55 protein-coding genes (1 of these 55 only partly in view) are annotated in these 57,671 nt (G+C 55.9%); 51 read left to right on the top strand and 4 right to left on the bottom strand.

Translation table 11 applies throughout. The features are described 5' to 3' along the window. The 21 genes from YWK_RS19765 to YWK_RS0112160 form a co-directional block, all read left to right on the top strand. Nucleotides 1-406, top strand: the 3' portion of a protein-coding gene (locus YWK_RS19765; protein ID WP_035466861.1) for an RluA family pseudouridine synthase. It extends 578 nt beyond the left edge of the window; 406 of the gene's 984 nt are visible here — the last part of the coding sequence; its start codon lies beyond the left edge, outside the window; it ends in the stop codon at nt 404-406. A gap of 90 nt (nt 407-496) precedes the next feature. Beyond that, nucleotides 497-1,561: a M42 family metallopeptidase gene (locus YWK_RS0112255; protein ID WP_051375546.1), complete on the top strand. Its 1,065-nt coding sequence runs from the start codon at nt 497-499 to the stop codon at nt 1,559-1,561. After that, a complete protein-coding gene (locus tag YWK_RS0112250) occupies nt 1,552-2,577 on the top strand; it encodes a M42 family metallopeptidase (RefSeq protein WP_026965028.1) in 1,026 nt (341 codons plus the stop codon). The genes YWK_RS0112255 and YWK_RS0112250 overlap by 10 nt, the downstream gene beginning before the upstream one ends. After that, nucleotides 2,574-3,557: a zinc-binding metallopeptidase family protein gene (locus YWK_RS0112245; RefSeq protein ID WP_026965027.1), complete on the top strand. Its 984-nt coding sequence runs from the start codon at nt 2,574-2,576 to the stop codon at nt 3,555-3,557. Before YWK_RS0112250 ends, YWK_RS0112245 begins: the two co-directional genes overlap by 4 nt. A 141-nt stretch (nt 3,558-3,698) precedes the next feature. Then, complete coding sequence (gene aroC / locus YWK_RS0112240; protein ID WP_026965026.1) at nt 3,699-4,856, top strand: chorismate synthase; 1,158 nt, start codon at nt 3,699-3,701, stop codon at nt 4,854-4,856. Then, a complete protein-coding gene (aroB, locus tag YWK_RS0112235) occupies nt 4,853-5,959 on the top strand; it encodes a 3-dehydroquinate synthase (protein ID WP_035466858.1) in 1,107 nt (368 codons plus the stop codon). Before aroC ends, aroB begins: the two co-directional genes overlap by 4 nt. Then, on the top strand, nt 5,953-6,324 hold the full coding sequence (aroH, locus tag YWK_RS0112230; protein ID WP_026965024.1) for a chorismate mutase: 372 nt from the start codon (nt 5,953-5,955) through the stop codon (nt 6,322-6,324). The genes aroB and aroH overlap by 7 nt, the downstream gene beginning before the upstream one ends. Before the next feature lie 318 nt (nt 6,325-6,642). Beyond that, nucleotides 6,643-7,680, top strand: a complete 1,038-nt coding sequence (gene trpD / locus YWK_RS0112225; RefSeq protein WP_035466855.1) for an anthranilate phosphoribosyltransferase — start codon at nt 6,643-6,645, stop codon at nt 7,678-7,680. Beyond that, complete coding sequence (trpC, locus tag YWK_RS0112220) at nt 7,677-8,492, top strand: indole-3-glycerol phosphate synthase TrpC (protein WP_026965022.1); 816 nt, start codon at nt 7,677-7,679, stop codon at nt 8,490-8,492. The genes trpD and trpC overlap by 4 nt, the downstream gene beginning before the upstream one ends. Next, entirely contained in the window at nt 8,489-9,181 is a 693-nt protein-coding gene (locus tag YWK_RS0112215) for a phosphoribosylanthranilate isomerase (protein ID WP_035466851.1), read from the top strand. Before trpC ends, YWK_RS0112215 begins: the two co-directional genes overlap by 4 nt. Further along, entirely contained in the window at nt 9,156-10,355 is a 1,200-nt protein-coding gene (trpB, locus tag YWK_RS0112210; RefSeq protein ID WP_026965020.1) for a tryptophan synthase subunit beta, read from the top strand. Before YWK_RS0112215 ends, trpB begins: the two co-directional genes overlap by 26 nt. A 2-nt stretch (nt 10,356-10,357) precedes the next feature. Further along, nucleotides 10,358-11,191 (top strand): tryptophan synthase subunit alpha, encoded by an 834-nt coding sequence (gene trpA, locus YWK_RS19760; RefSeq protein ID WP_051375545.1) that lies wholly within the window; start codon nt 10,358-10,360, stop codon nt 11,189-11,191. Nucleotides 11,192-11,216: 25 nt separating this feature from the next. Beyond that, complete coding sequence (aroF, locus tag YWK_RS19755) at nt 11,217-12,254, top strand: 3-deoxy-7-phosphoheptulonate synthase (RefSeq protein WP_051375544.1); 1,038 nt, start codon at nt 11,217-11,219, stop codon at nt 12,252-12,254. A gap of 19 nt (nt 12,255-12,273) precedes the next feature. After that, nucleotides 12,274-13,131 carry a prephenate dehydrogenase gene (locus YWK_RS19750; protein WP_051375543.1) on the top strand — a complete coding sequence of 286 codons (858 nt, stop codon included), beginning with the start codon at nt 12,274-12,276 and terminating at the stop codon, nt 13,129-13,131. Further along, on the top strand, nt 13,128-14,456 hold the full coding sequence (aroA, locus tag YWK_RS0112190; RefSeq protein WP_051375542.1) for a 3-phosphoshikimate 1-carboxyvinyltransferase: 1,329 nt from the start codon (nt 13,128-13,130) through the stop codon (nt 14,454-14,456). Before YWK_RS19750 ends, aroA begins: the two co-directional genes overlap by 4 nt. Nucleotides 14,457-14,735: 279 nt before the next feature. Next, complete coding sequence (locus YWK_RS0112185) at nt 14,736-16,394, top strand: DNA repair helicase XPB (protein WP_026965018.1); 1,659 nt, start codon at nt 14,736-14,738, stop codon at nt 16,392-16,394. 69 nt (nt 16,395-16,463) lie between these two features. Beyond that, a complete protein-coding gene (locus YWK_RS0112180; RefSeq protein WP_026965017.1) occupies nt 16,464-17,852 on the top strand; it encodes a helicase-associated domain-containing protein in 1,389 nt (462 codons plus the stop codon). A gap of 190 nt (nt 17,853-18,042) precedes the next feature. Beyond that, nucleotides 18,043-18,606, top strand: coding sequence for a YpiB family protein (locus YWK_RS0112175; protein ID WP_026965016.1), 564 nt, complete (start codon nt 18,043-18,045; stop codon nt 18,604-18,606). Nucleotides 18,607-18,796: 190 nt separating this feature from the next. Continuing rightward, the gene (locus YWK_RS0112170; RefSeq protein ID WP_026965015.1) at nt 18,797-19,381 is read left to right on the top strand and encodes a hypothetical protein; all 585 of its coding nucleotides are present in this window, start codon (nt 18,797-18,799) and stop codon (nt 19,379-19,381) included. A 599-nt stretch (nt 19,382-19,980) separates the two neighbouring features. Next, a complete protein-coding gene (gene qcrB / locus YWK_RS0112165; protein WP_026965014.1) occupies nt 19,981-20,652 on the top strand; it encodes a menaquinol-cytochrome c reductase cytochrome b subunit in 672 nt (223 codons plus the stop codon). Nucleotides 20,653-20,708: 56 nt separating this feature from the next. Then, a complete protein-coding gene (locus YWK_RS0112160; protein ID WP_026965013.1) occupies nt 20,709-21,470 on the top strand; it encodes a menaquinol-cytochrome c reductase cytochrome b/c subunit in 762 nt (253 codons plus the stop codon). A 108-nt stretch (nt 21,471-21,578) separates the two neighbouring features. Here YWK_RS0112160 and YWK_RS0112155 read toward each other — a convergent pair whose 3' ends face one another. Continuing rightward, entirely contained in the window at nt 21,579-22,415 is an 837-nt protein-coding gene (locus YWK_RS0112155; protein ID WP_026965012.1) for a YitT family protein, read from the bottom strand. 60 nt (nt 22,416-22,475) lie between these two features. Beyond that, nucleotides 22,476-23,540 carry a YkvI family membrane protein gene (locus YWK_RS0112150; RefSeq protein ID WP_026965011.1) on the bottom strand — a complete coding sequence of 355 codons (1,065 nt, stop codon included), beginning with the start codon at nt 23,538-23,540 and terminating at the stop codon, nt 22,476-22,478. Nucleotides 23,541-23,701: 161 nt separating this feature from the next. On the opposite strand from YWK_RS0112150, the gene YWK_RS0112145 reads away from it, so the two are divergent. Next, nucleotides 23,702-24,505, top strand: coding sequence for an undecaprenyl-diphosphate phosphatase (locus YWK_RS0112145; RefSeq protein ID WP_026965010.1), 804 nt, complete (start codon nt 23,702-23,704; stop codon nt 24,503-24,505). A 352-nt stretch (nt 24,506-24,857) separates the two neighbouring features. On the opposite strand, the gene ylbJ is transcribed toward YWK_RS0112145, so the two are convergent. Next, nucleotides 24,858-26,126, bottom strand: a complete 1,269-nt coding sequence (gene ylbJ, locus YWK_RS19745; protein WP_035466848.1) for a sporulation integral membrane protein YlbJ — start codon at nt 26,124-26,126, stop codon at nt 24,858-24,860. A gap of 180 nt (nt 26,127-26,306) precedes the next feature. Here ylbJ and YWK_RS0112135 point away from each other — a divergent pair, with 180 nt between their 5' ends. From YWK_RS0112135 to YWK_RS0112030, 22 genes are all read left to right on the top strand, one after another. Further along, on the top strand, nt 26,307-26,642 hold the full coding sequence (locus YWK_RS0112135; protein ID WP_026965009.1) for a nucleotide pyrophosphohydrolase: 336 nt from the start codon (nt 26,307-26,309) through the stop codon (nt 26,640-26,642). 86 nt (nt 26,643-26,728) lie between these two features. Next, nucleotides 26,729-27,148 carry a tetratricopeptide repeat protein gene (locus YWK_RS0112130; RefSeq protein ID WP_156909138.1) on the top strand — a complete coding sequence of 140 codons (420 nt, stop codon included), beginning with the start codon at nt 26,729-26,731 and terminating at the stop codon, nt 27,146-27,148. Nucleotides 27,149-27,176: 28 nt separating this feature from the next. Next, entirely contained in the window at nt 27,177-27,986 is an 810-nt protein-coding gene (dapB, locus tag YWK_RS0112125; RefSeq protein ID WP_026965007.1) for a 4-hydroxy-tetrahydrodipicolinate reductase, read from the top strand. Nucleotides 27,987-28,003: 17 nt separating this feature from the next. Further along, nucleotides 28,004-28,414: a methylglyoxal synthase gene (gene mgsA, locus YWK_RS0112120; protein WP_026965006.1), complete on the top strand. Its 411-nt coding sequence runs from the start codon at nt 28,004-28,006 to the stop codon at nt 28,412-28,414. Then, complete coding sequence (bshB1, locus tag YWK_RS0112115; protein ID WP_035466845.1) at nt 28,395-29,117, top strand: bacillithiol biosynthesis deacetylase BshB1; 723 nt, start codon at nt 28,395-28,397, stop codon at nt 29,115-29,117. The genes mgsA and bshB1 overlap by 20 nt, the downstream gene beginning before the upstream one ends. 28 nt (nt 29,118-29,145) lie before the next feature. Then, nucleotides 29,146-30,276, top strand: a complete 1,131-nt coding sequence (gene bshA, locus YWK_RS0112110) for an N-acetyl-alpha-D-glucosaminyl L-malate synthase BshA (RefSeq protein WP_026965004.1) — start codon at nt 29,146-29,148, stop codon at nt 30,274-30,276. Continuing rightward, nucleotides 30,276-31,553, top strand: coding sequence for a CCA tRNA nucleotidyltransferase (locus YWK_RS19740; protein ID WP_051375541.1), 1,278 nt, complete (start codon nt 30,276-30,278; stop codon nt 31,551-31,553). Before bshA ends, YWK_RS19740 begins: the two co-directional genes overlap by 1 nt. Then, on the top strand, nt 31,534-32,550 hold the full coding sequence (locus YWK_RS0112100) for a biotin--[acetyl-CoA-carboxylase] ligase (protein WP_084453679.1): 1,017 nt from the start codon (nt 31,534-31,536) through the stop codon (nt 32,548-32,550). Before YWK_RS19740 ends, YWK_RS0112100 begins: the two co-directional genes overlap by 20 nt. 83 nt (nt 32,551-32,633) lie before the next feature. Beyond that, the gene (locus tag YWK_RS0112095) at nt 32,634-34,151 is read left to right on the top strand and encodes a tetratricopeptide repeat protein (RefSeq protein ID WP_026965002.1); all 1,518 of its coding nucleotides are present in this window, start codon (nt 32,634-32,636) and stop codon (nt 34,149-34,151) included. 84 nt (nt 34,152-34,235) lie between these two features. Beyond that, nucleotides 34,236-37,031 carry an ATP-dependent DNA helicase gene (locus tag YWK_RS19735; protein WP_051375540.1) on the top strand — a complete coding sequence of 932 codons (2,796 nt, stop codon included), beginning with the start codon at nt 34,236-34,238 and terminating at the stop codon, nt 37,029-37,031. A gap of 116 nt (nt 37,032-37,147) precedes the next feature. Next, nucleotides 37,148-37,954: a non-homologous end joining protein Ku gene (gene ku / locus YWK_RS0112085; RefSeq protein WP_026965001.1), complete on the top strand. Its 807-nt coding sequence runs from the start codon at nt 37,148-37,150 to the stop codon at nt 37,952-37,954. A 50-nt stretch (nt 37,955-38,004) separates the two neighbouring features. Then, nucleotides 38,005-38,910 (top strand): non-homologous end-joining DNA ligase, encoded by a 906-nt coding sequence (gene ligD / locus YWK_RS0112080; protein WP_051375539.1) that lies wholly within the window; start codon nt 38,005-38,007, stop codon nt 38,908-38,910. A 90-nt stretch (nt 38,911-39,000) separates the two neighbouring features. Then, nucleotides 39,001-39,804: an S-methyl-5'-thioadenosine phosphorylase gene (gene mtnP / locus YWK_RS0112075; RefSeq protein WP_026964999.1), complete on the top strand. Its 804-nt coding sequence runs from the start codon at nt 39,001-39,003 to the stop codon at nt 39,802-39,804. A 14-nt stretch (nt 39,805-39,818) separates the two neighbouring features. Then, a complete protein-coding gene (gene mtnA / locus YWK_RS0112070; RefSeq protein ID WP_342664248.1) occupies nt 39,819-40,871 on the top strand; it encodes an S-methyl-5-thioribose-1-phosphate isomerase in 1,053 nt (350 codons plus the stop codon). Continuing rightward, nucleotides 40,868-42,163 (top strand): amidohydrolase, encoded by a 1,296-nt coding sequence (locus tag YWK_RS0112065; RefSeq protein ID WP_026964997.1) that lies wholly within the window; start codon nt 40,868-40,870, stop codon nt 42,161-42,163. Before mtnA ends, YWK_RS0112065 begins: the two co-directional genes overlap by 4 nt. 286 nt (nt 42,164-42,449) lie before the next feature. Then, a complete protein-coding gene (gene surE / locus YWK_RS0112060; protein WP_026964996.1) occupies nt 42,450-43,223 on the top strand; it encodes a 5'/3'-nucleotidase SurE in 774 nt (257 codons plus the stop codon). 6 nt (nt 43,224-43,229) lie between these two features. Next, nucleotides 43,230-43,406: a YpmA family protein gene (locus tag YWK_RS21510; RefSeq protein ID WP_084453678.1), complete on the top strand. Its 177-nt coding sequence runs from the start codon at nt 43,230-43,232 to the stop codon at nt 43,404-43,406. A gap of 4 nt (nt 43,407-43,410) precedes the next feature. Beyond that, nucleotides 43,411-43,905, top strand: a complete 495-nt coding sequence (locus YWK_RS0112050) for a hypothetical protein (protein WP_156909137.1) — start codon at nt 43,411-43,413, stop codon at nt 43,903-43,905. A gap of 99 nt (nt 43,906-44,004) precedes the next feature. Then, nucleotides 44,005-44,535, top strand: coding sequence for a hypothetical protein (locus tag YWK_RS0112045; protein ID WP_026964994.1), 531 nt, complete (start codon nt 44,005-44,007; stop codon nt 44,533-44,535). Next, nucleotides 44,532-46,058, top strand: coding sequence for an ATP-dependent metallopeptidase FtsH/Yme1/Tma family protein (locus tag YWK_RS19730; RefSeq protein ID WP_051375538.1), 1,527 nt, complete (start codon nt 44,532-44,534; stop codon nt 46,056-46,058). The genes YWK_RS0112045 and YWK_RS19730 overlap by 4 nt, the downstream gene beginning before the upstream one ends. A 127-nt stretch (nt 46,059-46,185) precedes the next feature. Next, nucleotides 46,186-47,481, top strand: coding sequence for an asparagine--tRNA ligase (gene asnS / locus YWK_RS0112035; protein WP_035466842.1), 1,296 nt, complete (start codon nt 46,186-46,188; stop codon nt 47,479-47,481). Nucleotides 47,482-47,543: 62 nt separating this feature from the next. After that, a complete protein-coding gene (locus tag YWK_RS0112030) occupies nt 47,544-48,299 on the top strand; it encodes a DnaD domain-containing protein (RefSeq protein WP_026964992.1) in 756 nt (251 codons plus the stop codon). A 136-nt stretch (nt 48,300-48,435) separates the two neighbouring features. On the opposite strand, the gene YWK_RS19725 is transcribed toward YWK_RS0112030, so the two are convergent. After that, nucleotides 48,436-49,767, bottom strand: a complete 1,332-nt coding sequence (locus YWK_RS19725) for a cation:proton antiporter (RefSeq protein ID WP_035466841.1) — start codon at nt 49,765-49,767, stop codon at nt 48,436-48,438. A gap of 217 nt (nt 49,768-49,984) precedes the next feature. Between YWK_RS19725 and YWK_RS0112020 the strand changes: the two genes are divergently transcribed. From YWK_RS0112020 to YWK_RS0111985, 7 genes are all read left to right on the top strand, one after another. Beyond that, nucleotides 49,985-50,872 carry a complex I NDUFA9 subunit family protein gene (locus YWK_RS0112020; RefSeq protein ID WP_026964991.1) on the top strand — a complete coding sequence of 296 codons (888 nt, stop codon included), beginning with the start codon at nt 49,985-49,987 and terminating at the stop codon, nt 50,870-50,872. Between the two features lie 313 nt (nt 50,873-51,185). Continuing rightward, the gene (locus tag YWK_RS0112015) at nt 51,186-52,655 is read left to right on the top strand and encodes a phospholipase D-like domain-containing protein (protein WP_051375537.1); all 1,470 of its coding nucleotides are present in this window, start codon (nt 51,186-51,188) and stop codon (nt 52,653-52,655) included. A gap of 120 nt (nt 52,656-52,775) precedes the next feature. Further along, nucleotides 52,776-52,982: a DUF1657 domain-containing protein gene (locus YWK_RS0112010; protein WP_026964989.1), complete on the top strand. Its 207-nt coding sequence runs from the start codon at nt 52,776-52,778 to the stop codon at nt 52,980-52,982. 84 nt (nt 52,983-53,066) lie between these two features. Next, on the top strand, nt 53,067-53,912 hold the full coding sequence (locus tag YWK_RS0112005) for a DUF421 domain-containing protein (protein WP_026964988.1): 846 nt from the start codon (nt 53,067-53,069) through the stop codon (nt 53,910-53,912). Between the two features lie 155 nt (nt 53,913-54,067). Then, nucleotides 54,068-54,718, top strand: coding sequence for an efflux RND transporter periplasmic adaptor subunit (locus tag YWK_RS0112000; protein WP_026964987.1), 651 nt, complete (start codon nt 54,068-54,070; stop codon nt 54,716-54,718). Between the two features lie 66 nt (nt 54,719-54,784). Continuing rightward, nucleotides 54,785-56,371 (top strand): DHA2 family efflux MFS transporter permease subunit, encoded by a 1,587-nt coding sequence (locus YWK_RS19720; RefSeq protein ID WP_084453685.1) that lies wholly within the window; start codon nt 54,785-54,787, stop codon nt 56,369-56,371. A 397-nt stretch (nt 56,372-56,768) separates the two neighbouring features. Beyond that, entirely contained in the window at nt 56,769-57,464 is a 696-nt protein-coding gene (locus YWK_RS0111985; RefSeq protein WP_026964986.1) for a response regulator transcription factor, read from the top strand. Nucleotides 57,465-57,671: the final 207 nt, after the last annotated feature.

The following is a 57,671-nucleotide window of genomic DNA, read 5'->3' as shown; positions in this document are numbered from 1 at the left end:
GATGGACCCAAACCGACCGTCTCGCCGAATCATCACCGCTTCCGGACAACGCGCCATTACGCACTACCGCGTGTTGGGGCGGACCGAGCACATTAGCGCGGTACACATTCGCCTGGAGACGGGCCGCACGCACCAAATCCGTCTGCATTTCTCCGCGATGGGCATGCCGTTGGTGGGCGATCCGGTGTATGGCGCAGGCTCACAGCAGAACCCCAGCACCGCTGCTCTTCCAATTCCGTTCGAGCGGCAAGCGTTGCACGCGGTGCATCTCACGTGGGAGCATCCGGTTACGCATCAAACCCAGACGGCGACAGCGCCCGTTGCATCGGATATCCGGCGTTTGTGGGTAGCGCTAGGCGGCGATGAAGTGGTGTGGCGCGAGGTAGAGACCACACCGGACGCGTGAACTGTCCGGTGCATCCGCCGTTCCCACGTCCAATCCAATCGACAGCGCGTATCTGGTAAGATGTACATATGTGTGGAAAGGGGTGTTGACGTGACGAGGCAGAACCACAAAGACACACTCATTGATCTTCTGGAATCCCACGGGGGACCCGGCTTTGAACAAGCTGTGGCCGAGAAGTGTGTCACTGCATTCAATGAGTATACCGAGGACGTCCAGATAGACAAACTGGGCAACGTCATCGCGCTGGTGCGGGGTGAAGGAGACGGCCCGCGCCCGAAAATCCTGCTGTCAGCGCACATGGACGAAATTGCGCTGGTGGTCACGAAGATTGACAAAGGCGGATTTCTCCGTGTGTGGCAGGCGGGCGGATTCGATCCACGCACACTCGTCGGCCAGGAAGTCGTCGTGCATGGCAAACAGCCACTGCTGGGCATTGTCGGATCCAAACCACCTCATTTGACCTCACCGGAAGAGCGAAGCAAGGCGGCTCCGCTGGAAGACCTCTTTATCGACGTCGCCATGTCTGAAGAGCGTGTGCGCGAATTGGTGAACGTGGGCGACCGGATCACGCTCCACCGCGAAACCATGGATCTATTAAATAACCGTATTAGTGGCAAAGCATTGGACGACCGAACCAGCATCGCAGTCATTCTGGAATGCCTGCGGTTGCTGAAACCCATGAGACACGTCGCGGACGTGTATGCTGTAGCCACTGTCCAAGAGGAAGTGGGGGTACGTGGCGCAACCACGGCTGGGTACGGAGTGAACCCCGACATTGGCATTGGCATCGACGTGACTTTCGCAGACATGCCTGGGCAAGATGCGGACGTCAGCTTCAAGATTGGGAAAGGTCCGGCCATCGCCTTCGGTCCCAACATCCATCCGAAGGTGTTTCAAGGACTGCGCGACGCGGCTGTAGAGCATCACATTCCGTACCAACTGGAGTTGTCGCAAGGTCCGACCGGCACCGACGCGCGCGCCTTCCAGATCACGCGAGAAGGGATTGCTTCCGGATTGGTGGGTATCGCCATTCGATACATGCACTGTTCGGTCGAGACCGGATCGTACGATGATATCATCGACTGCGGCCGCCTGTTGGCGCACTACATAACGACTGTTGACGCCAAAACCGTGGAGGGACTCACATGCTACTGAAGAAATTGACGGAAGCGATGGGCCCGTCCGGGTTTGAAGACGAAATCAGAAACGTCATCCGCGAAGAAGTGACGCCTTACGTCGATAAGCATTACACGGACGTGCTGGGCACGCTCATTTGCGAAAAGGGCGTGAACAAGAACGGACCGCGCGTGATGCTGGATGCCCACATGGACGAAGTGGGCCTGATGATTGTACACGTGGAGGAAAACGGTCTGTTGCGGTTCCGGCCACTGGGCGGAATCGATCCGCGCGTCCTCGTGTCCAAACCGGTGCAAATCGGGCCGCAAAAGCGGTTCGGCGTCATTGGGGCGAAGCCCATCCATTTGCAATCCCCGGAGGAGCGGACGAAACCGCTCTCTCTGAAACAGCTCTACATCGACATTGGAGCCAAGGACAAAGACGATGCCCTGTCTGCAGTGAAGTTGGGCGACGTGGCGATGTTCACGACGAAGTACGAAGAAATCGGCGACCATTGTGCGAAGGCGAAGTCATTTGACGATAGAGTCGGATGCGCTGTACTGGTGGAAACCCTGAAAGCGCAGTTCGACCTGCCACTGTATGGCGCCTTCACCGTTCAAGAGGAAATCGGATTGCGCGGTGCCGGTCCAGTGGCATACCGGTTACAGCCCGACATCGCCATCGCCCTGGAAGGCACCGTTTGCTTTGACGTGGCGGATGCACCGGGGCACGGACAATCCACCATCATGGGGAAAGGACCAGCGCTCACAGTTCATGACGGGCAGACCATCGCCAACCGCCGGTTCCTCGAGTTCATGATGTCGGTTGCTGAAAAATACAGCATTCCCTACCAATTGCGGCGGGTGAAGGGCGGATCGAACGATTACGGTGCGATTCACAAGGTCCGGGAAGGCATTATCGGCGGCGGAATTTCCGTACCCGTCCGCTATATCCATGCCCCAACCCAATTGATTTCACTGGATGACTACCAGAACACGATTCGCCTGGTGTCCGCGATTCTGACGGAACTCGCTAAAGGGGGATTTACGGCATGAAAGACTTAATATTGAAGCTCGCCGGCTACGTAGCGCCGTCCGGTTCGGAGTCTGCGGTGCAAGAAGCGCTGCTTGAACTGGTGAAAGACGTGGCGGACGAGGTCTACACGGACGCCTTAGGCAACGGCATTGCCAAGAAATCAGGAAACGGTCCACACGTTGCGCTGGCAGCACACGCGGATGAAGCGGGCGTCATGGTGATTCACATTGAAGATGAAGGGTTCCTCCGCGTGATTTCCGTCGGAGACGTGAAAGCACAGGCGCTGGTGGGCCGTCACGTGAAGTTCACCAATGGCGTGACGGGGGTCGTCGGCGTCGAGTCGAAGGTAAAGCTCGAGGATATTTCTTTCGACAACCTATATGTGGACATCGGCGCAGAGAACGGAGATGTGGCGAAGAGCAAGGTCTACATTGGTCTGTCCGGCGTGGCATTGGAGCCCGTTGTGGACATTGACGAGCATAAGTTGGCAGGGCGTGCGCTGGACAACCGCGTGGGCTGTGCCATTGCCATCGAAGCGTTCCGCCAAGCTGCAGCCGCGGGGCACAACGTCTCCCTGGTTTTCACGTCACAGCAGACAGTGGGGGCGCGGGGAGCCAAAACGGCTGCGTTTCAATTACAACCGGACCTGGCTATTGTGGTGGACGCGGTACCTGCGGGAGATATGCCCCAGGCCACGCGCATGGATTTGAAGCTCGGAGCTGGCCCAGCCGTGAAAATTATGGACGGGACTGCGATTGTGCCGCTTAAGGTCAAAGATCATCTGATTGAAACGGCCAAGAAGGAGGGCATCGACATTCAATATGAAGTGTGGCCGCGCGGCTTGTCCGACGCAGGGTCTATTCAGTTGTCAGTGGACGGCATTCCGGTCGGCGGTGTGTCATACCCAGCGCGGTATGTGGGCAACACGTCGACTATGGTGGACCTGCGTGACGCGGAAGCGGCTGTACGTTTGATTGTGGAAGCCATTCGTTCCTATTGAGTCGGTAGGAAACAGGGGGCTGCCTGCGTGCAGCCTCTTTTCGTTCCACCGAAAATCCCGTCCGTTCCACCGTCTGTGTCCATGTTATAATTATCAAAACGTACTGAGCAGAGAAGAGACTGGAGAGAGGACGAACGCCTGATGATTCGCTATTTGTCTGGAGGGGAATCCCACGGACCGGAACTTACGGTCATCGTGGAGGGGTTTCCGAGCCAACTGAAAGTATCCAAAGAAATCATTGATGAGCAACTCAAAAAGCGCCAACAGGGTTATGGTCGCGGCTTGCGGATGAAAATTGAGTCCGACCAAGTGGAGATCACCAGTGGCGTGCGGTTTGGATACACGTTGGGATCACCCATCACCATGCATGTGGTCAACCGGGACTTCTCGCACTGGACGGACAAGATGGCGGTGTGGGACAGTCCACCGGAATCGCTGAAGGAAATTCATCGACCGAGGCCCGGGCACGCCGATTTGGCGGGCGCCATCAAGTACGACCACCGCGACATTCGCAATGTGCTGGAGCGTGCGAGTGCGCGCAACACCGCGACGATGGTGGCAGCAGGTGCCTTGGCGCGCCAGTTGCTCGCTGCCTTCAATATTCAAGTCACTGCGCACGTGGTGGAGATCGGCAGTGTCAAGGCACAGTCAGTACCCAGAGACTGGGCGGAACTGGTGGCAACTGCTGATGCGTCGCCGGTGCGGACCGCAGACAAAGACGCCGAATCCAAAATGATGGCGTTGATTGACGAGGCAAAAGCCAATGGGGACACGGTCGGAGGGGTCTTTGAAATTGTCATCCAGGGCTGCCCCATCGGACTTGGCAGCTACGTGCACCCGGACCGGAAGCTGGACGGGCGGTTGGCTGGCGCGTTGATGAGCATCCAGGCTATCAAGGGTGTGGAGATTGGGCTTGGTTTCGAGGCTGCAAGGCGGTTCGGTTCCAAAGTACACGATCCGATTGCACACGACGGCTCCCGGTACATGCGCCCGAGCAATGGTGCAGGCGGTCTCGAGGGCGGCGTCACCAACGGCGAACCCATTGTGCTGCGCGTGGCCATGAAGCCCATTTCGACGTTGTACAAACCGCTGAACAGCGTGGATATGGTGACCAAGCAGGTGGAACCTGCCGCAGTGGAGCGGTCGGACTACTGCGCCGTGCCAGCGGCATCTGTAGTCGGTGAAAACGTGGCAGCGTGGGTGATTGCAGATGCGTTCCTGGAGAAGTTCGGAAACGATTCGATGGATCAAATTCGCGACGCGTACAACGCGTACCTGGAACGGGTGAAGCAACGATGACGGCGCGCCTGACAGTTCGTACGGGGTCTGCGGCGTATCCGGTGCTGTTTTCGGACGGGTTGCTGGACGAACTTGGCCAGCAACTACAGGAACTCGGCGTCACCACGAGTCGTCCACTGTTTCTCGTCACCGATGAAAACCTGGCGCGCCTTGGCTACCCAGACCATGCGGCAGAGAGTTGCAGGAAAGCGGGATACGTGCTGCACAAGGCGGTTGTGGCGCCGACGGACGCGAGCAAATCGCTGGCGACCGCAGAGCGGCTGTACGAGGCAATGGTAGAGGCGGGCATTCCACGTAACGGCATCGTCCTGGCATTAGGAGGCGGCGTAGTGGGTGACCTGGCCGGGTTCGTGGCCGCGACGTACTACCGCGGGATTCCATTCATCCAGTTGCCGACCACTTTGCTCGCCCACGACAGCAGTATCGGCGGCAAGGTGGGGATCAACCTGCGAAGCGGCAAGAATCTGGTGGGCGCGTTTCACCAACCGTTGGCCGTCATGTTCGACGTGAGTCTGCTGGCGTCCCTTCCTGCGCGGGAGTGGGCGGCAGGAATGGCCGAGGTGATCAAGCACGGTTTGATTGGAGACGCGGAATTGTTCCGGGAACTCCTCCGCGCTCCGCTCACCTGTTATCCTGGGCCCGCTCCGACGGAAACCTTGCTGGCGCGTGCCTGCGCGGTGAAAGTGGCCGTTGTGGAGCGAGACGAACGGGAAAGCGGAGAACGCATGAAGTTGAACCTCGGTCACACGGTCGGACACGCCGTGGAACAATACTCACACTACCAACTCAATCACGGAGAGGCGGTGTCCATCGGCATTGCCGTCGAGACGCAGATGGCAGTGCATCGCGGCCTGGTTTCCACAACCGAGAGAGATCAGATCTTTGCCGCGCTTCAGGCGCATGGTCTTCCCCTGAGAACGGCGGACTTTCCGCTCGCGGAAGTGATGGAGTACTTGCGGCATGACAAGAAGCATACGAGTGAGGGCTGGAGGTTTGCGCTTCCCAAAGGGATTGGGGAAGTCGTCGTGGTGCGCGACGCGACATATGACGAAGTGGCCCGTGCCTGGACGGATGTACATCAGAATGGGGGATGGACATGTTAGTACGCGGAATCCGCGGTGCGGTCACTGTGGACGAGAATACGCCGGAGGCGATATTTCGCGCGACGCGGCAATTGATGGAGACCCTCATTATGCGCAATGACTTGGACGTGAATCACGTAGCGAGCGTCTTGCTCACCATGACGCCCGACTTGAATGCGGACTTTCCGGCCAAGGCTGTTCGCAGTATTGAGGGCTGGCAGTGGGTGCCCCTGATGTGCGCCACCGAAATCAGCGTGCCGGGAGCCATGCCATTGTGTATTCGCGTGCTGGTCCATGTCAACACAGAGAAGTCTCAGCAGGACATTCAGCACGTGTATCTTGGTGACGCCGTTCGGCTGCGCCCAGACGTAGCCGATGCAAAGTAGCATATTTTGCACATGTCTGTTGACGAAATGGCCAACAACTCGTAATATGGAACACAATAAGTTTTCGTAGTTGAGTGATTTGCAAAATGACGGATTCGTCGTCGGGTTGCAAATTGCTGAGTTGAGTCGAGTGCAGTCGCTGAGAGATGAGATGGAGTAGAGCCGAGCGGAGGAACGAGATCCCACGTCTATTTGTTTCGCAAACGAACTCTGGGATACTGCATCCGCAGGTTGGGCGACGCCTGGTCCTGTGGATTTTGTTTTTTCTCCGACGGCAGGCGACGACGCGACGAGTTGAGCAGAGAGGAGTCGAGGCACATGGTGGTCAAGGACGTATTGAAAGCCGTCTCGTCAGGTGACATTTTGACCGCGGAAACGGCGGAGGCGTTCATGGATGCCCTCATGAACGGTGAAATTACCCCTGTGCAGACGGCCGGATTGCTGGCTGCCCTGGCAGTACGGGGGGAAGCAGTATCGGAAATTGTCGGTTTCGCCAGAGCTATGCGGAAAAACAGTGTGCGACTCAATCCTCCGTTCCCCGTGTTGGACACGTGCGGAACAGGTGGCGATGGCGCGAATACATTCAACATCTCCACGGCGACCGCGTTCGTGTGTGCAGCCGCTGGCGTGAAGGTCGCCAAACACGGCAATCGTGCCGTGTCCAGCAAAAGTGGCAGTGCCGATGTGCTCGCGGCGCTTGGCATCCACCTTGAGTTGTCCCCTGAAGCAGCGCTCGAGTGCTTACAAGCAGCAAATCTTTGTTTCCTCTTCGCACAGCACTTCCATCCGGCAATGAAACACGCAGCAGAACCGCGCAAACAACTTGGATTCCGCACCGTGTTCAACATTCTGGGCCCGCTGACCAACCCCGCGGGCGCGACGCGCCAGGTGCTCGGCGTGTACCGTGTTGACCTCGTCGAGAAGGTCGCCGAGGCATTGGGACAGCTCGGCACTGAGCACGCGCTCGTCGTCCACGGTGACGGCGGCATCGACGAGTTTTCTCTACAGGGCCCGACGGAAGTCGCCGAAGTGAAACACGGTCGCGTGACCCGCTACACGGTGCATCCTTCCGATTTCCGGTTACCGACCGCTCCACTGTCCGCGGTGGAAGGCGGTGACGCGGCAGAGAACGCGAGCATCCTGCGCCGCGTCTTCGATGGGGAACGGGGGCCTCGGCGCGATGTCGTCGTACTCAATGCCGGTGCGGCGCTGTACGTTGGCGGCAAGGTCACCAGCATCGCAGAAGGCGTGCGATTGGCTGAGCGGTTGCTGGACAGTGGGGCGGTGTCTGCTGCGCTGCAACGAGTCGCTGTAGCGTCCAACCGATACGCGGCACAAGCGGAGGTGGCCCAATGACCGACTTCTTGCCCAGGATCCTTGAGACGAAGCGCGAAGAAGTGTCCCAATTGAAAAGTCAATCCATCGACTTGTCCGCTCTGTCGAACTTACCGCCCTGCAGGGGATTTCAATCCTCCATTCGTCGTGCAGCCGGACTGGCGGTTGTCGCGGAGTTCAAGAAGGCGAGTCCATCGAAGGGCCCCATTGCCCCTGAGTTGGACCCGGTCACCATGGCGTCTGCGTATGAGCGGGGTGGTGCATCAGCCATTTCCGTACTGACGGATACACGCTACTTCCAGGGCTCCCTGAAGGATTTACGCGACATTCGCGCGCACGTGAATCTACCGGTGTTGCGCAAAGACTTCATCATCGATGAGCTGCAAATCGCGGAGGCGCGGCTGGCTGGAGCAGACGCGGTGCTGTTGATTGTGGCGGCCCTGGAGCCAAATCGACTGGTTGAACTGTCCGCCTACGCACAGTCCATTGGCCTGGATGTTCTGATAGAAGTGCACGCGTTGTCGGAGCTGGACGCTGCGTTGAAGGCCAATCCTTCGGTGCTTGGTGTCAACAACCGGAACCTGCACACGTTCGAAGTGGACCTCAACACCACGAGAGATGTGATCCGAGAGACACCCAAAGGTCAACTGGTGATTGCGGAAAGCGGTGTGCACAGCGCAGAGGATGCCCAGCTCATGTTGTCGTACGGCGCGAGTGGCATTCTCGTGGGCGAGTCCCTGATGAGAACGGGCCATCCAGAGGACGCGGCGCAGAAAGTTCAGGAACTCTGCGGAGTCACCGCAAAATTAGAACAACGGAGTGTTTCGGGATGACGTGTGTGAAAATTTGCGGCTTGCGCCCCGGAGATGATCTCCGTTTTACTGCAGACAAAGTGGTGACGCACATTGGCTTCGTGTTGGTTCCGCAGAGTCGAAGATACGTCGAACCGAGCGCCGTCGGCGACATGGTGCGAACGGTACCTTCGGACACCGTGAAAAGCGTCGGGGTGTTTGTCAACGCGTCGGTGTCAACGGTAGATGCCATCATGAAAACCGCGCGGTTGGAAGTCGCTCAGTTGCACGGGAATGAGACGCCATCGGACTGCCGCCAGTTGCGAGAACAGGGGCGAACCGTCTGGAAATCCATTTGTGTTCCGTTGCAGCATGCAGATGTCAACAGGCTGGCTGAACGCGTCCTCCAGTACGCAGAAGTTGTGGACGCCATATTGTTGGATGCGGCGCCGCCCAAGGAAGCGGGTAGCGTGTCTGGAGGACACGGCGTCGCCTGGGATTGGTCCATTCTAAAAGAGATGGCCGCCGCGTGTGAAGGAGCATCGCTCCCGCCGCTCTGGGTGGCGGGCGGCATACGGCCGGATAACGTCCAGTCGCTACTGTCCAACTTCAGGCCGTACGGCATCGATGTATCTTCTGGTGTGGAGCGAGCCGGGCGGAAAGACCCGAACAAAATCATCGAACTGATAAAGGCGGTGAGCCGTAGTGAGCAGCAAAGCAACGTATCCTGACGTACATGGCCGTTTCGGACCGTTTGGCGGACGGTATGTTCCAGAGACACTGATGTCCGCACTACACCAGTTGGAGCAGGACTACCGACGCCTGTCCGGCGATGCGTCGTTTCAGCGGGAACTGCAGTATTATCTCGCGTACTACTCCGGCCGCCCCACGCCACTGTACTTTGCGAAACGTCTGACGGAGGCACTCGGTGGCGCGAAGATTTACCTCAAACGGGAAGACCTGAACCACACAGGTGCTCATAAAATCAACAACACGCTCGGCCAAGGCCTGCTGGCCGTGCACACGGGGAAGAAACGTGTGATTGCAGAGACGGGCGCTGGTCAGCACGGCGTAGCAACCGCCACCGTGGCAGCCTTGTTCGGGCTGGAATGTACCGTGTTTATGGGCGAGGAAGACATGAAGCGGCAAGCGTTGAACGTATTCCGGATGCGGATGCTGGGTGCGGAAGTGGTCCCAGCAACGTCCGGAACCCGCACTTTGAAGGACGCCACGAATGAAGCCATCCGCCACTGGGTGGAGCATGTAGAAGACACGTACTACATCATTGGCTCTGTCGTCGGACCTCACCCATATCCCATGATGGTCCGCGACTTTCAGCGCGTGATTGGCGACGAGACGAAGTCGCAGTGCCTGGAACTGGAAGGACGGCTGCCAGACGTGGTCATTGCATGCGTCGGGGGTGGCAGCAACGCCATGGGCATGTTCTACCCATTCCTGGAAGACACTTCGGTCCGGTTGGTCGGCACGGAAGCGGCAGGTCACGGCATCACCACCGAGAAGCACGCGGCCAGCATTGCGAAGGGGCGGCCCGGTGTACTGCACGGATCGCTCACGTATTTGCTGCAGGACGAATATGGACAAGTGACGCCTGCGCACTCCATCTCCGCAGGTCTCGACTACCCCGGCATTGGGCCGGAACACGCCTGGTTACACGACTCTGGCCGAGCCACGTACGTTCCCATTACGGACGACGAAGCGCTCGAAGCGTTTTCCACGCTGACGCGACTGGAGGGCATCATTCCGGCGTTGGAAAGCGCACATGCTGTCGCCGAGGCCATCAAGGAAGCGCCAAGGATGTCCAAAGATCAGGTGATTGTGGTGTGCCTCTCCGGGCGCGGGGACAAAGACGTCGACCAACTTGCTCAAAGGACAGGGGGAAAGTGACCATGGAGCGGATTCAACGCGCGTTTTACCGCCGCCAGGACCGCGCGGCACTGATTCCATTTCTGAACGCGGGTGATCCGACGTTCGCGGATTCTTTGGCCCTGTTTCGGAGCGTCTTACGGGCGGGTGCCGACATCATTGAAATCGGAACCCCATATTCTGACCCATTGGCAGATGGCCCTGTCATCCAAAATTCCGCGCTGCGGAGTCTTCGCGCCGGGTTTCAGTTGCCGCACAGCTTTGAACTCGCCGCTGCTCTACGAAAGGAAGGCGATCACGCCCAAGTCTTGTTTACCTACGTCAATCCGCTCCTGCAGTATTCGGTGGACCGCTTCTTTCGAGACGCGCAGGCCGCGGGTGTGGACGGCGTCATTGTTCCGGATCTTCCGTTTGAGGAGAGCGAGAGTATCCGAGCGGCGGCGGATGCATATGGCACCGCCCTCATTCCGCTGGTGGCGCCGACGTCAGGGGAGGACCGGATTCGCGACATTTGTGCGCACGCTCGCGGGTTCATCTACTGCGTCTCCTCACTCGGCGTGACCGGAGAGCGGGCGAAAATGTCGGATCGGGTGAAATCACTGGTGGCTACGGCCCGCCAGTACAGCCAGTTACCCGTTGCTGTCGGCTTTGGCGTAAGCACACCGGAGCAGGCACGAGACATTGCAACCTATGCGGACGGCGTGATTGTCGGCAGCGCGTTCATTCGCAGAATTGAAAAAAATTTAGAAAATGAATCGGTAGAGGTTTCGGTCCTCGAAGAATGTGTGTATCATTTTGCACAAGCACTCGTCGAGGCGATGGCGCAGACGAAGCGGCGTTTCGTTCAGGGCGTATAGACAGGAATGGAGAGGAGAATGAACGGTGATTGTAGTCATGAAGGAGGGCGCTAGGCGCGACGACATTGACAGTGTCGTCCAGTTACTCAAGAGCAAAGGGCTGGGTGTACACATTTCGCAAGGCGAAGAAAGAACCATCGTGGGCGTCATTGGTCCCAAAGAGAGGGTGCGCGAGTTGCCTGTGCAAGCAATGGCTGGTGTGGAAAAAGTGGTTGCTGTAAGCAATCCGTTTAAACTGGCCAGTCGAGCGTTTCACCCACAGGACACCCTTATACAAGTCGGTGAACACGTGGTGGGTGGCAGCGAGCCGGTCATCATTGCCGGGCCTTGCTCCGTAGAATCGCGCGAGCAAATTGTGGAGACCGCAGAGAAAGTGAAGGCAGCGGGTGCAAACATGCTCCGCGGCGGCGCGTTCAAACCCCGTTCATCCCCGTACTCGTTCCAAGGTCTCGGTGAAACCGGGCTGAAGTACCTCGCCGAGGCGCGTGAAAAGACCGGACTTCCTGTCGTCACCGAGATCATGGAAATCGACGTGCTGGACATGATGCTTGAGTACGTGGACGTGTTACAAATCGGCGCGCGCAATATGCAAAACTACCCCTTGCTCAAAGCGGTTGGCAAGACACAGAAGCCCATTCTACTGAAACGCGGACTCTCAGCGACCATCGAAGAGTGGCTCATGTCGGCTGAGTACATTCTGGCGGAAGGGAACCCGAACGTCATCCTCTGCGAACGTGGCATTCGGACGTTTGAACCATATACGCGCAACACGCTGGATCTGAACGCCGTTCCTGTCGTTCAACACCTGTCGCACTTGCCGGTGGTGGTAGATCCAAGTCACGGCATCGGCCAGTGGCGGCACGTGACGCCAATGGCGCGCGCAGCCATCGCTGCCGGGGCCAACGGCTTGATTGTGGAAGTTCACCCCAATCCGGAAGAGGCGTTGTCGGACGGAGAGCAATCGCTCACGATTGAGAACTTTGAAAATCTGGTCGTTGAAGTCCGCCGCATCGCGAAGGCGATGAACCCAGTCACGGACCCGATGTACGTCGGGAAAGCGTGATGTGCGAGGCCATCGGTCAATGAACGAGCGGTTTCCCGAGTCCGTGCTGGTCGTCGGATGCGGTCTGATTGGAACGTCGCTGGCTCGCGCCATTTCCAGCCGACTGCCAGACATCACCATCACAGGCGTCGAGATTCGCCCCGATTACCGAGGTATCGCAGCGGAATGTGGAGCATTTGCGTCGATAGACGCAGATGTTCCACGTGCCTCTCGATTCGACTTGGCTGTACTGGCAACGCCGGTCGATGTCGCTTGCCGGCAACTGCCTGCAGTGGCCGCAGTGGCGGACGTCGTTTTGGACGTCTGCAGCGTGAAACGGGATATCTGTCAGGTTGCGGAACGATTCAATCTACGGGACGCATTCGCCCCAACTCACCCGATGGCTGGTTTGTCTACGCCGGGGCCGACCCATGCGACGCCAGACCTGTTTGCGGGACGAACGTGGATTACCATCGCGGGCTGGCCCGCCTGTCGGAGAGTGTACCCTCTATTGGAGACGCTGGGGGCGCGCGTGGTCGAACTACCAACACCGGATTTACACGATGCCGCCATGGCCTCCGTCAGCCACGGTATCCACTTGGCTTCCTTGACAGCACTTCTGGCGTCTGACGCGTTGGCGACCGACCGCCAAGGGGGATGGGCAGAACTGACAGGTCCCGCGTTTCGCGACGTCACGCGTCTCGCAGAGTCCCCGACGCAGTTTTGGCGAAGCACTCTGCTTGCCAACCGAGACCATGTGCTGTCTTATATATCTGCACTTCAAACGGTACTGGGGGACATCGCAGCGGCTTTGACTGCGGCAGACGGCGATTCCATCGAACAGTGGCTGGCACGCGCGCAGTCCGTACACAAAAAGTGGAAAGAGGAACGTCTATGACAGTACCAGTAGACTTGCAACATTCCGCACTTCGTGCGTTTCACAAATCCCCTGCGCTCTCTGGTTCCGTTCGTGTTCCGGGAGACAAATCCATCACGCATCGAGCGATTCTCCTCGGGTTGATTGCGGACGGCACCACGACAGTCGAAAACTGGCTGGATGCTGGCGACTGTCGGTCATCCATCGAAGTGGCCCGGGCCCTCGGAGCGGACATCGAAGTGGAACCCAACAGGTTGGTGATTCAGGGAACCGCCGGACGACTAAAGGAGCCGCTGGACGTCCTGAATTGCGGCAACTCGGGCACAACGACACGGCTTGTCCTAGGCATCCTCTCCGCGCGCGTCCCGTTTGCCTGCGTGACCGGTGACGCATCGCTTCGGAGACGGCCGATGGGGCGTGTGATGGATCCACTCACACAAATGGGCGCTGACATCCGGGCTCGCTCTGGACGCTTTGCGCCTCTCGTCGTACAGGGACGACCGCTGCGCGGGATTTCCTACACGTTACCTGTAGCAAGCGCACAGGTGAAATCTGCCATTCTTCTGGCCGGTTTGCTGGCGGAGGCAGGAGACACGACAGTGACTGAACTTCGCCCCACGCGCAATCACACGGAGAACATGCTGACAGCGTTTGGGGCTCCATTGCGTCAAGTATCGGACGGAACCAGCCAAACCATCGTGGTATCGCCCGGAGCGACCTTGCAAGGAACGCGAGTCGTGGTACCAGGGGATATCTCCTCTGCGGCATTTATTCTCGCGGCCGCAGCCGTGGTCCAGGGTTCTGTCGTCACCGTTCAAGGCGTCGGACTCAACCCGACCCGGATTGGTTTCCTCAACGTCCTCTCGCGCATGGGTGCGAACGTCCAGATTGCGAACGTGCAAACGATTGCCGGGGAACCCATCGGCGATGTGACTGTCTCTTCTTCAGCACTGCAGGGGGTGCGGATTGATGAAGCAGAGATCCCTTCGCTGATTGACGAGCTACCCATTCTCGCTGTGCTTGCCGCTTACGCAAACGGAGAGACGGTCGTGTCAGGTGCAGAGGAACTGCGCGTGAAGGAGACCGACCGAATTCGAGCGGTTGTGGAGGGCCTCCAGGCGATTGGGGTAGATGCGGAAGAACGCCCCGATGGATTCCTTATTCGAGGGCAGGGCAAGGTGAAGGGCGGCACGGTTCACAGTTACAACGACCACCGAATCGCCATGAGCTTTGCTGTCGCAGGGTTGGCAAGCCAAGATCCCGTGACGGTTCAGAACTGGGATTGTGTCGGAATTTCTTACCCGACGTTCTTGGAAACACTGCGAATGGTCGGAGCGGATCTCTGATCCGCTTTGGCTTCATCAATTATCTGAACATTTAGTATTGACACGGAGTTATGAAAGCGCTATCCTTTTTATCGAAGGGTGTTTTGTCTGATTTCTCTCCACTCCTAGCAAATTCCCATTGGGAATCTGAACATTCAGATTCCCGCTTTTTTTTGATTCACCCATTCTCCCGCACTTTCCTCCGTATACCCAACTCCGCAAAAAGTCATACTGAAGAAAAGAATACCAATATGTGCAACAGACTGGGATGCCTTGATTGGCCGCAAAAGGAGGCGGAGTGTGACTGGATTGTTGTACGTTCAGGGTGACGGCACGCTGTTGGTTCAGTCGGACAACCCGGACTATGACGCCGCTCGTGCGGACCTCATGGCTTTTTCCGACCTCGTTCAGCGCCTGGATCCCATCCACGTCTACCAGGTGCGCCCCATCTCGCTGTGGCAGGCCGCGTCTACAGGCAAAACCGCCCGCCAGGTACTCGCGTTTTTACGTCAGTATGCGGCCCATCCGATTCCTTATGCACTGCAGCAATTGATTGCTGGAGAAATGTCCAAGTGGGGCAGGTTGGCGTTGCATCAAGGGGCGCGTGGACGCATTGTGCTGCGTGGATGTAGCGCAGACCTCGATGCAGCCAGAGCCGTTCCGGCCGTGCGCGAACTCGCCCTCTCCGACGACGGCGATGGGCTTGTGTTTTCAGCGGGCTGTCGGGCAGAGGTGAAGCAGATACTGGCCAGCGCAGGATGGCCGGTACGCGACAACGTCGGTTATCAGGACGCACCGGCTATCTCTTTTTCGTGGGATGGACGGACCCAATTGCGGGATTACCAGTGGGCCGCCGTGGAGCAATTCTATGCGAACACGCGGGACCAGAGCGGTGTGGTCGTACTCCCGTGTGGGGCGGGGAAGACCATCGTGGGCATCGCCATCATTCAGGCCCTTGGACGGCACGCACTGGTTTTGACGCCCAGCGACACATCCGCGAAACAGTGGCAAAAGGAATTGCTGGAGCGGACCACGCTCACGGACGACGACGTTGCTCTGTATCACGCGAACCGACCGCTAGCGCCCATCACGATTACCACGTACCAAAAGGTTGCGGCGAAGAAGCGGAGCGGCGAACGGGAACACCTGAGGCGATTGACTGGACACCCGTGGGGTATCGTGGTGTACGACGAAGTACACATGCTGCCTGCGCCCTTGTTTCGGCTGGCAGCGGACCTGCAAGGAGCGCGAAGGCTTGGGCTGACCGCTACCCTCGTCCGAGAAGACGGTGCAGAAGCTGACGTGTTCAGCCTCATTGGCAGCAAGGTCTTCGAAGTGCCGTGGAAACAACTGGAACAGGCGGGATACCTGGCTGCGGTTCGCTGTGTGGAAGTACACGTGCCGTTATCTGCCGCGGATGCGGCGTTGTACGAGCGAGCGAGTGTCCGGGAACGACACAAGATTGCGGCACTCAACCCGGCCAAAGTGTCCGTTGTGCGCGCACTGTTGGCGAAGCACCCTGGGGAGAGCGCAATGGTCATAGGCCATTACTTGGAGTCGTTGCAGACATTGGCTGCCGAGCTGCACTGCCCCATGGTCAGCGGCCAGACGCCGCAGCCAGAACGCGAGCAGTGGCTGGAACAATTCAGGTCCGGGCAGATTCGCCAGATTGTCCTGTCCCGCATTGCCAACATGGCAGTGGATATCCCGTGCGCATCGGTTGCCGTCCAGGTGTCAGGGTTGTTCGGATCGCGTCAGGAAGAAGCGCAGCGATTGGGCCGGCTGTTGCGACCACACACCAAAGAAGGTGTGTTTTACACGCTGGTCAGCAAGAACACCGTTGAGGAGAGAACTGCAAAACACCGACAGTTGTATCTCGTGGAGCAGGGGTATGCCTACGACGTCATGGACGCCGAGGAAATATTAGGGAGTGTGCACGTCGCCGGGGTGCAGAAGTGAGGGACTTAGAGCGAGGTGGCTTGTCGCCAGTGGCGACCGTCGAGGCCCCCGAAGCGAGGAGGAAATACCATGAAGTTGGCCGAGTGTCTCAACACCGCTGATATATCTACATTAAGGGCCATTGCTGAGCGCTACGACTTGCGCTGCTCACGACACTCAAAACTGTCGTTGCTGCAGGAAATTTTGTACACCTTTCAGTCGTCGGCGTTCCTTCAAGAGCACATGGAAACCTGGGTCCACGGAAGAGAGTACGCCATGCTCCGTCTGAGCCTGGAACAGCGTCGGACGTTCTCCCAGGAGGAACTCGTGGGCGTCTTGCAGGGCCAAGGGGCCGACAACGCCCTCGACAAGGCGGTACAGGAGGGCTGGTTGTTTCCGACCACCCGGTATGGGGGCCGACTACTCTATTGCGTGCCCGAAGAGCTGCAAAGCAAGATCCGCGGAGTCATGGTGCAACGCTTCTCCAAACAATTGGAAACCATGGACGACGGACCACTTCTGTACCAGGAGGAAGGGCACGCCATGGTGCGCGACGTCGATGTGTTCCTGGAATACGTCCGCAACCACGATGTTCGATTGACCACGGACGGCAGCATATACAAGCGGAATCTGACACAGATTCTGGAATTACTCGAAGTGCCTGAAGAACCCTTGCAAAGCGGGTGGAGGTTCGGTTACGGGAGAAGATTTCACGATTATCCGGACAGGTTCGCTTTGTTGTACGACTACGCCTACCATGCAAACTTGATCAGCGAGGATAACGATGGCCTGCTTCGCCTGGCTGACGGCGTGGCGGCCTGGGCAGGCCTCGATATGCTGGATAGGCAACGAGCGCTCGTGCGGTTCTACATGTCGACATATCGCCGCCCTATCAAACGACTGCCTCAGGTGGCGCAGCTCATTGCACACGCTGCACGCAAGTGGACCTGCAGTGACGGCATGTTGACGGCCTTGTCCGACCTTGTGCAACCCTACTACTACGACGAACAACACCAGGTCTGGAAAACAAGAATACTCAAGATGTTGATGCATCTGGGTCTGATTCGAACTGGGAGCGACGAAAGTGGGCGAGAGTGGTTTCAAATCACTCAACTTGGTCAACAATTGCTAACACCGGACGCTTTACCGGTCATTCCGGACCAAGCGAAGGAGAAACAACGTATCCTCATCGTGCAACCGAACTTTGAGATTGTCGTCACAACGGATCAGCCGATGATCACTGCCGAATTGTCAATGTTCACCGAGTTACGACAGGCGGGGGTCATTCGAGTCTACCGAATGACGGAAGAATCGGTCCAAAAAGGAGTTGCGGCAGGCAAGTCACTCACAGCCTGGCTCGACTTCTTGCAGACCTACTCGCAAACACCCGTGCCAGGCAATGTCGAGCGTACGCTGGAGGAGTGGGACCGGGTCATGCGTGCAGAGCGAGCGGTGGAAGACGATACCCTGACGAGTTGATCCGTTGGGTACTGAACAGAGAGCCCAATCTCTGAAATCGTTCCACAGTATGGACAGTTGTGCAGGAAAATTTGACTGTCCGCTCGAATAGAATACTCAAAGCATTCTTACTTCTGCTGGTTGCCGGTGTAGGTGCGGATATTCTCAATCTTGGGACAATGGGCTTCGGCCACTCAGGGAGGAGACGGCTATGGGCAATACTGTAACGGTCGCCGAAAAGAAACACTTTCTGCGTTGGTTCCTGGGCAACTACCAGTTGCAAAGCCGGGAGGCGGAAATGCTCCTGCGCTACATGATGACACGGGAAAACTTACTGCGCAGAGTCCATTTCGTCGAAAACTTCCGTCAACTGCCGCGTGTCATTGTCGTGTCCACTACGTGTGTCCAAGTCGCACCATTTCGCTACTATCGCCGGAACAAACCGGTGTCTACCGATGTCGAACAAGCGTTCCTGGACCTGTATCAACACCCGGACGACGACGTTTACGTCGGGCTGTTTTTCAAGGACCGGACGACCAGCACCGCCTATGCTTCCGTCTTGGAGGAAACGGTTACAGCCGAGTTGGAGCCGGCGGTCCGAGAGTTAATCACGATGCAAGCGGAATGGGTGATTGACCAGGCAGTACGAAGTTACCAGCGGGAGATGCTCATGGAAGAAGTCAACCGCGCACTCGACCTCGGTGATCGCCAGGCGTTTTATGAAGCCAGTCGCAAACTTATCGACTTTGACGCATTGTCGCTGCCTGTAGGATGACGCACTTGACCTGATCAACCCCCTCGCAACCACTGCGAAGGGGTTGTTGATGTGTTCCGCATATGACAACATCGCGGAGAGCCAGTCTGGTGGACTGTTGTGACTCGCTATTGTTGTACCGCGATTTGTCGCCCCGATTGGCGCATGTTACTCTGTACATAGCTCCGACGACCTGAATGGGGGAGTCCCTGTGCAGATGCAACATCTGACGCCACACCAATTTGAGCCGTACCGTGAGTATGTCGACACCCTCATCATCACCTCTTTTGAACCGGCACCGTTGGACATTGCAGCGCCCTTCGCGGCGAGCGCTTGGATTGTGGAAAACCTGGCACAACGACTCCTTGCGCGATTTGGAGGACGCACAACCCATCTCGATGCAGGTGCTACCTTGCTGACGCCGGTATCCCTGGACATGGTTTCTGCGCTGCCCAAAGCGTGGTTTCATCCGTTGAAATACGTGCTGTGGTTCACAGACCGCACGTTGGTGCAAGACGCGTGGAAACCTTCTGAGAGGCGAAACTGCGTCATCCTGGACTGGTGGCAGTGGCTGCGGCGACGGGTCCCTGAACACCGTCTCGCCGATGCCTGGTCATATCTTGCATTCGCCTGCCCGCAGTACTGGAACAGTCCAGCACGCCAGGACATCGGCATGCCTGAGTCCATGACTGCTGCCATGGCTGCCGAGGGAAGAAAACTGTTGGACGCGTTGGAGGAATGGGCGGTCGGTGAACTGTCAGACTTGTGGCAGGGAACGCCAAACCACACCAGCTGAGGACGGGCCCTCCGATTTCCGTCGGTGACAGCATTTTTCTGTTGTGCTGCGGTTCCGACCTCCGACATCCCTACTGGGACAGATGGATGAATCCAATAGAGACGCAAGGCACTGCTTGACACATGAAACGTCTGAAAGATATGATGATTTACATACAGTGGGTGCCACGTCTACATATGAATTTTGACGAGAGATGGGTGAGTCGGCGGAGGTCAGCGCCATATCTAGGTTCACTTGCTTTAAAAACGAAGAGAAAAGAGAATGAGCGCTGTTTCCGGAGTTTCTGGCGCGAGGGAGCACGAAGCCATGATATTCGTGGAAGCGTTTCATCTGTGGCGTCGCCAGGGCATCCATCGCGGTGACGTGCCGGACCGGCGACCCATGCATGAATCGGTGCCATGTGATGGACGAACGCCAAGAAGATGTACGAAATTTTTAGAACAGTCAGGCTCATCTCTTGCAGCTCAAAACCGGCCGCTGTCTCTCTTGTGTCGCCCCTCGATGCGCACGTCCGCTGTGAAGTGCACGGAACGCGCGGTCTGCACGGCAGCCGGGACCGCTGCAACAACGCAATCGCTCAGGGCAGGTGATGACGTAACATGTTGAAAAAAGCCTACGACTGGATTGACGAGCGGCTCAACGTAACACCGCTGTGGCGCGACATGGCGGATCACGAGGTTCCGGCCCACGTGAATCCAGCGGTGAAGATGTCTGCGTTCGTGTACTGCTTCGGTGGATTGACGTTTCTGGTCATTACAACACAGATCCTCTCCGGTATGTTCCTCGCGATGTATTACACGCCCGACATCACGAATGCGTGGTACAGCGTCAAATACATCACGGACGAAGTACTTCTTGGAAATGTCGTGCGCGGAATGCACTTCTGGGGAGCCAGCTTGGTTATTGTCATGATGTTCTTACACATGCTTCGCGTGTTTTTCACAGGGGCGTACAAGGCTCCTCGTGAGCTCAACTGGGTCGTCGGCGTACTGATTTTCTTCGTTGTACTTGCTTTCGGTTTTACCGGTTACCTGCTGCCATGGGACCAGAAGGCGTACTGGGCGACCGCCGTGGGTAGTCAAATCGCAGGGTCCATTCCGTGGGTTGGGCCATATATCCAAACCTTGCTGCTGGGAAGTCACACGGTGGGCGCTCTCACATTGACGAGGTTTTTTGCAATTCACGTATTCTTCCTGCCTGCCGCACTGCTTGTGTTGTTGGCCCTGCACTTTATCATGATTCGCTCTCAACACATTGCTGGTCCGCTGTAATCGGTGCGGCAGAGGCAAGCGCGCGAGGCGCAGAGTACGGCTAAGGAGGGTGTGGAATGGCGGGAGGCGAACGGATTCCTGGCACGCCCAGGTATCGTCATCACCATCTGAAGAACCCCGGTACGGAGCCGTTTTTTCCAAACTTCCTGTTGAAGGAATGGATTGTCGGATCCGTGTTTCTGTTGTCCTTCATGCTCTGGATTGTGTTCAATCCGGTGGACCTCGGCGACAAGGCCAACCCGGATGATACGTCGTTCATTCCGGTTCCGGACTGGTACTTTTTGTTTCTCTATCAAATCTTAAAGTATTATCCGGGTTCCGATATCGTCGTTGGAACGGTGTTGGTCCCGATGGTTGCCTCGCTGTTGCTGTTGTTCGCCCCCTGGCTGGATACTTCCAAGGCGCGACACCCCTACAAACGACCTCTGGCCACCGGCGCCATGGTGCTCACAACGCTGCTCACCATTTGGCTAACCAACGAAGCGGCCGTTCAACACCAGGCGGAGGTAGACGCTGCGAGTGGCAAGGCGTCCGCAGGGTTGCCGGCATTACCAAAGATTTCGGCTTCCCAGATTCACTTGGTAGATACCAATATGCCTGGCTACAAGTTGTTTGAACAAACGTGCGCGAACTGCCACGGCAAGTCCGGTGAAGGTGGAATGGGACCTCCGATTTACGCCATCGGCAAGTACTGGGATGCGACGAAACTGAAGCAATTCGTCAACAACCCGTCCGGCGGAATGCCCAAGAACGGGACCTTGTCCAGCGACGCCGACGTTCAGAAAGTCGTCGACTGGCTGTCTAAGCAAAAGGGATAATCTCGCGTTTTCAATACGATGAGGCCTGCAGCGTATGTCGCGTGCAGGCCTCATCTCATCTTGTTGAAGCGCTCGAGTAGAATTTTTCGAATCGGTCATCACAGCTGATTACGGAGAGGGATACGTAAAGCCCTCTCCGAGTACTTCGTGGACATCGTTTACGACGACGAAGGCGCGAGGATCAATGTCGTGCACAATTTGCTGAATGCGCCCAACCTCTTCCCGCGACACCACGCAGTAGATCACGCGTTTGGCCTCTCCGGTGTAACCACCACTGGCGTCGAGCAGAGTCGTTCCTCGATTCAGTATCTCGTGAATGTCGCGAACGATGTCCTCGTACTTGTCCGAAATAATGTGCACGGCCTTGCCCGCCTTGACACCTTCAATGACAAAATCAATCACTCGACTGGACACGAAGAGTGCTACGAGGGAATACATCGCAGTCTCTCGACCAACCACCCAGGCTCCAATCCCAATCACCACAACGTCGATTGAAAACAGCGTCTTGCCCATGGAGAGCCCGTACCAGTGCCGAACAAATCGCGCAATGATGTCCGCACCACCCGTTGTCGCTCCGGCCCGAAAAATGAGACCCAAACCGAGGCCTGTGACGACGCCGGCGTACAGTGCGCCCAAGAGGTGGTCGGATGTCGGCAACTGAAGACGAGCGGTCAGTGCGCTGAACAAGGATACAGCCAGTACGCCCACTGTGGTGCGCAGGATAAAGTCGTGTCCAAACAGCCGCCATGCGGGAATCAACAGAGGTATGTTCAAAAGAAGAAACGTGACCCCGAGCGGCAACTTGAATTTGTATAGCAGCAGCACGGAAATTCCGACAAAACCACCTTCGGCAAGGTGGTTGGCGACCAGAAAAGCGTTCAGCCCTACCGAATAGACCAAACTGCCTAAGACGATGGATGCCCACTTCCACCATTCCCGCAACATATCTTAACTTCCTCCGATTGAAACAACGTAGTTGTACGTTGCCTCATTATACGGAACTGGTCACGGGACAGGCAACTTTTCCCTCGGCCACACAAGCGCGAAGACAAATAGGGTACTGATCCAACTAAACACTCCGTACACGTATGTCACCATGGTTGAGAATCCAACCTGACTACCTAGGTACGCCAAGACCAGAATGACTCCCGTCACGATGGCGGAAGAACGGTGTGTGCGCATACCAAATTGCGCACCCAGACTGTAGACATTGCCTACCAAGGTAGAATAGATCTCCCCCCACAGAACAAACAGGAACGCCCACTGCAGGTACCGCCCAATCTGTGAAGCCACATACGCCATAGGAATGTCCAAAGTCATCACCTTCGGATAATGAGCAAACAAGGCACATGTCACGGCCAACAGCATGCTACCAAGCGCGATTGCCCCCATACATGCACCCAGTCGAAGCGTCTCTACGTCTTTGACGTTGGCACCCAGTGGAATTAATACGCCGGCTGCTAACCCAATATTGAAGGCTGCGTACATGACGCCTGAGATGAGACTCACGAGAGGATGGTGCGTCGTCAGCATCGCGCCCGCGCTCCAGATGTGGGGGAGACCGTACTTCCGAAGGACATCAAAGGCGGCGAACAAAACAAAGGAGACCATGGTAGGGACAATCACGGTGTTGGCTTCCAGTATTCCCTTTATGCCGCGAACGATGGTGATGTATGTAATCGCGAGTGTCAGCAAGGCCCCGACTTGGAACGACACGTGCAAACTTTCACGAAAGAGCGCCCCAGCACCGGCCAGCATGGCAACCGTGACACCGAATAACATCAATACCAGAACCACGTCGAATACGCTTCCTAATGTCCTGCCAAACAAGAACGCATTCAGCTCGCGGTAAGAGTGGGCCTGTAGGCGATGCCCGAGATACATCACTTTGTACCCGAGCCACGCAAACAGCACGACGGATAGCAGAATGGATAGAAATCCCCAGTTCCCATAGCGTCCGAAAAACTGAAAAATCTCTTGTCCGGAAGCAAAACCGGCTCCCACCACTGTCCCCACGTAGGTGCAGCCGACTTGAAACGCAAGCCATTTCGATTGTCCCGCGCGATGCATTCGCCATACCCCCTACAGACAGAATATGGCCTTGTCCCCACAATGATGATTGCAGCCCGAAGAACCGTCCAGCATGTCCGCAGGGAAGGACAAATATAGATGAATATAGCGGAGCCAGTCCACGTCTTGCTCTCGCGCGCAAACGGAAAGGGGGGAAGTATATGACCACATGGCAAGCCATCATCCTTGGCATTGTACAAGGTGTGACAGAATTCTTGCCCATCAGCAGTTCAGGCCACCTCGTACTCCTGCAGAAGTTGTGGAACATCTCCGGAGAAGAGCTCCTCTTCATTACCTTTTTGCATTTAGGTACCCTCATCGCAGTGGTGTGGGCGCTGCGGAACGAAGTCCGGTGGCTGATCCGACATCCCTGGTCCCGCACTGCAAGAATGATCTTGGTTGCGCTCATCCCAACGGCGGTCGTCGGCGGATTGTTCGAGGAGATCTTCGAGGATCTGTTTCAAAGCGGGATCACGGTAGGCTTTGAGTTCGTCATCACGGGCGTCGTGCTGTGGTGGATGGACAGCGTGGGGAACACCGCACAGTCAGAGGATGACATGTCCCCAGCGGACGCCCTGTGGATTGGTACGCTGCAAGGCGCTGCCATCCTGCCAGCGCTTTCGAGGTCTGGCCTCACCATCGCCGCTGCACTGTGGCGCGGCATGAGCCGAGAAGCGGCAGCACGCTTCTCGTTCTTACTGTCTGTTCCAGCGATTCTCGGAGCGACCGTCGTTGAACTGGATGATGTGTTCGAGGACCCGAGCTTGATCAACGGAACGAACTGGACAGCCATCGGCTTAGGCACGTTGGCGGCCGTCATTGCCGGCTACTTCGCTGTCAAAGGCACGATGTGGCTTCTCAATCGCTCTCGCATGCGCATTTTTGCCGTGTACGTATGGGTGCTCGCAGCGTTTGTCCTTGTCGACCAAATCTGGCTTCACCACTGGTTTCCACCTTTGTTCTGATGTGCAAGCGAGGTGACCTTTACAGGTGCTTGCAGTGAAAGCCTAAGAGCGTGCGAACGATGCTAGCCCTGTTGGTTTTGATGCTCTGCAAAGTGCGAACGTCCGCCATGGCGCCCCGAATTCGGCAAAGAATTCGTGGGCGCCATCGTTCACTTGATAGGAGTGACTGTGTGCTTGCAAGATCACGAAGGGGAGACGTTCCATCCGTCTCCCCTTCGTGATGTCCGATTGACTTGTGCTGCGTCGATGTCACTCCACCGCCCATAAGCGAGCGGTGGAGGACCTGGATGGTGCACCGAGACTGAATGTATCATGTTTCGAACCATCCCACCGTCACATCTGTGTGTAGTCGTCAAGCTCTCGGCACTTTCGCGCGCCAGACAATCACCCGAACCCTCTTGATAATATAGAGAGCCACAGACACCACGAGCATGGCGAGGATCAGCCAAACCCAGGCCGACAACCCTCTCTCCATGACCTGCCACCACGGGGCGCCTGCAGCCGCCGCCTGTGTCGACGCGAACGCGGGTACGGCAAAGGAAAACGCGTGTTCGGCTGCGTTGCCCAACCCCAACCACCACAGAATGTACGTAAACACGACCGCCAACACACCGTGCAGGAACCGTGCCAGAAAATAAGGTGCCATACGGATGTCCGTGTTTGTGATGACGCTGGCAACCTGGGCATGCACAGCCAAGCCGCTCCACCCGATGATACCGCCCACAATGGCCACCTTTTGAATGAGCGGCGCAGCCGATGCCCCCGCTGCCTGCGCACTGCCGATGTCAATTTCCACGAGACCGGCGAGCGTCGGATTCACTAAACTCGTGTCGATGCCGAGCAGGTGGTAGATAAAGGCCACTGGAACACCCAGTACGGCGAGAATTCCGGACAACCGCATCACTTCAATCATCACCGCGAAAAACACGATAAAACCGCAGATCATCAAAATGGTCATAATAGACTCCGTTACAGCTTCCCGTAATAGCTTACCAAACGGGCGACCGTCTTCCTCGCGGGCGACCACCACTTCTCGAAACGCGCGTGCAAAAATATTGCTCTTTCCCGCTTGCTCAGTCTTTGGCGTAGATTCACTGCCACGACCCCAGAATTTGAAACTCACGCCAACCAAAAACGCAGAAATATAATGTGCGAGTGCGATGAGCGCACCTAATTCAGGAGACTTAAACATGCCGACAGCCACCGCTGTAATCATGAACAACGGGTCTGCCGTATTCGTGAAAGCTAGCAACCGTTCACCTTCGCTACGGGTACACATCCCCGTCTCTCGAAACCGGGAGGTAATGACTGCATCCATGGGATACCCTGCTGCGAGACCCATCGACAAAGCGAAAGCACCGGCACCCGGAACGCTGAACAGCGGTCTCATCAATGGTTCCAACAGCACCCCGAGTCCGTGCACCATCCCCAGTCCAAGCAATAATTCCGCTAAAATGAAGAACGGAAGCAGGGACGGGAAGACGATGTCCCAAAACATTTTCAGCCCGATAATCCCGGCATCAAATCCTTGTTTCGGGTAAACGACCAGCGCAATTGTAAATACGATAACTGCGGTACCAAGTAAATACGTGGTCCACTGGCCCTTACGCTGTTGACTCAATCCATCTCATCTCCTTTTGCCGCGCCCGGGCCTCGCACTTGTCCCGGTCAATCAGTACATCATATTGTCCAGGCATTGGGTTTATGTTTGTCATGCATGTGCGGAATACCTTTGTTCGGTATAATGGGGGAGAACGAAGGAAAAGCACTACAAGACAGATTCCGTGAAAGAGGTTTGCACATGGCGCTCACCCTGGAGGACATGCAACGACGCGTGGACGCGTACATCAGCCAATTCAAGGAAGGCTACTTCCAACCGATGACACTGGTCGTTCGCCTCACAGAGGAACTGGGTGAACTGGCCCGTGAGGTCAACCACGAATACGGTGAAAAGCCGAAGAAGCCATCAGAGGAACCTGGCAGTATTGCCTTGGAGCTGGGGGATCTGATGTTTGTCATCGCTTGCCTTGCCAACCGGTTGGACATTGATCTATCCGATGCGTTCATGCGTATCATGGAGAAGTTTGAAACGCGTGATAAGGACCGCTGGACGCGCATCCATCCAAAGACACCATAGGCATAGGCACGAGGCGTCGTCCTAGGCCTTGGTACAATCCACCGCACCTTGGTTTCCATAAGCTGGACCAGAGGTGATTTGCGGTGGTGGAAGACCGGTGGTTGAACACTGCATATTCGTACTTGTTCATTCGCGATTTTGACAAAGCTATGGACGCCTTCAGAAACGCCATTTGCAGCAATCCGCAAAACCCGGCGTACTATTTCCACGCATCCATCACGGCGGTGCGTAGCGGAAATCTGACGGAGGCCATAATCTGGGCGGAATCCGCCAAGACGCTAGAGCCAGATAACGACCTGTACAAGCAACATTGGCATGTGATTCGAGCCAAGTTGCTCGTCAAGGATGGACTCGAGATGTTGCAGCGCGGTCGCCTCGCGGAGGCGCAACATCTATTTGCGTCCGCGTTGAGCCATGACCCCCTGAATCAGGAGGCGGAGTACTTCGTATCGCACTGTGATCCATCGAGTGCCATCCTCGATGCGACAGAGCAGGCACCACCCTGAACGGAAATCAATCGACGGAGAGATGAAGATGAATCATTCCCAAAAGCAAATCTCAGTGGCTGTTGCTGGAGCGAACGGTAAGATGGGGAGAGAGGCCGTTGCGGCCCTTTCTTCCAGCCCACAGTTCAAGCTCAGTGCGGTGCTGGTGAGATCCCGTGGACAAGCGTCAGAGACTCCATATCCCGTATACGACGATGCATCGCAGCTGCTGATGGAGCAGCGCCCCGACGTTTGGTTGGACTTTACCGACGCCGACAGCGTTGTAGACAACATCGACCGTTGCATCGCATTTGGTGTGCGCCCGGTTGTCGGCGCCACAGGCTATACGCTGGAGGACGTGGAACGGTGGAACAAGCAATGCCTGGCCAACGAGATTGGCGGGATTGCCGCGCCAAACTTCGCAATTGGCGCCCTGCTCATGATGCGCTTCGCTGCGGAGGCCGCACGGTTCTACGAAAAGGCTGAAATTGTGGAGTATCACCACGACGGAAAGAAGGACGCTCCGTCCGGGACGGCCAAACGGACAGCGGAGCAGATGGCGAAACAGCGTCAAGATGCGGCATCGGAGCCGTCTTGGCAACCATCCCAGGGACAGGCCCCAGAACAGCCGTCTACACCGGCCCGAGGGCTCCTCTACGGCGAAGTGCCTATCCACAGTGTCCGCCTACCGGGGCTCGTAGCGCACCAGGAAGTCATCTTCGGCGGAACGGGAGAAGTGTTGACCATCCGACACGATTCTTTGTCGCGCGCGAGCTTCATGCCCGGCGTGGTGCTGGCATGTAGTAAGGTCATGGAAATCCAGGGCATGGTGTACGGACTGGAGCACTTACTCTGGTGAGCTGGAGGGATTGCACGATGAATGTCGCCCTGATTGCGCACGACAACAAAAAGGAAGACATTGTAAACTTTGCCATTGCTTATAAGCATATCTTCGAGAAAGCCACATTGTACGCCACCGGAACCACGGGACTGCGCATTGCAGAAGCTACGGGCCTGACGCTGCGCCGTGTACAGTCCGGTCCACTCGGCGGCGACCAACAAATTGGCGCTAAAATCGCGGAGAACGAGATGGATCTCGTCATCTTCCTTCGCGATCCGCTCACCGCACAACCTCACGAGCCGGACATTACGGCACTATTGCGACTGTGTGACGTCCACAACATTCCCGTCGCCACGAACCTCGCGACCGCGGAAGCGTTGCTCCGCGCCCTGGAGCGCGGTGACTTGAACTGGAGGAATGCAGTGCATGGCCATACCTCCGACTGACGTCAACAATGCGCTGTACATACTTGCGTTTGGGGCTCACGCGGATGACACCGACATCGGCTGTTCCGGTACGCTGGCCTGGTACGCACAGCAAGGATACCGGGTGGGCGTGTGTGATCTCACACACGCTGAACTGTCCACGAATGGCACCGTCTATACGCGATTGGAAGAGGCGAAGCGAGCGGCGGAAGTGGTTGGCCTCGCCGTGCGGTTGACGTTGTCTTTTCCGGATCGGGGCCTGTCTGTACGACCAGAGACGGTGTCTGCCGTCGCTGACATCATTCGGCAGTATCGGCCTACGTACGTGTTTGCACCGGACTGGGAGGATAGACACCCGGACCACAGAGCTTGCGCGGCGATTGTGGAAGAAGGGGTGTTCAACGCGGGCCTCAAACGGTTCGGCACGCCATCTGGAGAACCGCCTCACAAGGTGCGCCACCTGTTCTATTACGCCATAAACGGCATGGAGCGACCGGATATCGCCGTCGACATCTCAACTGTGGCTGACAAAAAGAAGTCAGCATTAGAACAGTATGGATCTCAGTTTCATTCTGGTTCAGGGAGCATCCCGACTCCACTCAACCAGGGGTTTGTGGATGCCATCATCGGACGCGATGCATTAACGGGACACCAGGTTGGGTGTCGATTTGCGGAAGGATTCCGGATGAAGCGGCCGCTGCTCATCAATCCCGAACCCAAGTGAATCGTGCAATGGAGAGGGAGGTGGCGCGATGCGCATTGGCATTAGTTGTTATCCGACCATCGGAGGTTCCGGCGCGGTCGCGACGGAGTTAGGAAAGGCGCTTGCGAGACGCGGACACCAGGTTCACTTCATTGTGACCGACGTTCCGTTTCGACTGGGCGAGTTTCACCAAAACATTTACATACACGAACTGGATACGGTCTCGTACCCAGTCCTGCGGACACCACCGTATGACTTGTCGCTGGCTGCGCATATGGCTGACATCGTCAAGCGGTACGACCTGGACATTCTGCACGTTCACTATGCGTTTCCGTTTGCGGTCTGCGCATTTCTCGCGAAGGCGATTGTCAAGAATCACTCATTCAAGGTGGTTACTACGCTGCACGGAACGGATGTTACCGTCCTTTCGCAGGATAAGAGTTTATACGAGGTTATCAAACTCGGGATTGAACAGAGCGACGTCGTGACTGCCGTCAGCCAAAGTCTAGTCACGCAGACCCAAGCGTTGTTCGGCATCGAGCGACACATTCACTGCGTGTACAACTTTGTGGACACGGATGTATTTCATCCCGACCCCAACTCTGAGCTGCGGCGTTGCTTTGCCGACCGCGATGAGAAAGTGCTACTGCATATCTCCAACTTTCGCCGCGTAAAACGCATCTCCGATGTGATTCACGTGTTTGCACAGGTGCGGCAGAGTATGCCCGCAAAACTTCTGCTCGTGGGAGAAGGGCCGGAGTTAAACCACGCCCGCGACCTGGTACAGTCACTGCAGTTGGACGCGAGCGTCCTGTTTCTCGGCAAGCAAGATCAAGTGGCGCCCATCTGTGCAGCGGCTGACCTGTTTTTGCTTCCTTCGGAGAAAGAGAGTTTTGGCCTGGTCGCCTTGGAAGCGATGGCGTGTGGCGTTCCCGTGGTTGGAACGACTGCAGGGGGCATTCCCGAAGTGGTTGTCCACGGTGAGACTGGATTCCTCGCCAGTGTCGGGGATGTGGACACCATGGCCGGCTACGCCAAAACACTGCTGACTGACGATGCGCTCTACGCTCGTTTCTCCGATGCATCCGTCCAACGAGCGCAGCAGGTCTTCCACATCGACCACCGAGTACAGGAATACGAAGACATCTACAAGGCTGTGCTGAAGGGAAGTTGCTGCTGATGGAAATGGATTGGCCAGCGCCCGTTGTCAGCGTACTCAATACGCTGGAGGCAGGCGGATATGAAGCGTACCTGGTCGGAGGCTGCGTACGCGACCGCTTGCTCGGAAGGCCAGTCACGGACTTTGACGTCGCGACCAATGCGACGCCAGACCAAGTCGTATCCCTGTTTCCGCGGACAGTACCGACAGGACTGAAGCACGGAACCGTCACGGTGCTGTCCGAGGGACTGCCGGTGGAGGTCACCACCTATCGCAAAGACATCGGGTACTCTGACGGGCGCAGACCAGACAAAGTCGCTTTCTGTCACTCGCTGGAAGAGGACCTGAGCCGACGGGATTTTACGGTCAATGCGATGGCCATGGATGTTCGCGGTCACATCGTCGATTGCTTTGGTGGACGGTCAGACCTCGCTCGCAGAGTCATTCGCGCGGTCGGTGTGCCGTCGCATCGGTTTCAGGAAGACGGGCTTCGCATTTTGCGCGCCTTTCGGTTCGCCGCACAGTTGGGCTTTCAACTGGATGATGACACTTGGCGGGGTATGGAACAGAACGCGGAGAAACTGCGCGCCGTGTCTCCCGAGCGAATCGGTGTGGAAGTGGCCAAAATTGCTGCTGCGGACTGGAGTGCTGTCATCGATTCTATGGCAAAGAGCGAGATCTGGGCGTATGTCGACCCTCATCTTCGGCCGCTGCAGCAAGGATTTAAGCGTCTGTCCACAGCCGCAAAGTCGCTGCAGTCATGGATGAAGCCGCACGCGGTGGAGGACAGAATTGCAGAAGCCTTGGCCATCTGGTGCCATGCGGCTGGATTGACACCGACCTCCTGCAGGGCGATGGGGCGTGCGCTGCGCTGGTCAAACCAGTACTGTCAGGAAGCTGGCGACTTTCTCGAGTTGCTGCAGGCCAATCCTCTGAAATGGAGCACTTGGGAGTGGCGCCGCCATTTGTTTGAATTTGGAGAAGGCCGCGTAGAGCGTGCTTGCGCGGCGCTCGACATCTGGGAAAACGTCGGCGATGATCACCGACCACGATGGACCTTGTTTCGCGAATACGCTCAAACCCAGCCCATCTGGAGGGTTCAGGACCTGCAGATTTCTGGTCAGGACATCGTGGCTTTGGGAGCGCGCGGCCCCTTGGTAGGGCAGGTCAAGCAACAGTTGACCGAAGACGTGTTAATGAAGCGCGTGTTGAACGACCGATCTCACCTATTGAAACGTGCAACAGCGCTGATCCATTCGCTCGCAGGAGGGACAACCTTTGACTTCACTGATGGATAGCATCGGCATGACGGAGACAAACGACCTCCGACAGAAAATTGTCGCGGCATTTTTGACGGAACCGGACAAGAACATCTCGGGAACAGAACTCAGCCGAAAAACGGGAGTGTCTCGCACCGCGGTGTGGAAACACATTAAGGCTTTGGAAGGTCTGGGGTTCCGGTTTGAGTCGACGCCGCGAATTGGCCACCGCATCGTTCACGTTCCCGACCTACTTCTGCCGGGCATCATCCAGCCCCACGTGCCACCTGGCCAGAACATCGGCCAACGGGTCATCTGGTACCGCGAGGTGGACTCGACCAATCTGCAGGCCGTGAAATGGGTACAGGAAGGGGTTCCTCACGGAACAGTCGTCACTGCCATGATTCAGACGGGCGGAAAGGGCCGCAGGGGCCGGGTGTGGTTCTCTCCTGAGACGGGGCTGTGGTTCTCCGTCGTGTTTCGTGCGCCAATACCTGTTCGCCAGGCTGCAGACCTCACGCTCTTAACCAGCGTGGCTGTACGGCGAGCCGTCATTCGTCACACGGCACTGCCTATCAAGATCAAGTGGCCAAATGACCTCCTCATTCACGACAAGAAGGTATGCGGCATTCTGGCTGAAATACGCGCCGACGGCGAAAACCTGGATTACGCAATCGTCGGTGTCGGCATGAACAGCAATATCCCGCGGGACGACTTCCCGCCAGAGTTATCGGACCTAGCAACGTCGCTTCTCGCCGAGAGCGGACAGCCAGTTTCGCATGTGGCGCTCGCGACCGACATCTTCGCCGAGATGGACGCCCTGTTTACTGCATTGATTCACGATGGTCGCGGTTTCGAAAGCGTGGTGGAGGAATGGCGCAGTGCCAGCGCCACCTTGGGACGGCGTGTCCGCGTCCTTAGTCCACAGGGGACCATTGAAGGGGTAGCCACTGACATTGACGCGACCGGCGTGCTGTACGTGCGGAAGGACAGTGGAACCACGGTGCCCATCCACAGCGGAGACGTTCTGTTTTGACACAGAAGAGAGACAGACATGCAAGTTGCCCCGTATAACACCCCCCGTCGCAGCCCATTCTAGTGTGAGAGGGGGGTTATTTTGTGTTTGAACAGGGGTTTGCAACGCTGTTTCGCGCCGTAGAGCGAATTCGTGGTCAGCTGGAGACAGCCGATTCCGACCTTCGGCAGCACCTCACGGAAGAGTTGGTGTGCATTCAAAAACTCGGTGAACGTTACATCGACTATTGGATGACGCTCGATGAGCACATTGCCGAACTATTGGAAACCTACGCAGACATCCCTTCGGAAGAGCGAGGGAATCTGAACGCCGGTGATTCGACATCGTTACATACCCCAGCCCTCACCACGTCAATAAACCATGTAAAATCCCGTACTTGCGAGGATTTGGCTCTTCTCAATGACGATGACGACGCCGATTGGATGGACGCCGCATTCGACCTGTCGGATCCGCTCACGTGCGCCTTTCGCAAAGGGTTGGCTTACTACGATCTGTTCATGTTTGAGGACGCTGCCAAATCGTTGGAACAAGTGGTCGAGGCGACCGGCAGCGCCATCGGACGCCTATATCTCGCGGGCAGTTACGCCGCGAACCAGCATGTGGATGAAGCGCTCGAACAACTCTTGCAACTGCGCAAAGAAACACGTGAACCGCTGTATCTGGCTGCGGCCGATGAACTGGAGGCATTACTGCAGCTTCAGCGGAACAACCCCGAGCGCGCCATTGAATGCCTACAGCGTGTCGCGCGCCGGATCCCGAGATACGCGGATGTCTGGTTTAACTTGGGTGTGAGCTACCTCTTTACGCACAACCACCACGCTGCCATTGTGGCCCTCCGAAACGCTGTACAACTGGATCCCCAGGACATTGAAATCTGGCGGGTCATGGGCTACGCAGAACTACAGGGTGGCAGTCTGGCCGATGCTGAAGCAGCGTGCCGGAATGGACTGAACGTGCAGCCGCTCAACCTCGAGTTGCTCTACTTGCTCGCACTCATACAACGTGCCAGTCGAGATTACGACGCATGTATCCGGACTTGTCGCAAGATGGTGCAAGTGGATGCCGGAAACGCGCGTGCGTGGTCGCTCCTCGCATGGGTGTACGCGCGCACGGACCGGCTGGAACAAGCGACCGCAACCTTGAAAATGCGCCTCTCCATCCAGCCGGATGACGCCGAAGCGCTGCTGCAACTCGGAATTGTCCAGGTGCTGACTGGAGACGCGAACGCCGCGGAACGAGTGCTCCTCAAGTGCTTTCCGTCCTCTTCGCACAAATCACTGTTGTGGATGGCACTGGGGCGGGTCAGTGCGATGATGGGACGACACCATCAAGCGCATACTCGTTATTTGCGGGCCATGAAGGAACCGCGAAAACCGATTCGGCGCCTGGCGATGTACTCGTATGCCCAGCTGCTGATGGAGCAAGGTCAATACCAAGACGCGGAGACCTACCTAAAAGGTGCGGCGCTCATCGGACAACCCAACGCCGCTATTTATGAAGCGCTCGCTGAGTGCGCACGCGAACAAGGACGTTCGCACGAAGCGGAAAAACTAAATTTGCAAGCTTCTGCATGCCATGAACCCGCATCCGACATCGAATGAGATCCAATCCAATTTGGCGCGCCTGCCCTGTCCAGCCCCGATTTGTTACAATGAACGTATTCTTATGACCGGGGGACGCGCGGATTGGACATTGTTCTTTTTCACCTCACAGAAATTGAAAACACCACCCAGGAAGGCATCAAAACGGCTGCGGAAACGTTCGAAATCGGTGCCTTGCGATGGACGGATGGAGCGCTCGCAGAGCCGTATGTGCGGCGTTGTGCCAGACTCCCATCTGCACCGACAAATGTACCGATGGAAGAAGCGCTACCAGGCCTTTTAAAATACATAGAGGGGCGTACGCTGGTCAGTTTCTACCCAGAGACCCAACTTCGCCTGCTTCGCCAACTGTGCGACGAATGGGGATACGTTCTGCCTATTTCTAGTGAACCACTTGACCTCAGGGCAATTTGCCGTGTGCTCTATCCGACGCACGTTGAAGACACGTTGACTGCGTTTTTGCAACTGGCCAACGTCGATATTCCGGATTCAACAGCACAGCAGTTGGTGTCGGCGCAAGGTGAATTACTCACTCGTTGTTATCGCAAGGCCAAGGAACTTCCCTACGTCACATTGCAGCATCTTGCGCGACTTGGGGCCATGTACGCTACCCAACTGGGACAGTGGTTTCAGAGGGTGGCCGACGTACGGTTCCACACATTCACAGCCTTGCCGGATCATTGCGACCAAATTCATCAGTTGGCGTTTACTCGAGTACAGTCAAATCCTTCTCAAGACAGCGTTGAATCTGCCGACGAAACACCGGACAGCGACTTGGTTGCCCATTCTCGCAGCCTCCTGATGGCAGACAGCCCGTTGGCGAAAATGATGCACGGCTTCGAGGTTCGAAAAGGACAAATGGAGATGGTAGAAGCGGTCGCGGAGGCGTTGGAAGGGGATACTCACTTGCTTGCGGAAGCCGGAACGGGTACCGGAAAATCGCTGGCTTACCTGATTCCTGCTGCGTTGTACGCGATTCATAACGACACCCGCGTGGTCGTCTCCACACATACGATATCCCTGCAAGACCAAATCGCGAAGCGCGACTTTCCGCTGCTGCGTCAGGTGATTCAACATCCGTTGTCGCTTTCTGTATTTAAGGGGAGAACGCACTACGTATGCATGCGAAAGCTCCTCCAGGAAGTGAGATCCGTTGGATTTGCTTCCAGCCAAGACGAAATCGAAGCTTATATGAAACTACTGGTTTGGTTGACAGAAACGGAAGAGGGCAACCGAGAAGAATTGCGACTGCAAGGCAAGTTAACGGACGTCTGGCCCCGCGTGCAGAGTGAAACGGAGACGTGTATTAACAAGCGGTGCCCGTTTTTCAAGCCGTGTTACTATTTCCGGGCTCGCGGCCGGGCATACGAAGCGGACGTGATTGTGACCAATCACTCACTCATCTTGTCTGACGTGAAGGCGAATCACCGGGTGCTCCCGCGTTACGACAAGTTGATCCTGGATGAAGCACACCATCTCGAAGAAGAGGCCACCAAACACCTGGGCGACGAAGTGCACCAGCTTCAGTGTTCCGCGTTGATAGGACGTCTGTCTCGCGACAACGGAAAGCACGGCGTGATCCCGGAGTTGCTGACGCGCCTACAAGGGTCTGACGCAGTCTCGGTCAAGGCGGTTCCTGCACTCGAACACGTGGTGGATACGCTTCGCGAACTGCGGGGCGTTGTCGAAACGACCTTCGCGACATTTTGTGAATGGCTCCCGCCAGGCGAGAACGTGTTCCGGATCACACGGGCAGTCGAAAACACGCCCACGTGGAACAAGTACCTCGAGCTCGTGGATGAATTACAGGAACTCCTAAAGGAAATAGAATCCCAAGCGGCTACGATTTCCGACACCGCGGAACAGGAACCGGACGAAGATTTGGCGGGACGACTGTTTGACGCGGCCGGATTCCTGCAGGAGTTGCAGAACCACGTGGGACTTCTCTGCAGTGCGGCTGTGCTGTCGGACGACTGGGTGGTCTGGATTGAGGCAAGTGGCCAAGGTGATAAGAAGTTTGTCAGTTTGCATCAGGCACCCATCGATGTCGCAAAAATACTGAGGACCAGTCTGTTCGACGAAAAGAGCAGCGTCGTGTTGACGTCGGCGACGTTGTCTGCAGGCGGATCGTTCGATTACGTGATGGCTCGCTTGGGGCTGAAAGACGCTGCAAGGGACGGTCGACTTGCCAGCGTTGTCGTCTCATCTCCCTTCCGCTACGACCGACAAGCCTTGTTGTGTGTGCCAACCGACGTGCCGGAGCTCGCGAAAATGAGTCCGGGGGAAGCGGCGGTGTGGTTGAGTGATTCACTGTTCCAGTACGCGAAGATCAGCAGGGGTCGGCTGTTGGCCTTGTTTACCAGTCACGCGATGTTGCGGGCCACCGCAGAGCAGCTTCGACAACCGCTGAAGGCGCAAGGGTACGACCTGTTTGCCCAAGGCGTAGACGGCAGCCGCAGTTACCTTCTCGAAGCGTTCCGCAAACACCCGGAGTCCGTGTTGCTGGGTGCACAGTCGTTTTGGGAAGGGATTGACTTGCCGGGAGATCAATTGACGACGCTGGTGATTGTTCGTCTTCCGTTTGCGCCGCCCACTCACCCCGTAACGATGGCCCGACACGAACGCCTGCAGGCGGAAGGGCGAAGTCCGTTTACGTTCGACAGTCTGCCGGAGGCTATCGTTCGGTTTCGTCAGGGATTTGGACGACTCATTCGGACCGTGCACGACCGCGGCGTTGTGGTGGTGATGGACAAGCGAATTGTCACCGCCAAATACGGCTCCAGTTTCTTGAAGAGTGTTCCAGGCGTACGCCGTTGCATTGGTCCGGAGGCACAAGTCTTACAACAGATGCGCCGCTTTCTGGCCGCAGATCACACGTAAAGTGTCTGGCGCTGTCCACGGCTTGTGCAACAACTTCCTCGGATGAGGATCTTCGCCTCCGAAAACACTAGGAACACGGTGTTGTGAAGTGCGGTCCGAAAAGAGGAGGCAAGGCGATGCACACGATGTGGAAAGGCGCCATCAGTTTCGGTCTAGTTAACGTACCGGTGCGGATGTTTGCAGCGACTGAGTCGAAAGACGTGAAGTTCCGTTATTTACACAAGGCGTGCAAAACGCCGATTCAATATACGAGGACGTGTCCGCACTGCGATAAAGCGGTGGAGTGGGACGAGATTGTACGCGGGTTCGAGTACGCACCGGACCAGTTCGTGGTCCTGGATAAAGAAGAAATGGAGTCTGTGCAGAAAAAGCGGTCGCAAACCATTGACATCGTCGACTTTGTGGAGCTTTCGGAGATTGATCCGGTCTACTACGATAAAACGTACTACCTGGCGCCCGAGACGTCCGGACTCAAGGCGTATCGGCTGCTTGAACAGGCGATGGAAGAGACCCAGAAAATTGCCATTGCGCGCATGGTCATTCGAAGTTCTGAGACGCTGGCGTGCGTTCGCGTAGCAAACGGCGTGATTCTGGTGGAGACGCTGTTTTGGCCCGACGAGGTACGTCCCACCAACGAACTCCCGAACATCCAGTCGGAGGGGAACGTCACCGAGCAGGAATTGAAGATGGCCGTGACGTTGATTGGGCAACTGGCCACGTCCTTTCAACCGGAAAAGTACGTCGATGAACATCGAAACGAAGTGTTGGCCATGATTGAACGAAAAGTACAGAACCAGGAAGTCGCTACGGCGCCAGCAGCAACGGCTAAACAGGACAACATCGTGGACTTGATGAAGGCGCTGCAGGAGAGTCTGAAGGCGACCAAACCTGCCAAACGGGCGACGCGAAAAAAGTCGTCGTGATGAGTATCGCGGCGGCTTCTTGTCGTTAGCGGGCGAAGGGGAGTAGAATCGTGGAAATCGCGGCGGAGTATCCAGTCAAAGTGACGAATCCGGACAAGCTGCTGTGGCCAGACGCTGGCATTACGAAGGTTGGCTATATGCAGTACCTGGCTGAGGTGGCGCCGTACATGTTGCCACACCTCAAAGGGCGGCCCTTGACCATGATTCGCTTTCCGGACGGCGTGAATGGCCACTCGTTTTATCAAAAGGACGCGCCTCAGGGGACACCGGAGTGGGTGAAGACGGTCGCGCGCTGGTCCAGTGACCGAAACGACGATATACACTCGGTCTTGGTGGATTCCATTGCAACCCTGTTGTGGCTCGCCAATATTGGGTGTCTGGAAATGCACATTGGCTTCACCACGATAGACCATCCTGACCAGCCCACCCATATCGCGTTCGACTTGGACCCCTCTGTGCCCGGATTTGAACCCGTGCGCGAGGTCGCCATGTGTCTACACGAGTTGCTGGATGGATTGGGATTGCCGCACGTAGCGAAAACCTCAGGCGCCACGGGGTTACAGGTGTTTCTTCCGCTTGCGCAGGGCTATTCATTTGCCGACACCCGCCTGTTCACTAAGGCGGTTGCCGACTACCTCGCGAGCACGCTGTCTCGCATCGTAACCCTGGAGCGTTTGAAAAAGAATCGTGGGAATAAAGTCTACGTGGACTATCCGCAACACGGCAGTACGCGCACCCTGATTGCGCCATACAGCGCTCGGGCCACCAAACGAGCCACGGTATCCACGCCATTGCGCTGGTCGGAGCTGGCGGCCGGCGCTGTCCCTACGGATTTTACGATTCACAGCGTGCCGAACCGGTTGCAACGAGTCGGTGACCTCATGGACATTGGGCCGGGAATCGCCCTCGAGGACATTGTTTCGTTTTTACGCCGTCAACCGCAAGGCAGCGTCTAAGCGCGCTGCTTTTTTCTGGTCAACCCGATGGAACCCTCGCCCAACTTCACGTATAATCGGGTGTCGTAGGACAGGCGAGGAGGAAACAGCGTGCAAGCAGAATTTGCCATTATCGGTGGCACAGGCGTATACCATCCAGACTTGCTGGACGGGGCGGAAGTTCGGATTCTCGAAACGCCCTATGGACAGGCCAAAGCCACCGTGGGTACATACAAAGGGCGCGGCGTGGCGTTTATGCCGCGGCACGGCGCGGCCCACAGCATTCCGCCGCATCGTGTGAACTACCGAGCCAATTTGTGGGCTTTGAAAGCGTTGGGCGTTCACCAGGTATTGGCCACCGCTGCTGTGGGATCACTGCAGCTGCAGTACGCCCCTGGGAGTTTGGTGGTGGTTGACGATTTTCTTGATTTTACCAAGCAGAGAACGCAGACCTTCTTTGAAGAAAACCACGTGGTCCACGTGGACATGTCGGATCCCTATTGCCATCGATTGCGCCGGCATCTTGTGGCAAGCGCGCGGCAGTTGGAAATCCCAGTTCACGACGGGGGGACGTACGTTTGCACTGAAGGACCTCGCTTTGAAACACGCGCTGAGATCCGCCTGTATCAGTCCTTGGGCGGTGCGGTCGTGGGGATGACCACGGTGCCAGAAGTGGTGCTGGCGAAGGAATTGGAACTCTGTTACGCGACGGTGGCCATGGTCACCAATTACGGCACAGGCATCAGCGCAAACCCACTGACTGTGGACGAAGTGGTACAGGAGATGAAGCGCAACGCGGATAACATTCGGAGATTGTTCTTCCACACGATTGACTCGTTGTCGGTAGACCGGGATTGTAACTGTGGGGCGGCCGTTTCTGGACAAGCGCCACTGACGGGCGACCAACCCAAGTGACGTGAGGAGGAGTTCTGCTGAAAGCACTACGATGGAACACGAACACACTGGAAGTACTGGACCAGACCGCCCTGCCGCATGAAGAACTGTGGATTTCATGCGACAACGCGGAAGATGTGGCAAAGACGATTGTCGAGATGAAAGTTCGTGGAGCGCCGGCCATTGGCGCTGCAGCCGCCTTCGGCGCAGCGCTCGAAGCACAGCGTTTGCGCGACCTGTCCCTGGACACATTCCGCCGAGAAATGACGAAGTCACTGGAGCGGTTAGGAGCAACGCGCCCGACTGCGGTGAACTTGTTCTGGGCCATTGAACGGATGACAAAGACGCTGAAGCGGCCGGCGGAAAACGCGGGTCAATTGGCAGATTGGATACGGTCAGAAGCGGAACAGATTGCTCTGGAAGACGTGGCCACGAATCGCGCCATTGGCCGCCATGGGGCAGATTTGTTCGATAAACCTGTTGAAATCTTGACGCACTGTAACACCGGCTCATTGGCCACCGTCGACTTTGGCACGGCACTCGGCGTCATCCGCACGTTGGCTGAAGATGGCAAGCTGACCCACGTGTGGGTCGATGAGACCAGACCTTACCTACAAGGTGCCCGTTTGACCGCGTACGAACTGTGTCAGGACGGGATTCCGCATACCTTGATCACCGACAACATGGCTGCGCATTTTATGAAGCAAGGCCGAGTCGACGCTGTCATCGTGGGTGCCGATAGGATTGCGCGAAATGGGGATACGGCCAACAAAATCGGTACGTACGGCCTAGCTGTGCTGTGTGCGTACCATGAGATACCGTTTTACGTGGCGGCTCCGTTGAGTACGTTCGACTTGTCCATTGCGTCCGGGGAATTCATTCCCATTGAAGAACGAAGCGCTGAGGAAGTCACGTCCATCCGCGGACATCGGATATCACCGCAGCAAACCAGCGCAGCACACCCCGCGTTTGACGTAACACCGCACTCGCTCATCACGGGCATCATCACCGAGCGCGGTGTCATTCATGCACCGACGGAGGAACGGATTTTGACGTGGATGGGTGACGGGAAGGAGAGCACCGAATGAGCCAAGTATTGCTTGAAGTAGGTTCGCTGATTCAATCTGCAGAAAAAATTGTGCCAGGGCCGGCATATGTACTCATAAAGGACGGCATCATCGTGGAGGTCGGCGAAGGTCGGTACGGTGGAGTCAGAGAGGGGTTGACCGTCTACAGGCGTCCCGCGGCGGTCGCCATGCCAGGATTCGTCAACGCACATGGACACGCCGCCATGACATTACTCCGCGGAATCGGTGACGATCTCCCCCTGATGACTTGGCTTGAGGAAAAAATGTTTCCGACGGAGGCCAAACTGACGCAGGAAGCGATTTACTGGGGCACCTTGCTCGCTTGTTGGGAGATGATCCAATCCGGAACCACGTGTTTCACGGATATGTACTTCATGATGCACAGTGCAGCACAGGCTGTAGAAGAGTCGGGCATGCGCGGCGTGCTGTCGTGGGGCATGGTGGGAATGGACCAAACCTCGCGGCAAAATGGCGTAAACAACACGAAGTCTTTCGTCAGGCAATGGCACAAACAGGCGTCTGGACGCATCACCACCACCCTCGGTCCACACGCACCGTACACGTGTCCTGCCGACTACCTGACCTTGGTTGCCGACTTGTCTGCCGAACTGGACGTCCCGATTCAGATTCACCTTTCCGAAACCCGGGTGGAAGTAGACAACAGTTTCCGAGAGCACGGTAAGTCACCCATTGCCCACTCGGAAGCGTGCGGACTGTTTACAAGACCTGTTTTGGCCGCTCACTGCGTTCATGTATCCGACGAGGATATCGCCATCCTCAAGGCACATGATGTCCGGGTGGCGCACAATCCGCAGAGCAATTTGAAGTTGGGTTCCGGTGTGGCACCGATTGTGGCCATGAAACAGGCTGGGCTCACGGTCGGCCTCGGTACAGACGGTGCAGCGAGCAACAACAACCTGGATATGTTTGAAGAACTTCGACTTGCGGCAACGCTGCACAAAGGGATCCATCTGGATGCCACCGTCATTCCTGCTGCAGAAGCGTTTGCCATGGCCACCGCCGAAAGTGCACGTGCGGTATTTCTTCCCGAAGGCCATGGGACGTTGACGGTCGGTGCGCGTGCCGATATCACGTTGTTGGATCTGCGTAGCCCACATTTTCAACCGACGCATGATCTGCTGTCCAACGTCGTATATGCAAGCGGGGCCGACGACGTCACAGACGTGTTTGTCGACGGCCAACCCCTCTTGCTTAACCGAGAACCAGTGACATTGGACACGGAGCGGATTCGCTTCGAGGTGCGAAAGATTGAAGAATTTCTCAAGCGGTAACAGATTACGCGCGTAACAAGGTATTCCGAAGTTGGGTGACCACGTCCGGGTGCTTGAGGTCGAAGGCGCACTCCCATGCGGATAGCCACAGGTCCATTTCGGCGCCCGTCCGTCGTGGCGGTGAAACAGGTGCATGATCTGCTGTAGAAGGTGACACAAGGGAACTCGATTTGGTGCGGACATTTCGCCCTGGCATATGACGTGCACCTCCTCGCGTAATACTCGTAGTATCCGCGTGGCGTCTGCTCGTATGTGGGCGGTTTGATGGCAGGAGAGGAGACAATCGATGCGAATACTGATCAGCAACGACGATGGCATACATGCTCCAGGGATACGCGCCTTGGCGGAAGCGGTCAAGGATGCAGGGGAACTCGTTGTCGTCGCTCCTGATAGGCAGCGCAGTGCTTCCAGTCACGGTATATCTTTGTACCAACGACTGTACGTGAACGAAGTGGATTTCGGCATGCAGGGTGTGCAGGCATACTCCGTTTCTGGAACCCCGGTGGACTGCGTCAAGTGGGCGATTGCGTCGTTATCCGACAAGCGGCCATTCGACCTGATGTTATCTGGTATCAACGAAGGGCCGAATTTGGCAACGGACGTGCTGTACTCCGGCACGCTGGCTGCGGCCGGCGAAGCGGCTCTGCACCAGGTCCGGGCCATTGCATTCTCCCTCACGGGCACTCCGTTTTTATACGAAGATGCGGCTCAAGTATCTCGACGCATTATTGATGTTCTGAACGACATCCCGTTCCCAGCAGACACATTTGTCAGCATCAATTTCCCGAACCGGGACATCGTAAAGGCACCGTGGCGCGTCACGCAACTTGGAGCGCGCAGCTACCGTGACCTCTTCACGCAAAAAACTGACGAACAAGGAAATCCGTATTTTCGTTACACCGGTGAAGCGTTGGTGGACGCGGGCGGATCAGACACCGACGTGTACGTCGTGGAGCACGGGGGAATTAGCCTGACGCCGCTGAAGTATCATTTTACAAACGATGAAATGATTGCTACGCTGAAAACAAAGTTTGAGGACAATGAGAAAACTCGCAGGTGACATCGAATGGACGACAAGTTGAAGTTATCAGTCATTGGCACGCAGGTTTGCACAGCAACGGATGACCTGTATCAGTTGGTCGATTTTCTCAATCGCAACCTGAAGGATAAGGGCGTCATTTTTGGACTGTCCAAGCATCAAGAAGAGGAAGGGAAGATGCTGTTGACCCTGTACCGGGCATAGCACTATGGCTAGGTGGAGAGTTTGGTTTTGGAGTATTTTTGCTGTCGTTGTCATGGCCATGATTGCCTTGGTGTGTGCGGTGTGGAGCAATCTTTCCAGCGAATGGGATATCGAGGCGGACGCGGCGCAGTTTGCGCTCAACAAGTCCCCGCTGACTCACATTGACCATCACGATGTGTTTACCGGTGCAGATGTTCAAGAGGTCTTTGAAGGCACGGACTCGTTTGGACGTGCGTGGTACGCGTTCGTGTATGGATCTCCATTCGTCGTACATGCAGTACCGGCAGACAGCGTGATGAGCAAAGATCAGATCACGCAGCGAGCCATTTCGGCACACATCCATCCCACTCAGATTCACTTGGGCTATCTCGATGCCAACCAGCAGACGCGATTGCATACGAATGCGGAGGTCGTGTATGAAGTCAGTGGTACAGACGAGACTGGCGCGCTCGTGTTCCGCTATTTCGACGCTCGGTCTGGCAAGCCATTATCGGCGTGAACACGCCCCCGAAGGAAATATGTGTTGTCTACATAACTCGGAGCACATGTTATACTAGTGCCTGACATCGAGATAGACCAATAGAGGAGGCGGTGACCGTTGACTCGCATTCGCCTCGTTCCAGTGATATTGATTGCGCTCATCAGTTTCGTCGTGCTATCCGGCGGCTGGTGGGCGTATCGACAATACAACGTGGTGAACCCGCTCAAAGACAGTCTGGGGCATATCTCCGGCGTCCAAAGCGTTCAAGTGGACACCGGTAACCCCAATGTCATCACCATCACGTTGGGGCGAGTTTCCGACTTACAGTCGACGTACCAAACCATCTCAAAGGCTGTACGCAGCGTACTTGGAGATCCGCAGTCCGTGACGGTCAACATTCAGGACAATCGGAACCAAGATCTCAACGATGTATACGAAGCGCTTGTTCCAGTACTACAGCAAGGTATTGCTCATGGCAGCTTCACAGATATGATCTCCGCGACGCAACAAAAAGCAAAGCAGATGCACGCAGACGCCAGAATTACCATGGACGAGCACAACATATACATTCAGTTGGAGGAAGGAAGCCACTACTTGTACCAAGTTATGCCTTACACGCTTCTTCGACAAGGAGGTGGAGCTTCTTGATTAAGGAGTGGATTGTCGGCGTCGGCGTGGCGGTGTTCGTTTTCCTCGCCGTTTTGGGGCTCAATGTGCTGCCTATCTTTTTCCTCGTCGGAGTTTCAATAGCGTTGTGGTATGTGATGGACCGTCGCTCGGCGGCTCCTGTAGCAACCCGGGAGGCACCCGTTCGACATCAGGTTTCGTTCGACCAGATTGGCGGTCAGGAACATGCAAAGCGCGAATTGATGGAAGCGCTCGACTTTCTTAAGTACCGAGACAAGATTAAGGCGCTTGGCATTCGTCCGCTCAAGGGAATTTTGCTCACCGGACCGCCGGGAACCGGTAAAACACTGATGGCGAAGGCTGCAGCGACGTACACGGATTCGGTATTCCTGTCGGCATCTGGCAGTGAATTCGTGGAAATGTACGTCGGCGTCGGCGCCCAGCGCGTACGCGACCTGTTTCGCCGCGCACGGGCCCAGGCGAAGAAAGAGAACAAGGACAGCGCCATCATCTTCATTGATGAGATTGACGTTCTGGGGGCTCGTCGAGGCCAACACAGCCATCAAGAGTACGACCAGACGCTCAACCAGCTGCTGACCGAGATGGATGGCATGTCCACCACCCAATCGCCGCTGGTTCTCGTGATGGCCGCAACCAACCGTCCGGACATGCTGGACTCTGCACTGCTGCGTCCGGGCCGATTTGACCGTCAAATCAAGGTCGACTTGCCGGACAAAGAGGGACGTCTGCACATCCTTAAGATTCAGACGAAGGGAAAACCGTTGGCGGCTGACGTGGACCTCGAACACATCGCCAAGGAGACGTACGGTTTCTCCGGTGCGCAGCTGGAATCCCTCGTGAACGAAGCTGCCATCATCGCCTTGCGGAACGACAAGCAGGAGATCTCGCAGGAGATGTTCAGAGATGCCGTGGACAAAGTACTGATGGGTGAGAAAACGGGGCGGAAACCCACGGACGAGGAACTTCACCGCGTGGCCATTCACGAGATTGGACACGCGATTGTGAGCGAATTGATGCGTCCCGGCACAGTCTCGCACATTACCATCGCACCGCGCGGGAACGCGCTTGGATTTGTCCGCCAAATTCCGGAGAGCGACCGCTACCTGTACACCCGCGAGCAGCTGCAGCAGCAGATCAACGTGGCTTTGGCTGGCTGCCTGGCCGAAGAACTTCACTTTGGCAATCGCAGCACAGGCGCGCAGAACGACTTTATGCAAGCTTCGTCTTTGGCGCGCACCATGGTGAAGTGCGGGCTGTCGAGGATTGGTATTGTGGACGAAGAGAACCTACCCGACACGGTACTCGACACGGAAGTTCGCTATATCCTCAGCGAACAGGAAAAAGCCACCCGCGAACTTTTGCAGCCGTTCAAGGATGCGATTGCGGAGTTCGCCAAATCTGTGGTGGAAGAAGAGAGTATCAGTGGGGACGCATTCCGCGAGTGGTTGGAGCGCACACAGCGGCAGCCGAATCCTGAACTTCCTGCCGTTGTCAACGATGCTTCCGCACTTCCGTTTGCGTAAACCGTCTTTCGGAGACAAACGCCGGTTCATAGGGGAATCGGCGTTTTGTCGTCTTCACCCTCAATTGTTCATTGGTACCTGGTTTTGCTATAATCCGATGTATTGACGTTGTCTGGAGGGAAAGACTGTGTACCCAGTTACGACCATCCACCACGTTGGCGACTATGTTGGACAAACAGTGACACTTCGTGGCTGGCTGTACAACAAGCGCTCGAGTGGGAAGATTCAATTTCTGCAATTGCGCGACGGCACCGGTGTCATTCAGTGTGTCGCGGTCAAGAACGAAGTGGGCGAAGAAATTTTTGAAAAGTGTTCCAAACTGACACAAGAAAGTTCTCTTATTGTGCACGGTGTCGTTCGTCAAGATGAACGCGCTGCCGGCGGTTATGAAATTACAGTGCTCGACGTGGAACCCGTCGGCGAATCAGTGGATTATCCAATTACGCTGAAAGAACACGGCGTGGACTTTCTCTTGGATCATCGCCATTTGTGGATTCGTACGCCGCGACAACGCGCCATTCTGAAAGTACGTGCGGAAATTATGCGTGCAATGGCTGACTTCCTGGACAGCCGCGAATTCACACGCGTAGATCCACCGATTTTGACACCGTCATCCGCTGAAGGTACGACGGAACTGTTCCACATCAAGTACTTCGATGAAGATGCCTACCTGACCCAAAGCGGGCAGATGTACATGGAAGCGGCAGCGATGGCACTCGGTAAGGTGTATTCCATGGGTCCCACTTTCCGCGCGGAAAAATCCAAGACGCGCCGACACTTGATTGAGTTCTGGATGATTGAGCCGGAAATGGCGTTCTACACACACGAAGACAATGTGAAGCTGCAGGAAGAGTTCATCAGTTACGTGGTGCAGCACGTGTTGTCACACTGTGAGTCTGAGTTGAAGACCATCGGACGCGATATTTCCAAGCTCGAAAGCGTGAAACCTCCGTTCCCGCGACTGACGTATGACGATGCCATTGCCTGGTTGCAGAAACAAGGCCACGATATCCAGTGGGGCGACGATTTTGGCGCACCACACGAAACAGAACTTGCCGAGCAATTCGACCGGCCGGTGTTCATCGAGAAGTATCCGACGAACATCAAGGCGTTCTATATGCAACCAGATCCAAATCGGCCTGAAGTGGTCCTGTGCGCGGATCTACTCGCACCTGAAGGATACGGTGAAATCATCGGCGGCAGCGAGCGCATTCACGACTACGATCTATTGAAGCAGCGCTTTGAGGAACACAACCTGCCCGAGGAGTCGTATGGCTGGTACCTCGAACTCCGTAAATACGGCAGCGTGCCTCATTCAGGATTCGGTATTGGACTGGAACGGACGGTTGCGTGGATTTGTGGACTGGAACACGTGCGGGAAGCGAATCCTTTCCCACGCATGTTGTATCGGCTCTATCCATAATCCCATACGCCCCAGTCAATCCGTGATATACTGTGGATGACGTTTGGGAGGGGGCGAGATCTGTGAAACCTTCTGAACGGGAACTGGCAAACGCGGATTTTTTGAGTGGGTCGTTTGTCACCATCCCGTATCTCTGGTTGTCACGGTACTGCGAGCTAGGGTTAAGTCCTTCGGAGTGCATCGTGTTGTTACAAATCTTTGCCGCCATCCAGGTAGAAAAACGGGACTTTCTGACGCCCCAGGAGCTTGGTGAACGGTGCGCCATGACGTCCGCTGAAGCCGCTTCACATATTGAGCGGCTGGTTCACAAGGGGTTTCTTACCATTGGTGAACGCATGGACGACCAAGGGACGCACAGCAATTACTTTGATTTAAAGCCCCTCTGGACGCGTTTACGTGGGCGAGACCCACATCATACGCCCGTCCGGGAGTGGCGCAAGGATACAGTGACCCTCTTTGAAGAGGAATTTGGACGCCCGCTGTCGGGCATTGAATGTGAACAGATTCGTCAATGGATGGAACGGGACGGCCATCCAGAGTGGTTGATTGTGGAGGCACTGCGCGAAGCGGTGTTGGCGAACAAATACAGCTTTAAGTATATCGACCGAGTTTTGTACGACTGGTACCGCAATCGCGTTCGAACCAAGGCAGAACTCGAAGCGTACCGCCAGAGTTACCGGGAGCGGAACAAGGCTCGCGACCAGGCGGCGGCGACGTCTACAACCAACAAGTCTCACACCAGTGCGCCGAAATCTGCGAGCAAGCCGGTGCGTGATGAGCGCTATTCCGCGTTTTATCAACTGTTCCCCGACAGTTAACAACGCTATCACGGTGCACGGTGTGCAATGGCACGAGAGTGATGTAACCCGGTGTTGCACATCGCCAATGCAGTGAAACCGCGAGACGGCCAGTGACATCTGTCGAGGCCGTCTCCTTTTGCTGTCCAAGGAAGACTTACGTCTCGACCCGGTTCGGCACCTCAAACAGAACTTCTTCTTGCGGCTTCATCACGACGATGTTTTCGTCACCTGGCATGAGTCGGCGACCACTTCGAATAATCCACCGCAACCAGGACCCGGCCATCCAGGAGGTTACCAACGCCAGCATGACCAGAATGGCGAAAAAGTCCTGATTGATAATCCCCAAAGCGTATGCAACAGTCGACAAAACAATCCCCGGGCCACCCCTCGCGTTCATCGCCGCTGCTAGATTGGTGCTTGTCAGTTTATCCTGTTTCATCCACCGACACGTAAAATAGACAACCGTAAATTGCACAATCGTCGCGACAAGCAAATACAGGACAAAGAATCCAACGCTGAAATTTTTCGCTAAGTCCAGGCTGAGGCCAACAATCGCGAAATACAGCGGGATGAACAAAGAAAATGAAATTTCCCGGATACTGGTCTCCACGCGCTGGAACAAGTGCGCTGGAAGTGTCAGCTTCGTGGCAATGCCGGCGAGCAGAGCCCCGTACATCACCTCTACGTTTAAGTAACCGGCCAAGTCAGACAGCGCAAACAGGATGAGCAGGAAATACCCCAAGAAAGAAGCGCGAAACAAGAAGTTTGCAGGTTTCGAGTTGATCCTTTTCAAGATCCACGGCACGAGAACCAAACAGACAACCAAGAACGACAACGTGATGACCAGACTTTTTGACACGACCCAGACATTCACGCCTTCGTGAGTGCTGACAATCCCTGAGGCGACCGCCAACGCGACCCAGAGAATGATGTCGTGGATGCCTGCCACACCGATGACAATTTTGGCGAATCTTGAATGCATGATACCTAAATCGAAGAGAATCTTCGATATCACAGGAATGCTGGTCACCGCAATGGAAATGGCGACCACAATTTGCAAGGCCACTATGTTGTTCGCAGGTCCCAGGAATTGCTTGAGGTTGAATAGGTAGGTGACGAGCCATCCAACCGCGAACGGAATTGCAGTCGATCCGACGATAATCGCGGCCCCAATCTTTCCGTCCGCCTTCTCAAAACGCGTTTGAAACTTCAATCCAGAGGTGAACATCAGCAGTATCAACCCCAGTTGGTAGACAAGGCCAAACAGTTTGCCCTCCGATGCAAAGCCGAGGAAGATCCAGTGAAACACTCCTGGAGCAAAGAAGCCGAGCACGGTCGGTCCCAGCAGCAGCCCTCCGCAGACTTCACCGATGACCCGTGGAACTGTCAGTCGTTCGGCGACGTAGCCGAGCACGTTGCCCGCGACGAGTAAAGCCACGAGTCCCAGGAGGAATCGGGCTAACTCCGGTCCTGCCAAGCTAAACATCTCGACATTCTCCTTTCCAAGTGAATCACGCCTATCTAAACGTAGGTCGTTGTACAGGGTATGCACACGAACCTGACTAGTACAGGGCATGTATCCGTCATGGACATTCTCCTAGCGACAGATACCTAGACATTTCCACACACGCCCTTTACGGGTGCTTTCACACAGGGCGGTGTTACGGTACGATGGTACAAACAGTGGGCGGGAGAGGATACAGGTGAAGGTGTTCGTGACTGGTGGAACCGGGTACGTAGGTGTGCCCGTGGTACGGAGACTTGTTGCTTGCGGACACGAGGTCTACGTGTTGCAACGGGAAGAGACAGCACGCCCGCTACGGGAGCCCGGTGTTCACGTCGTCTTAGGAAGTCTATTTGCTCCTGACAACTGGCTGTCGCGATTGAGAGAATGCGACGCGGTGATCCACTTGGTCGGCATCATACGGGAGGTTCCGCGCGAGGGTGTCACCATGGAGCGAATTCATGTTTGCGGCACGCGCTGTATCGTGGATGCGGCACAAGCGGCCGGAGTGTCTCGATTTCTACACATGAGCGCGCTTGGCGCGCGCGATGGAGCTGTTTCAGCGTATCACAAATCGAAGTGGGACGCGGAGCGAATTGTACAGTCCTCGCCATTGAACTTCACCATTTTTCGGCCATCCGTAATCTACGGGGACGGGGGGCCCGGACCAAACTTCATCAGCCTCATGACACAATTGATCAAGACAGCACCGCTCGTTCCCATCATTGGCGACGGACACTTTGAGCTGCAGCCGGTGGCCATAGAGACCGTCTCTGAGGCGTTTGTAACCGCCTTGGACACGCCCGTCGCGTATCACAACACGTACGAAATCGGCGGACCTGAAAGAATTGCGTACCGGGACATCCTTCGACGCATGGCTCTCGCTCTGAACAAGCCGCTGCGGACGGTGTCTGTGCCGGTGTTTGCCATGAAGGCACTCATCCCCGTGTTGGAGAAATTGCCTGGTTTTCCTCTGACGAAAGACCAACTCGCCATGCTCCTCGAGGGCAATGTTTGTGAAGACCCTGAAACGGTCTACCAAGAATTACATCTGGAGCCGATACCCTTTCTGCTGCCATACGTTTGATGGGACATCTGACTCGGACAAACGAAGACCCTTCGGCATGCAATATACGGTGGAGGTGTTTCGTATGGTGCAATGTGCACATGACGTGATATTGGCGTGGTGCGGCCTTCCACACGGCATCCGAAGACCCGTTCCAATGCCACGCCCATTCCCGATTCCACGCCCGCCGGTTGGGCGACCTTGGTAACCCCAATCAGTACCCAGATGCCAGGCACACCGATGGTAGGTGTGTCTGGTTTCGTGTTTTCTCTAACGTTTTCGAATAATGCATCCCAAGCTCGTTCACCCTAAGACGGATTCGGAGGGATGCGGGTTGTGGTTGTGCTTAGGATTGTACGCTGCACAGGTCATCTTGTTGTGCACCGTGGCGTTACGAGATGTGAAGCTCCCGATGCGCTCACTGGCATGGATTGTCATCGGTCTTTGTATTCCGTTTCTTGGTTTTGCAGTTTACTACATCCTGAATGGACCTCTTCCTGAACGGCCTGAACCACGAAGACAGGGCTCACGCTCGGATGTCAACGCGAATTCGCTTCCGGCTCACACGACGTCCGCAGCGACCATTCACCGGGTCGTACAGTCCATCACGCACGTGCCCGCAGTCGAAGCGCGTATCCGGTTATTTCACGACGGTAACAGCACCTACGCCGCATTGTTGCAGGCACTGTCGAGCGCCAGGCACACGATTGACCTCGAATTCTACATCTTTCGTGACGACCACATTGGACGGCGCATCATGCAGTTGCTCTGTCAACGAGCGAAAGAAGGCGTAAAAATTCGGTTTCTGCGAGACGGCATGGGAAGTCGGAAGCTCCCGCCATCCACCGTCGCCCGCATGCAGTCCCACGGCATCGAGTGTCGAACGTTCTTCCCGGTTCGCTTTCCATGGCTCACAAGACGCCTGAATCACCGGGATCACGGGAAAATTGTGGTGATTGACAAACACATCGGCTTTGTTGGAGGCATCAATGTCGGAGATGAGTATACGGGTCGCAAGCCGGGGGTGGGTCCGTGGCGCGACACACACGTGCAACTTCTGGGGGACAGGGCAATTCAGGCACTGCAGTCCATCTTCGACATGAACTGGGCCATTGCCACCCTGGACCGCGGTCAGTTGAACCGCGTGCCTCCGCGAACCCGAGGGGTAGTGAAAACCCGCCAGCCCGTACCAAGCTACGCTGGCGAATGGGCAGAGGAACTGACCGCGTGGCCAGCGCACGGCGCCGACTGGACGCAGGGTTTTGTACAAGCCATAGAGAGCGGACCGGACAGGCGTATGCAATCCATTCGCAACCTGTTCTTTACCGGCTTGACGCAGGCGAACGCATCCGTGGATATTACCACACCCTATTTCGTACCTGACACCGACGTCCTCACGGCCATCAAAACTGCTGTGCTCAAGGGGGTTGTCGTACGGTTGCTCGTTCCGGAACAACCGGATCACAAGGCCGTCGGGCTTGCCAGTCGAACATTCTACAAGGAACTGTTGGATGTGGGTGTTCAGATCTACTTGTACACGGGAGGAATCCTACACGCCAAAGTGATGACCATAGACGATGACGTTTCCATCCTCGGGGCTGCCAATTACGATTTGAGATCTTTCCGCACAAACTATGAAGTTTGCCAGGTCGTTTACTGTCCCGACGTCGCGTCCGAACTGCGTAGACAGTTTGAACAAGATTTGCAACACTCGTTTCCCTTGACGACCGAATGGTTGCAGAAGCCGCCACCATGGCACCAAGGGGCACAGCGCATCGCGCGGTTATTTGCACCATTGCTGTAACGTGGGACAGCGACTTCCAATATTTGTATGACTACACGTCTTTGAAAATGGGAATTTGTTTAAATGGCGTGGCTTCACGGCCGACGCTAAGCTCGGAGACAGAACGGGAGGATGAATTGAATGACCGTCGCATCACAAGTGAAGCAGACTTTGGCGGGACTCAAAAGTGCGCAGGCTAGCCTCGAACAGTTCGCTTTGCAGACGCAAAACCAACAGGCCAAACAGAGTTTTACGGACGCGGCCAACCAGACGCAAGCCATCATTACATCACTCGAACAGCGGGTGCAACAACTCGAGACCGAGGAGCCGCAGTACAAGGGCTTCTGATTTCGCCAACAGCCCTTGCCTCGTTGCCGCATCGGCACGGGCAAGGGCATTTCAGTCCTTACACCACGCCGCGAGGTGATGTCCATGCAACCGTATTTGTTGATTCTTTTAAGAACAGTAGCGGCATTTGTGCTCTCGTTGATTGCGAGCCGATTTGTCGGTCAACCGCTGAAAGTGGTCTCCGGCATTGCGCTGGGCGCGCTGACCGCATGGACCATCCTGGATCACAACGAACCGGTGTACTACGGTCTATTGGCCATGGTCACGTGGGCTTTGCTCAACGTCTGTGTGCGATTCTTCGCCATGAAATCGATGCCGTTCCGCAACTTGGTCAACGGCAAGGCCACCCCGATTGTCCAAAACGGCAAGGTGATGGATCAGAACTTACGCAAATCTCGCTTGACCGTCGACGACGTCATGACCATGCTGAGAACCAAAGATGCATTCAAGCTGGCCGACGTGGAGTTCGCCGCGCTGGAACCGGACGGCAATCTGAGTGTGCTGTTGAAGTCCGACCGTCAGCCGTTGACTCCGAAAACCATGAATCTGTCTGTGAGCAACGAGTCAACGCCCGCGGTCGTCATATTAGACGGCAAGGTACTGCCCGATGCGCTCGCCAATCTCGGGTACACGCGCGCCTGGTTGCTAGAGCAAATTCGCACCCAGGGTGCCACGACATGGGAAGATGTGTTCCTAGCCCAAGTCGACAGCAACGGTCAGGTATACGTGGATTTGTACTCTGATCTGGTAGCCCAACCCGCTGCGCCTCCGAATCAGAAAAAGCTGGTCCTAACCAGCCTCAAGAAAATTCAAGCGGATTTGGAGCTGTTCAGTTTACAGACGAACAATTCAGATGCGAAAGCAGACTATTATCGACATGCGCAAGCGCTCAAATCCATGATTCAGTATCTGACCCCTCACATGCGGTAACTGCCGTATGAATGGGGGTTCCTTCTTTACGATTTTACGAAATGGTCCTCGCCTCAAAATTTGTTGTCTTGACATTTCGCTTGCAGCAATAAATACTTTAATGGGTAAAATAATCATCGTGACGTTCGTTAAAAATTAGGGAGGTTGAGGTGTTCGTGAACACACGAAGGCTATTGGTATTAAATCTCGTGATCATTTTGTTGATTGTCGTGGCGGGTTTTGTGGGCTATTACTTCTACAACCAGTCGACGCTTTATTTGGAAACAGACAATGCGCAGGTGACTGGCCAACAGGTCACTATCGCAGCGCCTGCGACGGGAAAGTTAGTCCAGTGGAAAGGATCCACTGGAACCCAATTTAAGTCTGGAGACACGGTTGGCATTGTAGAAGTACAACAAGCCGGGAAAACCATCGATGTGCCTGTGACGATGCCAAGCAATGGAACCGTTGTGCAGAACTCTGCAGTACAAAACGAATTCGTCGCGGCTGGTACGCCACTGGCCTATGCTTACGATATGAATCACTTGTGGGTGACCGCAAACATCAAGGAAACCCAAATCAATGATGTGAAAGTGGGACAGGACGTAGACGTCTACGTCGATGCGGATCCCGGAGTGACCATCAAAGGAAACGTCAGCAGCATTGGGTTGACGACAGCAAGTACATTCTCGCTTCTTCCGACATCCAACACGTCGGCGAACTATACGAAGGTGACGCAGGTCATTCCGGTCACCATTTCCATTCAGGGATACGAAGGAACTGGCTTGGTGCCTGGAGAGAGCGCGACCGTGCGGATCCACAAGTAAGGGGTGTCTGCGTTGGCAAAAGGAAATCAGGGGAGAGTGAACGACGCACGCAGAGCAGAGCACCGCATGGCGATTTTGCTCGTGTTGCTGCTTGGCGTATTCGTAGCGATTCTCAATCAAACGCTACTCAACGTTGCGATACCACACTTGATGAACGCCTTTAATGTGTCTGCGGATACCGTGCAGTGGCTGTCCACTGCCTATATGCTGACCACGGGAGTGCTGGTGCCGTTAAGTGCTTTTCTGATTGGAACATTTACGACCCGTCAGTTGTTCATCACATCGATGATGCTATTTACTCTTGGTTCGTTCATTTGCAGTATTTCGCCGACGTTCAGCGTGATGCTGCTGGGACGAATTGTACAGGCGGCCGGCTCCGGGATCATGATGCCATTGATGATGACGGTCATCCTCGACCTGTTCCCGCCGCAAACCCGAGGAAAGGCGATGGGAACCATGGCCATTGCCTTGTTTTTCGCTCCAGCGATAGGGCCCACGTTGTCCGGTTGGATTCTTGACCACTGGAGTTGGCGTCTCCTGTTCTACGTCGTGATACCGATTGCGGTGGTCGACATCATTTTGGGCATTGTGATGCTGCCGAACGTGGAGACGCCCGGGCCCAAACCCAAGCTCGATGGACCAGGAGCCGTCACATCCATCGTCGGATTCAGCACGCTCTTGTACGGTTTTAGTGAAGCTGGCAGCAAGGGTTGGGGCGATTCGCTGGTCTTGACGTGCATCATCATCGGTGTCATTTTCTTGGTTCTGTTCGTCATCCGTGAGCTAACGACTCCGTCGCCGATGCTGAACCTGCGCGTGTTTCGCTTTGACGTGTTTACGCTCACGACCATCATTGGCTCGGTGGTCAACATGGCGATGTTTGGCGCCATGATTTTGACACCGATTTACCTGCAGAACATTCGCGGTTTCACACCGTTGCAATCTGGCTTGTTGATGTTGCCTGGCGCATTGTTGATGGGTATCATGTCACCCATTTCCGGTGCGTTGTTTGACCGCATTGGCGTCCGCCCGTTAGCCATCATCGGCCTCGCCATCACGGCGGTGACGACGTGGCAGTTCACGAAGTTAACCGCGGACACAACCTACGGACACGTGATGTTGCTTTACACCTTCCGTATGTTTGGTATGTCGTTTATCGCCATGACCATTCAGACAGCGGGATTGAATCAGCTGCCACGCGAGTTGTACAGTCACGGATCAGCTGCGTCGAACACGGTTCGACAAGTTGCGTCGTCCCTCGGTACAGCCATTCTGGTGTCGGTCATGACCACAAGGACGCAAGTGCACTACGCAGACTACCGCAATTTGATGACCATCAATAACCCGCACCTGACGCAGACAGTTGCCAGTCTGGCACAGGGTTTGGCGGCCAAAATGGGATTGCCGTTGCAAGCTGGGCAGGGGATTACCAACTATTTGTTGTACGGTCTCGCCATGAAGCAGTCTACGATTGATGGCATCAACGATGCCTTTTGGTGGGCGACCATTGGAACTGTGATTGCGCTGATTCTGTCCCTGTTTGTCCGGCGCGTCAAAGTCGAAAAATCTCGCCCAATGCTTCCGAAACCTGAAGACCAGCCGAATGCGGGATATCTCGTGGAAAGCAAGGAGCCACGTCTCGTGCGCACATGAATCCAACTTCCGCCCCCCGTGCAGGGGGGTTTTTCCCTCACAGATTCCATTCATCATCGCCAGGCTGTAGCCTCTCTCATGCATTTCTAATCCTCTTTAAAGACACCACTCACCTGTCCGAGGTATGATGAATAAAGTGTAGCCCTCGCTTGTGTTCAACCTAAGTCGAACGGATTCCGTAGACACTGCGAGCGGCCAGGACATGTGCATGACTTGACCCCACTCACCGCATGTGATGCGATAGGCAGTGTGTACCCTTTCACGAAAGTAGGCATGTTATGGATGGGGATGCACACATGGCTCGCACGCGTGAGTGGGGCTTTGTGGCGTTGGAAGCACAAAGTGGGAAAACTCGGTTTTTCCACGTCAACAAGGGTGAAACACACGGAGGATTGCCATGAATGAACCGCATCGTATTCTAGTGGTTGAAGATGAAGAAGATATCGCAGAATTCTTGGCGATGGAGTTTGAGTACGAAGGATACAAAGTGACCAAGGCTTTTGATGGTCGTGAAGGCCTGAAACTGGCCTTGGAACAGAAGTGGGATATCATTCTATTGGACGTCATGTTGCCCGAGATGAACGGCATGGAAGTGTGCAGACGTGTTCGAGCGGTCAGCAACGTTCCTATTATCATGTTAACCGCACGGGGCAGCGTTCCAGACCGCGTTGCCGGCCTCGATGCTGGAGCTGACGATTATCTGCAAAAGCCGTTTGCCATTGAGGAACTTCTTGCCCGCATACGGGTGTTACTGCGGAGGAACCGAGCTTCTATTGCGGAACAAAAGACACTCACGGTGCAAGACCTGACGATGAACACCGCCACGCGTGAAGTGTTTCGTCAGCAGAAACCGATTACGTTGACGGCGCGGGAGTTTGACTTGTTGGAGATGTTTATGCGAAATCCAAACCAAGTCTTGTCTCGGGATCTCTTGCTCGAACGCGTGTGGGGATACGACTACAAGGGAGAGACAAACATTGTGGACGTATACGTCCGGTACCTGCGTCAGAAAATCGACGTGCCCTTTGATCCTCCGCTGATCCACACGGTTCGGGGGGTCGGGTACATGCTGAAAGGCGCGACCTCCTCGTGAAAATCAAAATTGCCATCCTGTCTGCGTCGATTTTGTTTGTCATCCTTGTGGTGTTCGGGGGATTCATTTATTTCACGGTATACACCCGAGTGTCAACCATTCAGAACAGCGAGCTCGCCAACACCGCGCAAACCATCGCCCAGTACTACAGTGCCCACGCAAACAATGGCAGGACCGCGAATTGGGGCTTGAAGAAGTGGTTAGTGC

This window comes from Alicyclobacillus pomorum DSM 14955 (genome assembly GCF_000472905.1).
GTDB lineage: Bacteria > Bacillota > Bacilli > Alicyclobacillales > Alicyclobacillaceae > Alicyclobacillus_A > Alicyclobacillus_A pomorum.
This window is presented reverse-complemented; position numbering and strand designations above follow the sequence as displayed.

Coding starts and splice junctions, on each gene's coding strand:
- bshB1 (WP_035466845.1), top strand. CDS start 28,395: ATGGCCATACCTCCGACTGACGTCAACAATGCGCTGTACATACTTGCG.
- YWK_RS0112050 (WP_156909137.1), top strand. CDS start 43,411: ATGGCTAGGTGGAGAGTTTGGTTTTGGAGTATTTTTGCTGTCGTTGTC.
- YWK_RS0112215 (WP_035466851.1), top strand. CDS start 8,489: ATGACGTGTGTGAAAATTTGCGGCTTGCGCCCCGGAGATGATCTCCGT.
- YWK_RS0112175 (WP_026965016.1), top strand. CDS start 18,043: ATGGGCAATACTGTAACGGTCGCCGAAAAGAAACACTTTCTGCGTTGG.
- bshA (WP_026965004.1), top strand. CDS start 29,146: ATGCGCATTGGCATTAGTTGTTATCCGACCATCGGAGGTTCCGGCGCG.
- YWK_RS0112010 (WP_026964989.1), top strand. CDS start 52,776: ATGACCGTCGCATCACAAGTGAAGCAGACTTTGGCGGGACTCAAAAGT.
- aroH (WP_026965024.1), top strand. CDS start 5,953: ATGTTAGTACGCGGAATCCGCGGTGCGGTCACTGTGGACGAGAATACG.
- aroA (WP_051375542.1), top strand. CDS start 13,128: ATGACAGTACCAGTAGACTTGCAACATTCCGCACTTCGTGCGTTTCAC.
- YWK_RS19725 (WP_035466841.1), bottom strand. CDS start 49,767: ATGTTTAGCTTGGCAGGACCGGAGTTAGCCCGATTCCTCCTGGGACTC.
- YWK_RS0112155 (WP_026965012.1), bottom strand. CDS start 22,415: ATGTTGCGGGAATGGTGGAAGTGGGCATCCATCGTCTTAGGCAGTTTG.
- mgsA (WP_026965006.1), top strand. CDS start 28,004: ATGAATGTCGCCCTGATTGCGCACGACAACAAAAAGGAAGACATTGTA.
- YWK_RS0112135 (WP_026965009.1), top strand. CDS start 26,307: ATGGCGCTCACCCTGGAGGACATGCAACGACGCGTGGACGCGTACATC.
- YWK_RS19740 (WP_051375541.1), top strand. CDS start 30,276: ATGGAAATGGATTGGCCAGCGCCCGTTGTCAGCGTACTCAATACGCTG.
- qcrB (WP_026965014.1), top strand. CDS start 19,981: ATGTTGAAAAAAGCCTACGACTGGATTGACGAGCGGCTCAACGTAACA.
- YWK_RS0112005 (WP_026964988.1), top strand. CDS start 53,067: ATGCAACCGTATTTGTTGATTCTTTTAAGAACAGTAGCGGCATTTGTG.
- aroC (WP_026965026.1), top strand. CDS start 3,699: ATGATTCGCTATTTGTCTGGAGGGGAATCCCACGGACCGGAACTTACG.
- YWK_RS19720 (WP_084453685.1), top strand. CDS start 54,785: ATGGCGATTTTGCTCGTGTTGCTGCTTGGCGTATTCGTAGCGATTCTC.
- YWK_RS0112065 (WP_026964997.1), top strand. CDS start 40,868: ATGAGCCAAGTATTGCTTGAAGTAGGTTCGCTGATTCAATCTGCAGAA.
- ku (WP_026965001.1), top strand. CDS start 37,148: ATGCACACGATGTGGAAAGGCGCCATCAGTTTCGGTCTAGTTAACGTA.
- trpD (WP_035466855.1), top strand. CDS start 6,643: ATGGTGGTCAAGGACGTATTGAAAGCCGTCTCGTCAGGTGACATTTTG.
- YWK_RS21510 (WP_084453678.1), top strand. CDS start 43,230: ATGGACGACAAGTTGAAGTTATCAGTCATTGGCACGCAGGTTTGCACA.
- YWK_RS0112160 (WP_026965013.1), top strand. CDS start 20,709: ATGGCGGGAGGCGAACGGATTCCTGGCACGCCCAGGTATCGTCATCAC.
- YWK_RS0112150 (WP_026965011.1), bottom strand. CDS start 23,540: ATGCATCGCGCGGGACAATCGAAATGGCTTGCGTTTCAAGTCGGCTGC.
- YWK_RS0111985 (WP_026964986.1), top strand. CDS start 56,769: ATGAATGAACCGCATCGTATTCTAGTGGTTGAAGATGAAGAAGATATC.
- aroB (WP_035466858.1), top strand. CDS start 4,853: ATGACGGCGCGCCTGACAGTTCGTACGGGGTCTGCGGCGTATCCGGTG.
- trpA (WP_051375545.1), top strand. CDS start 10,358: ATGGAGCGGATTCAACGCGCGTTTTACCGCCGCCAGGACCGCGCGGCA.
- YWK_RS0112145 (WP_026965010.1), top strand. CDS start 23,702: ATGACCACATGGCAAGCCATCATCCTTGGCATTGTACAAGGTGTGACA.
- trpC (WP_026965022.1), top strand. CDS start 7,677: ATGACCGACTTCTTGCCCAGGATCCTTGAGACGAAGCGCGAAGAAGTG.
- YWK_RS0112245 (WP_026965027.1), top strand. CDS start 2,574: ATGAAAGACTTAATATTGAAGCTCGCCGGCTACGTAGCGCCGTCCGGT.
- YWK_RS19750 (WP_051375543.1), top strand. CDS start 12,274: ATGAACGAGCGGTTTCCCGAGTCCGTGCTGGTCGTCGGATGCGGTCTG.
- YWK_RS0112180 (WP_026965017.1), top strand. CDS start 16,464: ATGAAGTTGGCCGAGTGTCTCAACACCGCTGATATATCTACATTAAGG.
- surE (WP_026964996.1), top strand. CDS start 42,450: ATGCGAATACTGATCAGCAACGACGATGGCATACATGCTCCAGGGATA.
- dapB (WP_026965007.1), top strand. CDS start 27,177: ATGAATCATTCCCAAAAGCAAATCTCAGTGGCTGTTGCTGGAGCGAAC.
- YWK_RS0112250 (WP_026965028.1), top strand. CDS start 1,552: ATGCTACTGAAGAAATTGACGGAAGCGATGGGCCCGTCCGGGTTTGAA.